Source organism: Pseudaestuariivita atlantica (assembly GCF_001205715.1).
Taxonomy (GTDB): Bacteria; Pseudomonadota; Alphaproteobacteria; order Rhodobacterales; family Rhodobacteraceae; genus Pseudaestuariivita; species Pseudaestuariivita atlantica.
Window position 1 is genome coordinate 1 of the sequence record NZ_AQQZ01000011.1, and the last position, 48,980, is coordinate 48,980.

A 48,980-nucleotide genomic window follows, 5' to 3' on the forward strand; every position below is an offset into this window, starting at 1 on the left:
GACATTCCTGAATTGCTCATGGGTGACATTATCGCTTTGCGGCTACATCTGGATTAATTATAATAGTAGTTATGTAAAATTTTACGGCTAAATCCGGCAGGAATTACGAGTCGGATGTGGCGATCATAGAAAAATTGTTTCGTCAAGATAAAAGTTGCATCAGCTGGGTAAGGCTTCCCGTTGTTGCGTTGCGCTTGATCGCTGTGCAACACTCTTGATGCGTACTCTTGTGCGCAATTTTTTGACATCGCCGGAATTTTTTGGCGAACCCACTTTTGGATGCAGGTTATGGATGCCTCGATTTCAATGACGCAGACGGGCGATTCCGAAGGCAGCGATGCCGCGGGTGAAGCACCCCGCGCGACACCGTCGCCGAAATTTCAAGCCCTTCGCAACAACAGTCCCCACCTGGCGGCCGGCATCACGATGTCGCTTCTGATGGGGCATGCGCCATTTGCCGACCGGACGTTCGGGGGCATGTGCCGCCTGATCGCCGGTCACCTCAATCGCAAGCACTATTACATCGTGTTCCGCGACGGACAGCCCCGCGGTTTCGTGGGCTGGACTTACGATCAAGAAGACGCCGCCCAGGCATGGCTGGACGGCAATGGAACACTGACCGGGGATGGCCGGGAAGGCGATTGCGTCATCTTCAATTTCTGGGTGACGGACGGGCCTGACATGAACTCATTCCTTGTCAGGACCATGCGGGAGGAATTCCGCGACAAACGCCGGCTTGTGGCCCGGCGCATCTATTCGGATGGCCGGATCCGGCCGATTTCGATTGCCAACACTCGCATCTGAACACAGCCAATTTTAGGAGACTTCGAAAATGGCCGTATTAACATCAACAAACGCCCAGGAAGGGCTGGACATGGTCAATGGCGGCCAGTTCAGCTATGACGCATTTGATCCAGCCGGGACAAACTCCTCCACCGCTTACTCGTGGCTGACGCCGGGTGGCAGCGACGTGCAGGCCTTCGGCTTCGGGATCACGACCAACGGGTCGGGCGATCCGCTGAGCGGCACGATCACGTCGCTGGAATTCGACTTCAACAACGACAACTTCGCGACACCCGATGTCGAAATCACCGGGTTCGCGGGCAGCCTTGTCGCGATGACGACGGGCAATGACCTGCTGGACGAGGTGTTCGGCGGCAATGACACGATCAACGGGACGGGCTTCGACGACTCGTTGAAAGGGGCAGCCGGCAACGACTCGATCGACGGCAACAACGGCAACGACCTGATCTACGGTGACCTTGTCCTCAGCGGCACGGGCAACGACACGTTGAACGGCGGCATCGGCAACGACAGCTTGTATGGCGGCGGTGGCAACGACATCCTGAACGGCAACTCGGGGTCGAACTCGATCTTTGGCGGTGCGGGCAACGACGTCATCACCGAAGGCGGCGCCGACACGGTTGACGCGGGCTCGGGCAACGACCGCGTGGTCCTGACCAGCACGCTGATTTCCAACGCCGACATCTGGGATGGTGGCACCGGCAACGACATCCTCGACCTGCGCCAGATCACCTATGCCGGCACATCCGTCGAGATCGACCTGCTGAACGAGCGGATCGAGGCATCGAATGGCAGCGCGACCTTCGAGGTGATCCAGGGATTTGAAAGCGTCTATGGCTCGGACGGGTCGGAAACGATCCGCGGCGACAACGTTGCCAACTACCTCTGGGGTGGCGAAACGGCATCGCCGGACACCATCTTTGGCAACGGCGGCAACGATACCATCTTTGGTGCGAACGGCGGCGGCGCCGACTCTATCCGCGGCGGTAACGACAATGACCAGATCTTTGGCCGTGCCGGTAACGACACCATCTCGGGCGACTCGGGCAACGACCTGCTTCGCGGCGAGGCTGGCGACGACTCGATTTTCGGCAACCTTGGCGACGATACGATGCGCGGGGGCACCGGCAACGACACGCTGACCGGCAACTCGGGCACCAACCGCTTCGAATACATTTCGTCCGAAGCGGCGACGCATGGCACCGACTCGGTTGTTGGCGGAACGGGGATCGACACGCTGTATCTCAACGGCGCGGGTACCTACATCATGGACTCGTTCTCGTTCTCGGGCATGGAAGGCATCCAGTTCGCGGGCACTAACGGCTCCTTCAACCTGATCCTGCCGGACGATGCGCATACCGACTGGGCGTCGAACACCGCCGTGACGTTCGATTCGGGCGCGACCTCGACTCACACGATCCAGATCGACATGGGGTCGTCGACCACCATCGACCTGCGCAACTGGACGTTCGTGAACTCCGACAGCAATGACGAGATCGACATCGACGGCGACGCATCGAGCGAGAACTTCTACGGTTCGATGATCGACGATGACATCTCGGGCTTTGATGGGAACGACGACTTCTTTGTCGGCGGTACCGGATCCGAGGGGGACTCGCTGCGTGGCGGTAACGGCACCGACCGGATCGTCGTCATGGAAACGACCGACATGAGCTCCACCGCGGTGCAGTTCGAGTCGATCGAAGAGATCGAGTTCAACAACTTCGGTGCCGGCGTCAACATGTTCAGCATCAACGGTCAGGAAACCGACGCGGCGACCGAGATTTCCTCGACCCTGCTGATCGATGGCGCGGCCGGTGGTATGCAGGACATCCTGCAGATCATCATGGGCGCTGTCACGTCGCTCGACCTGTCGGGCTGGACCTTCCAGGACTGGGGCACCGAGGGTGACCACATTCACGTTGTGGGTGACGGATCTTCGGAAACTGTCACCGGTTCGGTCGAGGCTGACTCGGTTGAAGGCGAAGGCGGCAACGACATCGTCACGGGCGGTGCCGGCAATGACTCGCTTGACGGCGGCAGCGGCAACGACAGCCTTGACGGCGGTGCCGACAACGACGTGCTGACCGGCGGTCTTGGCAATGACACCCTGCTGGGTGACGCTGGCAACGACCTGCTCAATGGCGGGTCGAACGACGACTCGATGGATGGCGGTGCCGGCGACGACACCATCAACGGCGGGTCGGGCAACGACACCGTGATCGCGAGCGCCGGGACCGACGACATCGACCTGGGTTCCGGCAACGACTTCTTCGACGACCAGGGCGCCAACGGCGTACACACGGTCGAAGGTGGTCTTGGCAACGACACAGTCGAATCGACCGGGTCGGGCGGTACCTACAATCTGGGTGACAACGACGACCTTGGCATCGCGGTCAGCGGCGCGGAGACGTTCGATGGCGGTAACGGCATCGACACCATCGACCTGAGCGTAGGCAACTTCTTCTACGACTTCGACATGGCGACAGGCGTCGTGAACTATAGCGCCGAGCTGTTCACGAACTTCGAGAACGCGATCCTCGGTAGTGCCAGCGACATCCTTGTCGGGACCGCGGGAGCCAACAACATCGTGGCCGGTGCCGGCAACGACTCGATCCGCGCACTGGGTGGTGACAACACCATCTCGGGCGGAGCGGGTATGGACACGCTGCGCGGTGGCGCTGATGCCGACTCGATCGACGGTGGCGACGATGCCGACACCATCACCTCGCTGCAAGGCGCGGACACGGTGGACGGTGGTCTTGGTGCCGACGTGATCGTGGCCAATGACGGGGCTGACCTGATCAACGGTGGCGATGGCGGCGACGATATCCGCGGTCAGAACGACAACGACACCATCTTCGGGGACGGCGGCAACGACCTCCTGAACGGTGGTTTCGGTGAAGACGACATCCAGGGCGGTCTTGGCAACGATACCCTGCGCGGTACGTTCGGCAACGACACGCTGGACGGCGGCGATGGCAACGACGCATTGCAGGGCGGTAGCGAAAACGACCTCCTGAACGGCGGCAGCGGCCTCGACGACCTGCGGGGTGAAGGCCAGAACGACACCATCAACGGCAACAGCGGCAATGACACCATCCTTGGCGGTGGCGGCAGCGACGTGGCCAACGGTGGTGCCGACGATGACCTGATCCGCGGTGACCAGGGCAACGACACCCTGAACGGTGACGGCGGTAACGACACCCTGCGTGGCGGTATCGGGTCGGATAGCCTGAACGGTGGTGCCGGCAACGACACCCTGACCGGTGAAGACGGCTTCGACGATCTTGACGGGTCGACCGGCGACGACAACCTCAACGGGGGCGCCGGCAACGATACCCTCTTCGGGGCGTCCGGCAACGACACGCTGAACGGCGGGACCGAGAACGACTTCCTCCTCGGGGGCAGCGGTATCGACATCCTGAACGGCGGATTGGGTCGTGACACCATGGCTGGCCAGGGTGGCAACGACACCCTGGACGGTGCCAACGATGGCAACATCGACTGGTTCATCTTCGCGGTGAACTACGACAACGACACGGTCCTGAACTTCGAGGACAACATCGACAACCTGCAGCTGGATGACGGCCTGTGGGGCGGCGGTTTGACCGCGGCGCAGGTGGTGAGCATCTACGGCTCCAACACCGGCGGTGGTGTCCAGTTCGACTTCGGCGGCGGCGACATCGTGTTCGTGGATGGCATGACCACCACCACGATCACCGACGATATCGTCATCGTGTGATGAAACGCTCCGGCCCCCGGTGCAGACCGGGGGCCGGGCCCTTTTTCGCGGGGTCGTATCAAGGGCCTCCACCCGCACCTTTCCCGGACATTCCAGTAATACCTTCGATTGCCTGCCCGGCGCGGTCCGCGGCGGTTTTCGTCTGGAACGGCGGGTTGATCCGGGGCTGAGTGACCGCCCGCCGATGCGCGGATTTTGTGCAGGTGTCGCGGCGCGATCCGGAGGCCGCCGACCGGCCGGGGGATCGCTTGCGCATAAGGCCACGGGACACTAAGCACTTACCAAGTTCAAGGCACGGAATATCAATGAAAGCCATTGTCCACGTTGGGATGCACAAGACGGGAACGAGTTCCATCCAGGACAGTTTCGCCGCCGTGCCGCCCGAGGGGTTTTCCTATTTCAAGGCGCGGGGCAACAACCTGAACCAGTGGTCGCGGGTGATGTTCGAAGAGCCCGAGACCCTGATGCAGTTGCCGTGGTACTCGCAGGCGTCAGACGCCGAGCGGCAGGCCTTCCGCAAGGCGCGGGCGGAGGAAAGCGACCGGGAATTCGACAGGGTCGCGGCGGCGGGGGTGCCGGTGATCTTCTCGGCAGAGCGGTTCGGGTACATGTCCGAACCGTCGGTGGCGCGGTTTCGCGGCTGGCTGGCAGAGCGGTTCGAAGAGGTGGAGATCCATGCCTACGTGCGCGACCCGCTGGGTTTCGTCCGCAGCTCGATCCAGCAGCGCATCAAGACGGGGGCGAAGGACCTGTCGGTCACGCCTGACCTGCCCCATTACCAGTCCCGGTTCGCCAAGTTCGAAGACGCCTTCGGGGCGGATCATGTGCAGTATCGCATCTTCCGGCGGGGCGATCTGAAGGACGGCAACGTGGTTGCCGATTTCGCGGACTGGCTGGGCACCGGTTACCCGGTCGAGGCGATCCTGACCTCGAACGAAAGCGTTTCGGTGGAGGCGCTGGCCTGCATGATCGCGATGACCTGCCATCTGCCCGACGATATCGCCGCCTCGGTCACGCCGGTCGAACGGATCCGCACCTTCGCGCTGCTGACCGAGTTCGGCAGCGGCACCTTCGCCTTCTCCGAGGCGGCGGCGACGAAGATCGTCGCGTCGATCAAGGCGGATTGCGACTGGATGGATGCGCGGCTGGGCACGCCGCTTGACCGGACAGCAAGGCAATCCGGCGACGTGACCATCGACCGGCTGGAGGACCTTGCGGAGCTGGCGCCGGATTACGCCGATGGCCTGCGCGCGCATATCGCGGCGGCGCTGGTGCCCGATGCGCCGCGATCCATGCAGGACCTGCTGCCCGCCCTGTCCTTCGTGCGGTACGCGCCATGAGCCGGAAGCCGCTGGGAATCCTGCACGTGGGCATGCCCAAGACGGGCACCACGTCGATCCAGGAGACATTCGCGCGCGCCGACCTGGGTGACGCGCATTACTGGAACTGGCCCGCGCCCAACCATGGCGGGCTGGTCGCGCTGGTGACCGGGGACGAGACCCATTCCGCCGTCGCCAACCCCGACCGGTTCGCGCAGTGGAAAAAGCGGCTGGCGGATCACGAACGCAAGCTGGAAGAGCATATCGCCGCCCACGCGCCCCGCGCGCTGATCCTGTCGGCCGAGCGCATCTTCATCATGTCGCCCGAGAAGATGAAGGTCCTGCGCGCCTACCTTGACCGGTTCTGCGACGACTACCTTGTCGTGACCTACCTGCGCGACCCGGTGACCTTTGCCGCCTCGTCCTTCCAGCAGACGATCAAGACGGGCCGCGCGACCTTTTCGCCGACGCGCATCTACCGCCCCTACCGTCCCAGCGTCGAGGCGCTGGAAGAGGCGTTCGGACGCGACAAGGTGATCGTGCGTCCGTTCGACCGGACCGTCCTGAAGGATGGCGACGTGGTGGCCGATTTCGCCGATACGATCGGAGTACCGATCGCCAAGGAAGACATCGTGCGCGATAACGAGAGCATGACCCTTGAAGCGGCGGCCCTGCTGTTCGTCGAGCGGCGGTTCGGCGTTGGTGCCGACCGCCAGCAGCGCCCGGACGAGATGCGGCAGAACTGGGATTTCGTGCACCGGATGCAGCGGGCCGGCGGGCGCAAGTTCCGCCTGTCGCCGCGGCTGTTCGAGGACACGCTGGCCAGGCATGCCGAGGACATCGCATGGGCCGAGGCGCGGATGGGCCATTCCTTTGGTCTTGATGCCCTGCCGAAGCAGGAAGACGAGGGCCCCGCGTCGCAAGCGGAATTCCTTGATGTCGCGTTGGGGGCCACGGACGTGTTGCGCGCGCTGGTGCGGCAGGTCGCCGACGACGCGCCTATGGACACTCCCGAAGATGTGGCAAAGGTGATGCACGCGCTGATTCCGCGCCGCGCGCCGCCGCCGAAGGACTGAACGTGACGACGATTGAACCGGCAGCCCCCCTGCCCCCGAAGACATCTCCGAAATGGTGAGCAGATGACACTGGATCTAGATCAAGTCTGGCGCGATTACGTCGAACCTCTTGGCCTCTACGAGGCGCGCCCGGATTTCCGTTTCGACGTCGTCTTTTACGGCAACAAGTTTCCCGAACTGCTCGAAAAGGGCGTCGACCTGAAAGAGCATTATTACACGCATGGCCGGAAGGAAAACCGGCACGGCAACATGTACAGCGAATTCAAGGCGGTGCGCCCGCGTGCCGACAACCTGATCGACGCTGTGCTGCTGGACAGCGACCTTGCCCGCGCGGCGCGTGCCGGACAGGAAGAAGCGTACGAGTTGCTGTACGAGCTGATGGCCCTGCCCCACGGGATCGACGCGAAAGTGTCGCATTTCTCGCGCGAGCATTACCTGACCGAATATCCCGACGTGGGCGAGGCCGGCGTTTTCCCGCTGCGCCACTTCCTTGAATTCGGTCGCCGCGAGAAGCGCAATTCGCTGCTGAACATCCGGCGCAATTTCCACGAGGGCGACAAGGCCTACGACCCTGCCAAGCCGACCATGATGTTCATGGTGCACCAGTTGTCCATGACCGGCGCGCCGATGGTCGGGCTGGAACTGATGCGGCAGGCATCCGAGAAATACAACGTCATCGCGCTGAGCCTTCAGGACGGCCCCTTGATGGAGCCCTACCGGCGCGAATGCATGGCGCTGTTCATCTCGCCCAACCTGCACCAGCAGGTCGATTTCGTGCTGAAGCATCACCTGATCAACGTGGAATTCGCGCTGCTGAACTCGGTCGATTGCAGCCTGTTCATCCCGGCGCTGGTGGCGCGCGGCATCCCGTTCTGTTTCTACGTGCACGAGTTCCCGGAATATTCGGTGCCGCTGCACAAGACGATCTGGACGACGTTCTATGCCGACCTGAAGGTGTTCTCGTCGGAATACGTGCGCGATGCGTGGCGCAACATTCACGAGGACCTGGGGTTCGACACGGATGACTGCACGACGGTCATTCCGCAGGCGCCGCTGGTCCTCGACAAGGTGTCGCGCAAGCAGCACAAGGCCGCGCGGGAGCGGTTGTCGAAGATCCTGGGCGTGGATTGTTCGACCCGCAAGATCGTCTACGGCGCGGGCAGCGTGCACTGGCGCAAGGGCACCGACCTGTTCATGACGACCGCGCAACTGGTGCACAAGCGCGACCCAGAGGCGCTGTTCATCTGGATGGGCGACGGGTTGATCCACGAGGATTTCAACTGCGGCGTCTGGATGGAAAAGCAGATGCGCGAGGCGCGGGCGAACGAGCCCGGCAGCTATTTCCACTTCCTGCCGGCGGGCGATCATTACTGGGACGTCTGCGCCGGTGCCGACGTTATGTACCTGTCGTCGCGGATGGACCCGTTGCCCGGCGTGGTGCTGGACGGGGCCGAGTTCGATTGCGACGTGCTGCTGTTCCGCGACGCGTCGGGGTTCGACGACGCGGTCTATGACAAGCAGGAGCGCATCCACAAGGTGCCCTTTGGCGACGTGGAGGCGGCGGCGGACACCATCGCGGCCCTGCCGTCGAAGGCGAGCCGGATCGGCCGGATGAGTGCGACCAAGAAGATCACCAAGAAGCTGCGGCTTGACCCCGACCTGTTCGACAAGATCGCGGGTTTCATCGAGGAGAAGCTGGGCGCGCGGCGGCGGTTCGTGCTGGGTGAAGGCGATTACGACCTGCCGGTGCTGTTCACCGAGAAGCCGCATGACGCGCAGGCGCGCATCCGCGAGCGGCAGAAGGCGTGGTCGCTGGGTCGGCAGACGGTGTGGCAGTCGGAAGACGAGGCGCGGCGGGTCGTGGCCAAGTCGGACCACCCGGTGCATCAAAGCAGCAAGATCGTGCGCTATTCAGAGCACGACCCGGAGGACCTGCCGCCCTTCTCGATCCACATCCACGCCTATTACACCGACGACCTCGCCTATGACATCCAGTCCTACGAGGTCTACCGGAGGGCGAACCGGATCGTCATCACGACGGACGCGACCCGCAAGGCCAACACGATCAACGAGATCCTGAAAGAGACCAATTTCGAGGCCGAGATCGTGCAGGTTCCGAACACGGGGCGGGACATCCTGCCGTTCATGAACCTGTTCTGGGAGCTGGAGAAATGGGGCGGGGACGAGATCTGGGGCCACATGCACCAGAAGAAATCGATCTCGTCGACGCCGGGCGGGGACGTGTGGCGGAACTTCATGCTGAGCATCCTGATGGGCGGCAAGACCAAGGTGTCGAACGCGCTGCTGCAACTGAAGGACCCCGATATCGGGTTGGTCGCGCCGTTCGACCCGTTCATGTGCGGCTGGTTCATGTCGAAGAAGAACCTGCCGATCTTCCAACCGCGCATCGAAACGCCCTTGCCGACCCATCCGCTGCTGTTCCCGGTGGGGAACATGTTCTGGGTGCGGCGCGGCGTGGTCGAGCACATGAACAGCTATTTCGGGCGTGACTATCCGTGGCCGAACGAGCCCATCGCCAATGACGGGTCGGTTTTCCACCTGATCGAACGGCTTTGGCCGACCGCCACCTATGAAATGCAGAAAAAGTCTGTATTCATCAGCAAACCCGATCAACCTAGGAGGTAGTCGCGTGCAAGTGCTGCTGCATATCGGGATGGGCAAGACCGGGACGTCCTCCATCCAGCGGGCCCTGAAGGCCAGCGAGCCCCGCCTGGCCGAGCAGAAGACGCATTACCTTGGCATGTGGTTCGACATGGTCGCGCCGCGGTTCCACGGGATCGAGGGTCTGCGGCTGTTCCTGGAACAGGACGAGGACGCCAAGCGCGCCGGTTGCGACAAGTTCATCGCGCACATGACGACCCTTGCCGCCAGCACCGGGGCGGAGAAGTTCATCTTCTCGAACGAGGACCTGTTCGGGCGGATCGACCAGCTGGCGCCGGTGATCGCGCGGTTGCGCGAAGAGGTCGACCTGCGGCTCATCATGTACGTGCGCGACATCCATTCGTGGCTGCCATCGGCCTTCACGCAATGGGGCCTGCGCCACAAGGTCCGCGAGGGCAAGCTGGCGCCCTATGCCGAGCAGGCGGGCAGCCTGATCAACAATTACGTGGCGCTGCGGCCCTGGTTCGAACGCTACGGCGACATCATGACCGTGCGCCATCACCAGAAATCCATCGACGTGGTGGAGGATTTTGCCGAAGTCGCGGGCATCACGCTCGACCCGCCGGAAGGCCGCGTGCTGGAACGGGCCGAGGATGCCGAGGTGCTGCTGCGGGCGCTTTTCAACAACAAGTTCCGGGGCGAGGTCTTTCCCGACCGGTTCAACCGCACGGTCCTGCATCCCGCGCGCGACACGGTGGTGTCGGTGGAAGAGGCGGTTGACGATTACCTCGACTACACCGCGACCGACGACATCATCGCGCCCTACCTCGACCAGTTCCGCGAGCTGGAGAAGATGCTGGACGTGCCGTTCCTGTCAGGCGCGGACAGGGAGCAGAAACGCGCCGATCCCGACGCGCTGCGCGCGCGGCTTCTGGATTACCTGCTGGCGATCGTGCTGCGGCAGTCGATCAACATCCAGGCGCTGCAACGGCAGGTGCGCGAGCTGGAACAGGGCCGGGATGAGGCCGCCGAGTGACGACAGGCGCGGCGCAAGTGCGCCGCGCGCCCTCTCACCCGCCGAGATACTGTTTCATCATGCCGAGGCTGACCTCGGTGTGACTGGCGGTGAGGCCTGCGTTCATGTTGGTGAAGAAGGTGATGAACATCGGGTGCGCGGTCACGTCCGGCCCGGCGGCCAGCATCGTGACGTCGCCGCTGTCTTCATCGGTTGTCCAGACGATGTCGGACCCTTCGGGCATCGCGTCGGGCGCGGTGCCCTCGCCGCTGAGAAACAGCAGCGCGCCGCGCGGCTGCGCGGCGGTGCGATGCGCGCCCACGATCACGTCGCGCATCAGCGCGAGGCGGCTGGGAGCGTCGCTTGTCATCTCGAACAGGAACACGTTCGGGTCGAGCGTGCCTTCGTCCATCGGCCCGGCCTCCCGGTCGAACGGGTTCACCACGCAGACGGGTTCGGGCCAGTCGATATCGGGGCGGGTCTTGCCCTTGGCGGCGGGGTGGTGGGTGTCGATGATCAGCATGTCGGTCTTGTCAAAATCCGGGATGGACGGATGCGCGGCAGGCCGGTGTCACGGCCTGCCAGCCCGTATCCGGTCAGGCGGATTCCTTGGTGCGTTCCTTGATGAAGGCGCTGCGCTCTGCCTTGAGAGCCTTCAGCTCTGCCTCGATCTCGGCGATGCGCAGTTTCACGTAGATCTGGCGTTGGGAACTCGCGCGTTCTTCGGCGGATTGTGTTTTTGATGCCATGGTCTGGTCCTTGGTAAATGGGTTAGGTTGAATGCCCCTTACGATTTGCAACTGCAGCATTCGGGGCGGGTACACACCTGCACAATGGGTACATTCGGAATCATCTAATTCTTACAGCATCCAATGCCCAGAACTTAAGCGAAGCCGCCCGAGCGTACCATAAAAAAAACTCTTGCAGGCAAGTGACATAAAAATTGTGCAGTTTGACAACCGGGGGGCCGTTTCGCGCGGGCGGCGGGGCGGGCCGGATTTGCCGCGATGCAGCGTCAGATGAGGAAGTCGGTCGCGGACAGGGTGAGGGTGCCGGTCAGCAGGATCTCGAAATCCGCGGTACCGTCACCGTCGCGGTCGGCCTGCACGATGGTGCGCCCGGCGTCGTGGTCGAACCTGAGTTCGCCCGCCGTGCCGGAAAAGGCCGCATCCCCGATGAAGTCGAAGCGCTGCTTGAACCCTTGGGTGATGTCGGCGTCGATGCGGGAGATCTCGATCCGGTCCTCGCCGGGGGTGAAATCGGTGATGAGGTCGCGGTTGCCGGGCCCGGCCCCGGTTTCGGCGGCGTTGAAATAGATGAAGCGGTCCATCCGGCCCGCGCCCGGCCCGCCGGTCATCACGTCGGCCCCAAGACCGCCATAGATCGCGTCGGCCCCTTCCCCGCCGCGCAGCGTGTCGTTGCCCGCGCGGCCATAGAGCCGGTCGGTCAGGCCGCCGCCGGAAAAGTGGTTGTCGCCTGCGTCGCCGCGCAACTGGTCGACGGTGTTGCCGGTGCGGAACGCCTCGATCGAGGTGAAGGTGTCGCCGGCGGCGTCGTTGTAGCTGATCGCGGGGTTTTGCAGGTCGACGCGAACGGAGCGGGTGGCATCGGTGTAATCGGCCACGTCCCAGCCCGCCCCGCCATCGAGCACGTCGCCCCCTGCCCCGCCGCGCAGCGTGTCGTCGCCGCCAAGGCCCGACAGCGTGTCGATCCCGTCGGTGCCGATCAGCAGGTCGCCGCCATTGGTGCCGTCGAGATCCACCGCGTCGGCCTGCAGGCGCACCTCGTCCAGCGTGTGCATCTGGCCGTTCATGTCGAACTGTTCGACCTGTTGGAACGTGTCGGTGCCTTCGGACGAGGTGATGCGGACGCCGCTGCCAAGGTCGATGACGGTGACGTCGCCCAGGCGTCGTCGAGGATCGCGGTGTCGATCGCCGCGCCGCCGTGGACGTAATCGTCCCCCAGCCCGCCGATCAGGGTGTCGCGGCCCGGCCCGCCGAACAACTCGTCCGCGCCCGAGCGACCGTCCATGTGGTCGCTGCCCGCGTCGCCGAACAGGAAGTCGACCCCGCCGCGCCCGTCGAGCGTGTCGCGCCCCTCGCCCCCGAAAAGCGCCTCTTCCCCGCCGGTGCCGACCAGTGCGCCGCCATCGGGGTCGGTCACCACCTCTTCGCTCTGGAAGAGCGTGTCGAAACCCACGAGGTCGGCCAGTTGCGTCAAGAGGTCGGTCACCGAGCCGCCGAATTCGGCCAGGGCGTCGGTGACGGCGGAAATCGCGCTGGCGGCGGCGGCCCCGATCCCGGCGATGACGTCGAAGACCGGGTCGAGGATCGACAGGATCTGGTTCTGGACCGGGGCGAAGACGTTGAGGGTGAAACCGAGCGTGTCGAGGATGTCGAGCACGAAGTCTTCGATGATGTTCTGCACGAAGCCCACGAAATCGGTGATCGTCTCGATGGCCGAGATCAGGTTGATCGTGATGTTGAAGGGCAGCTCGATGTTGACGTTCAGCGAATCGTAGATGTCGTTCGCGATGGCGGCGGCGCCCGCGAAGACGGCGGTGGCGCTGTTGATCGTGTTCGTGAGCGCGGTGGTGTCCGGCAGGGCGGCCCCCAGCGCATCCACGGCGTTGCCCAGCCCGGTCGCCAGCGCGTCGACGGGGGCCAGCAGCAGTGCCTTGACGGCCTCCCAGTCGGTCACGCCGCCGGTAAAGGCCGCCATCCGCGCGGCCAGTTCGGTCTCGGCGGGCACGTCGCGGCCATCGAACACGTTCGCCAGCAGCGCCAGTTCCTCGGCCCGGTTGTCGAGCGAGAAGCCGAGCGTGCCGTTGACCAGCGAAGGCGGGATCAGAAGGTTGCCGAACGCGGAAAGGCTCTCTTGCGCGGGCGTCCACAGGGTGTCGAGGTTGCGCAGAACCTGCTCCTGCTGCTCGATCGTGAAGCCGACGGTATTCGACACGCTGTTCAGCTGCTTGATCGCGAAGCCGATGCCGTAGGGCAGGTTGCCCAGCACGTTCACGATCACGTTCGGCAGGTCAATCGCGTCGGCGGCGTCTTCCAGCCGGTCGGCAAGCTGGCGCGGCTGGTCGAGAAGCACCTCCCCGGTAGAGGCCAGCAGGCCCAGGTCGTCCAGCGTGCCGTCGATGGCGTTCTGGTCGGCGGTGATGCTGGCAAGCGCGTCGGCGTAATCGGACAGGCGGGTCATGCAATGGCCTTTGGCAAGAGAGCTTTGAAAAGCGCAAATAAAATGGCGCCCCCGAGAGGGAGGGGCGCCATTGACCCTAGGGCAGTTGGCCCACTCTGTCCATCTGCCCGCGTCGCGGGATCAGATCAGGAAATCTCCCGCGACGAGGTCGATCGTGCCGGTCAGTTCGATCTCCATGTCCGCGATGCCGTCGCCGTCGCGGTCGGCCTGCACGAGGGTGATGCCACCGGTCTGTTCGTAGCGTAATTCGCCCGCCGTCCCGGTAAAGGCCGCGTCACCCACGAAGTCGAAGCGTTGCTTGAAGCCTTGCGTGATGTCGGCGTCGATGCGGGACAGTTCGATCCGGTCCTCGCCCGAGACGAAGTCGGTGATGACGTCGCGGTTGCCGCTGCCCACGCCGGTCTCGTTGGCCTGGAAGTAGATATAGCGGTCGCGCCGCCCGGCATCGTCGCCGCCGGTCATCGTGTCCGCGCCGAGGTTGCCGTACATCGCATCCGCCCCGGTGCCACCGTCGAGGATGTCGTCACCCGCCCGGCCATAGAGCCGGTCGCTGACGCCGCCGCCTTCCAGCATGTTGCTGGCGCCGTCGCCGCGCAGGTTGTCGGCGAAGTCGCCGCCGATGGCGTTCTCGATATTGGCGAAGGTGTCGCCGGTGGCGGCGCCTTCATCGAAGAACCGCACGAAACCCGCGCCCGACACGTCGGACTGGAAGTCGACCAGCACCCGGCCCGTGGCGTCGGAATAGTTGGCCGTGTCGGACCCGTCGCCGCCATCCAGAACGTCGGCACCCATGCCGGACGCCCACAGATGGTCGTCGTCGTTGCCGCCCAGCAGGGTGTCGTTGCCATCCTCGCCGAACAGCGTGTCCTGACCGTCGCCCCCGATGAGCGAGTCGTCACCCGCCTGCCCGCGGATCCAGTCGCGGCCCGAGCCGCCGGTGCCGGTGTCGTTGCCGTTCCCGAGGCTGGCGAAGATGAGGTAATCCGCCGTGCCGAAATACGAATCGTTGCCGTCGTTCAGATAGACCTCGGCCCAGCCGGTGTCAGACAAGGTCGGGGCGTTGAAGGTTTCGTCATTCTGCGAGCCGGCGAAGGTGAAATTCGACCGGGTCGCATCGTTCACGTCGGTGATCAGGTCGAGCGTGTTGATCAGGCCCGTCTCGCCGACATTGGTCCACTCGATCAGCTGGACCGACTGCGTGCCGCCTTCGATCCGGGTGTGGTGGCCCTGTTGCGAGACGCGGACAAGGTCATTGCCGTCAACGTAGAACTCGTTGCCGTCGGTCCCTTCGAAATTGACGACGCGCAGGGTGTTCGTGCCCTCGTAATCGGCGATGTAGGACGTGGTCATCGGGTTCGACCCGTCGACGACATAGGTGTCGTCACCCGCCTCCCCGCGCAGGTTGTCGTTGCCAAGGCCCGTGCGGATCGTGTCGTTGCCGGGGCCGCCTTCGATATAGTCGTCACCGCCAAGCGCGTTCAGAAGGTCATCGCCCTCGCGCCCGTCAAGGAAGTTGTCGGCGCTGCTGCCGGTGATGTCATCGCCCGAGGTGGTCGACCGTGACCCGCGCACGTCTTCGATGCTGATAAGCGTGTGGTTGAACGGGGTTCCGCCCCAGTTGCCTGTTGCGGTTCCGGCTTCAAGGTCGACAACCACGTTGTCCACGCCGCCCCGGTCATACCGCACCCGGTCGAGACCCCCGGCGCCGTCCGCGGTGTCATTGCCGCCGCCAAGGATGAACCCGTCGCGGCCATCGGTGCCGGTCACGTTGTCATCGAAGTTGTCCGTCTGGATCGACAGGCGGCCCGAATTGGGGTCGGTGCGCGTGACGGTGACGGTATCGCTGCCGCCAAACCCGTCCTGCGTGACCGTGCCTGCGCCGAAGTCGGCGATCACACCTTCGGTCGGGCCATTGTTGCCGTCCCAGTTGGCGCGCCAGCGCACGGTGCCGCCCGCGTTGAGATCGATGTTGAAGGTGTCATTCCCACCGCCGCCGTAGATCTGCAGGTAGGATTCATTGGCGCCGGTGATATTGAAGACATCGTTGCCGCCCGTGGCGACAAAGCCGAGGCCCCACCCGGTGATGTCGCTGGCCTGCGTTGCGAGGCCGTTGATCGTGTCGGTACCGCCGCCACCGCCGGTCACTGTGCCGGAATTGGCACCGAGATCGAAGTTGACGGTAAGCGGGCCAGTGAGGTTCTGGTACAACAGCTCGACAAAGCTTGGCCTCGGGCCGGTGCCCAGCGTCGGCTGCAGGTTGATGACGTCGTTGCCCGGACCGCCGAAGACCTGTTCGTAATCGTCGCCGCCGCCGGTGTTGATCGTGTCGTTGCCGACGCCGCCATCCAGCGTGTCGTCGCCCGTGCCGCCCTGGATCAGGTCGTCATTGGTGGTCGACCGGTTGGGGATCGACGAGAAGCTGATCGTCTGGTTCGGTCCGAACGGACCCGAGAAGGTGCCGCCGATCGAGTTCGCCTGCACGCCAAGGAAGTTTTCCAGCTGGGACTGGTTCGTGATCTGGGGCAGCGTCGGGCCGCCGATCTGCAGGACGAAGGTCTGCGACGTCGTCGGACCGGTCGGCACCGAGAAGGTCAGCAGGTAGCTGACCTGGTTGCTGCCCCAGTTGACCTGCCCGACCTGCACGTCGAGCGTGTCCAGATCGTCGGACGTGAATTCGCGCAGCGGCTGGCCCGGTTCGTTCAGCCGGACATTGATGATCGGCGTGTCGATCTGCACCTCGTTGAGCGAGTCCGCCTCGGTCTGGGTGATCTGGTAGTCGAACCCGGTGACACTGTCGTCGACGACAATGCTGACCGTGGCGGTCGATACGTTCTCGACGGTGTCATCATCGTTAAACTGGGCGGTAAAGCCGGTATACGTGTACGTGGTCATGCGATTTCCCCTGAATAAATGAATTGAGCCGCGACAACGCTCGGCAACGATAATTCACTCTATTCAGGAGCGGCGACGCGAGTCACCACCGCAAGGTGCCCAAATTTAGGATTTCACGCTTATTTCACGGTCACTTCTGGATTTAGATGAGGAAATCCGAAGCGTTCAACGTCAGGTTGCCGGTCAGTTCGATCTCCATGTCCGCGGCGCCGTCGCCGTCGCGGTCGGCTTGAACGAGCGTCACGCCGCCGACCTGTTCGTAGCGCAATTCACCCGCCGTGCCGGTAAAGGCCGCGTCGCCCACGAAGTCGAACCGCTGCTTGCCGCCAAGGGTGGTCGCGGCGTCGATCCGGCTCAACTCGATCCGGTCCTCGCCGCTGACGAAATCGGTGATGACATCGCGGTTGCCCGCGCCGACGCCCGACTCGTCCGCCTGGAAATAGATGAAGCGGTCGCGCCGCCCGGCATCGTCGCCGCCGGTCATCACGTCCGCGCCAAGGTTGCCATAGATCGCGTCGGCACCGGTTCCGCCATCCAGCGTGTCGTCGCCCGCCCGGCCATAGAGCCGGTCGCTGACGCCGCCGCCGTCCAGCATGTTGTTGCCCCCGTCGCCGCGCAGGTTGTCGGCGGCCTCGCCACCGCGCGCATCCTCGATCCCGGTAAAGGTGTCGCCCGCGCCCGCGCCTTCGGCGAAGAACCGGGCAAAGCCCGCACCCGACACGTCCGAGGCAAGGTCGACCAGAACCCGCGCCGTCTCGCCCGCGTAATCGGCAAGGTCGCGGCCGGTGCCGCCCTCCAGCACGTCGGCCCCTGCGCCGCCCATCAGCGTGTCGTCGCCCGCGTCGCCGCGCAGCGTGTCGTCCCCGGCCCCGCCGATGACGCTGTCATCGCCCGCGTCGCCGCTATAGACATCCGCGCCGCCCAGAAGGTCGATCGTGTCGTTGCCGGTGGTGCCGGTGATGTCGTCCGCGCCCTCGGTGGGTGCGTTGGGATCGGTCACCGCGTCCTCGGCCAGCGCGTCGGCCTTCACGTTCTCGCCCGCCATGGTCACGGTGGTGGTGACGGTGCCCGTCAGCCCCCCGCCCGAGAAGGTCACGGTATAGGTTCCGTCCGGCAGCACCATCTGGTAACCGCCCGCCGCCCATGTCGTCGTCACGTAGGCCGGCCCGCCCGAGGTCGACACGGCGGTCACGGTCACGCCGCCCAGCCCCTCGCCGGGGTCATAGAAATCGTCGCCATCCTGATCGTCGATCACCACGCCCAGAAGCTGCGGTTCGTAATCCCAGCGGTCGGCGATGTGCTGGGTGACGGAAAACGGCCCGATGTCGAGCGATCCGTCGAACACCTCCAGCATGCCGATCCCGATCTCGGTCACGCCGTCGCGCAGGATCGCGTTGCGGTGACCCGGCGGGTCCTGGATGCCGGTCGTGGTGAAGCCCCAGTCGATGTAGAACCCGGCATGGCCGTGCACCACGTCCTCGGTATAGGCATAGATGTTTTCCGACAGCGTCCGCAGGTTGTTGTAGCCCGCCTGCGCCACGCGGTTGCCCAGCGACGGCTCTCCCGGCAGGTTGTGGGACTGCTCGTCATAGGTGATCATCAGTTGCGAATGGGTGTCGGCCGAGCTCGCCAACGCCTCGTTCCATGCCAGCGGCGCGACCGCGGGCGGCACCGCAAGCTGGGACGCCAGCACCGACATGTCCACGTCGAAGAAGCGCAGCGCGCTGGTGATGTTGGCCTGCACGCCGGTCTGCGTGGCGGCGTCGATGATCAGGTGATCGAATTCGCCCGCCGGATTGGCGCGGGCCCGGTTGATCAGCTCCAGCCAGTATTGTTCCTGTTCCGTCGGCTCGTGCGTCAGCATCTGCTCCTCCATCCGCGGGTTGTCCCGTCGTCACGGCCCGCGCGCGTCTAGCCTCTTACCATCGGGGCGCGGCATCGCAAAATCACGACATGTCGCGGCGCATCCGGACGCCCCGGTCGGCAATCCCTTGCCTGTATCGGGACGACCGGGTGCCGGATACCGGCGAACCACGGCTGAATTGAGGCCTTCAGCGGGTCAGATCAGGAAATCGGAGGCCGTCAGGGTTAACGTGCCGGTCAGCTCGATCTCCATGTCGGCGATGCCGTCGCCATCGCGGTCGGCCTGCACGATGGTCGCGCCGCCCACCTGCTCGAACCGCAATTCACCCGCCGTGCCGCTGAAGGCGACGTTGGCGATGAAGATGAAGGGCTGTTTCAGGGGCTGGGTGGTGTCGGCGTCGATCCGGGACAACTCGATCCGGTCCTCGCCGGGGGTGAAGTCGGTGATCACGTCGCGGTTGGCAAGGCCGACGCCTGTTTCGTCGGCATTGAAATAGATGAAGCGGTCCCGCACGGCATCTGCGCCGCCCGTCATCACGTCCGCGCCGCGATTGCCATAGAGGGCGTCCGCCCCCGGCCCGCCGATCAGAGTGTCGTCGCCCGCGCGTCCGTAGAGCCGGTCGCTGACGCCGCCGCCTTCCAGCCGGTTGTCGCCCGCGTCACCGCGCAGGTTGTCGGCCGATGCTCCGCCCGTCACGTGCTCGACCCCGTCGAACGTGTCACCTTCGGCCGCACCTCGGGTGAAGAAGCGCGCGAACGCCGCACCCGACACGTCGGTTTGCAGGTCGACGAGGATACGGCCCCCGGCGTCATGGGTGTAATCGGCGGTATCGCTGCCGTCGCCACCTTCGAACCGGTCGGCCCCCGCGCCGCCCTGCATCAGGTCGTCTCCCGGCCCGCCTTCCAGCACATCGTCCGAGGCGCTGCCGACCAGTGTATCCTCGGCCCCGAATCCGCGCAGGACCGAGGCGCCGGACGCTTCCAGCAGGTCGGGATCGTCGGTGCCAAGCATCGCGGTGCCGCGGCGCACGTCGAACAGCTCGCTGGCAAAGATCGTGCTGTTCTGCTGCTCCCAGACCAGCAACCCGTCACCGCCCGGTTGCGCCGCGACCTGCACGCCAAGCACCGGGCCGTCCTGCCCGTCAAGCGCGACGGGATCGCTCAGCGGCTGCAGCGCGGCATCGAATTGCTGAACCACCGCGTCGTTGCTCGCCTCGTAAGGCCAGCGATACGACCCGCCCGCCGCGACGAGGATCGTGCCCGATTGCGTGACGAACATGTCATGCGAGGGCCCGAGATCCAGCAGGCGCGAGGCCAGCACCTCTCCTTCCAGCGTCAGCGTCAGCAAATAGGTGCGGTCGCGGGTATCCGTGGCCAGCATGGCAAGGAACCCGTCGGGATGCAGCGTGACATGGCTGGCCGAGGTATAGCCGCTCACCACGATCCGGTCCGACAACTCCTGCCCGTCAAGCGCGTAGCGCTGGACGAACAGGACCTCTTCGTCGTCGGGGCCGTATCTGAACATCTCCCCGACCACCACGACGCCGCCCACGGGGTGGGGGACCATCACGCTGCCGTAATCGACATAGCCGTCAGCGGGAGAGGGAACATTCAGCGTCGATCCGGTATTGCCGCCGGTCTGGAAGAACGTCTCGAACACGATAGCACTGGAATACGGATCGAGATGACCCAGCGCGAAGCCGCCATTCGGCGTGTGCGACAGGGTGATTTCCGCCCCGGAATACACATCGGAATAGTCCAGCGTCGCAATCTGTTCTGGCGCCTGATCGGGGCGCAGGAGGTAAGTACGCGTATACGCAGTTTCGGCATCCGGAAGGAACGCGCCCCATGACACGACCAGCGTGCCGGTCCCGAGTTCCAGCGCGACAAAGGCATCCGTGAATTCAGCGTCATCGTAAAGGTCGTCGACCTCGTTCAGCGTGACCGCTTGGCCTGGCTGGCCCGCGGCATCGACGCTCAGAACGCTTTCGGCCCAAACGGTGCTGGTGATGATGCTGCCGCCGAAATCGTGGTCTCTTGGGAAGAACAGCTCGACCAGCACGCTGTAGGTGCCATCGCTGCGGGGGATCAGCTCGTGTAGCGTTTGGACACTGCCGCCATCGAGCATGCTGCGTGTCATGGCTGGCCCTCTCCATCGTGCGTGTGTCGATTATATCAGGAAATCGTCCACCGTGAGCGTGTGCGTGCCGGTCAGTTCGATCTCCATGTCGGCGACGCCGTCGCCGTCGCGGTCGGCCTGCACGACGGTGATCCCGCCCTGCTGTTCGAACCGCAATTCGCCCGCCGTGCCGGAAAAGGCGGCGTCGCCGACGAAGTCGAACCGTTGCTTGAACCCTTGGGTGATGTCAGCGTCGATCCGGGACAACTCGATCCGGTCCTCGCCGGGGGTGAAATCGGTGATCACGTCGCGGTTGCCGGGGCCCACGCCGGTCTCGTTCGCCTGGAAATAGATGAAGCGGTCGCGCACGGCGCCCGGCCCGCCCGTCATCTCGTCCGCGCCAAGGTTGCCGTAGAACGCATCGGCCCCCGCGCCGCCATCCAGCGTGTCGTTGCCCGCGCGGCCATACAGGCGGTCGCTGACGCCGCCGCCCGACAGCACGTTCGCGGCCCCGTCGCCACGCAAGTTGTCGGCGAACGCGCCGCCGGTGACGTTCTCCACCCCGTCGAACCGCGCGCCGGCCCCCGCGCCCGCATCGAAGAACCGGGCAAAGCCCGCGCCGGACACGTCCGATTGCAGGTCGACCAGCACCCGGCCTCCCGCGCCGCTGTAATCGGCGATGTCGGTGCCCTGTCCGCCCAGCAGCCAGTCGGCGCCGCCGAAACCTTCCAGCGTGTCGTCGCCGTCGCCGCCCTGCAGCGTCTCGGACAGGTCGCTGCCGATCAGCAGGTCGTTGCCGAGGTAGCCCAGCAGGTGCCCCTCGCCGTTGGCGGTCAGCGTGTTGGGAAACTCGTCGCCCACCAGCACCCGCGTGCCCACCGCATCCTCGGCCGCGGAGATGTCGGGCCGCCCGATGTAATAGCCCGCGATCGTGATGGTATAAAGGAAATCGCCATGCTCGTCGCCGTAGGTGTTGGTGGCGAGGTCCACGTCGGTGCCGTCGAACGCGGTCTGGTCGAACACCACCGGGTCGGCGATGGACTGGTTCGCGCGCAGCACGTCGGCGACAAGGTAGCTGCCCTGCGGCATCACCTCGGGGAAGGACACGATGTCCTCGGAATTGGCAAAGTTCATGTGACCGTCGGGCCGGGTGTATTCGCCGTTCGCGTCCGCTTGCGGGCGGCTGGCAGGCGGCACGCCCAGAAGCGCGCCAAGCGCGTCGGACACGCCCGGTGCAAGCCCCGGCGACGCGACCGAGACGACCGACACGGTGGCAAAATCCGCGTCCCAGTCTTCTTTGAGGAACAGGCTGAACAGGTCAGCCACGGCCCCGCCCAGCGAATGGCCGGTGACCACTATGGTGTCGATGCCGTTGGCCAGCGCGTAATCGCGCGCCGCGTCGAAGAACGGTTTCAGCATCATGAAGTATTCGGCCTGCCCCGAGGGCGAAAAGGACTGCCCGCCGATGGTCGCGTCGACAAGGTTGTCGGTGCCGCGAATGGCAAGGTAAAGCGTGCCCGTTTCCCCCGCGCCCGACCCGTCCGATAGGTAAGCCGCCGCCTCGGCCGGCTTGGTGTCCATCTCGGGCAGGAAGTCGTTCACCGTCAGGCCCGGCGGCACGAAACCCAGCTCCAGGAAGGCCAGCGCGTTCAGGAATTCCTGCGCCCGCCCCTCGGGCGACACGTAGATATTGCCCCCCTGGAACACCCCCTGCGCGTCGAAGAAGTCGCTCGACCCGGAGGGAAGGAACCCGCCAAGATCGACGATGCTCAGACCCGCCGAGGTCACGTCGCCGTTGAAATCGAGGTAGAGTTGCGGCGCGTCGTCATAGGTCGCCTGAACGGTCAGCATCCCGGTAATGGCGTGCAGCGAGGTAACGGTCATGGGCAAAGGGCTCCGGTGATATGGCGGGTCGCGGGGCCGGTCATCCGGCCCCGGTAGTCAGATCAGGAAGTCGTCGGTGGTCAGCGTCAGCGTGCCGGTCAGCTCGATCTCGAAATCGGCAATGCCGTCACCGTCGCGGTCGGCCTGCACCAGCGTGATGCCGCCCTGCTGTTCGAACCTGAGTTCGCCAGCGGTGTTCGAAAATGCCGCGTCACCGATGAAATCGAACCGCTGCTTGAAGCCTTGGGTGATGTCGGCGTCGATGCGGCTCAACTCGATCCGGTCCTCGCCCGGTACGTAATCGGTGATCACGTCCCGGTTGCCCGCGCCCACGTCGGATTCCGCGGCGTTGAAATAGATGAACCGGTCGCGCCGCCCAGCATCGTCACCGGCGGTCATGGTGTCCGCGCCAAGCCCGCCATAGAACGCATCCGCCCCGGCCTCGCCGAAGAGCATGTCATCGCCTGCCCGCCCATACAGGCGGTCCGAAACGCCGCCCGTGCGGAAGATGTTTTCGCTGCCATCGCCACGCAACTGGTCGATGCCGCCGCCGGTCTGGAACTCCTCGATATCGACGAACGTATCGCCCACCGCGTCGCCAAAGCTGATCGCGGGGTTCTGCAAATCGACCCGGACGGAGCGCGTCGCGCTTTCGTAAGAGGCGACATCGTACCCGTCGCCGCCTTCCAGCACGTCGGCCCCTGCCCCGCCGTCCAGCGTGTCGTCGCCGTCGCCGCCCTGCAGGGTGTCGATGCCCGCGCCGCCCTGCAACAGGTCCGCGCCGCCATCGGCCAGCAGCCGGTTGGCGCCGTCATCGCCCGTCAGCGTGTCGTCGCCGGTGCCAAGCGCCTCGACCACCTCGATCCCGGCGACGGTGCCGCCCGCGCCGAAGGTGCCCGCCGCCAGATCGACCGCCACGCCATCGGCCGAGGCCAGCAGGCGCAGCGTGTCGGAATCCGCGCCGCCGTCGACCGATCCGTCCATCGTGCGGTCGGCGAGGATCAGGTCGTCATCTGCGCCCGCATCCACGTCGTCCGACCCTGCGGCGACGATGGTGTCGTTGCCCGTCCCGCCCAGCACCACGTCGCGGCCCGCGCCGCCATCAAGGCTGTCATCGCCGGCCCCGCCATCAATCGTGTCGTTGCGACCCAGCGAGATCTCCACCCCCGGCGCGATGGTGTCGTCACCGTCCTCCCCGGTGATCGCCCAATCCTCCCCGGCGAGGAAATCGGCGAAATACGCCTCGTCGAAGCGGCCCGTCGCTGTGGTGGAGGTCCTCTCGATCAGCTCAAACAGGTTCGCCCCGCTTTCCGAGATATCGGAAATGGTCAGCCAGATGAAGAAATCGGGGATGTTGTTGAGGTCCAGCTCCTGCAATACCATCTCGTTGACGGTGCCGTTGATGAAGGTCGACCCGCTCGACGCGACGCTCAATCCGCTGCCCGACAGCGCCACGGTCGCCGACGCTCCGGAACTGACCGACATGCTGGACCCCGATCCGCGCGCGATGCCGCCGTCAAACGCGGTCTGGAACTGGGTGATCCGCGCGTTCAGATCACCCGACACGGTCATTGTCGGCATGGAAAGCCCTCCGCTTGTCTTTGGGTCAGATCAGGAAATCGGTGGCCTGAAGGGTCATGGTGCCGGTCAGCTCGATCTCGAAATCCGCCGCGCCGTCGCCGTCGCGGTCGGCCTGCACGATGGTCGCGCCGCCGCTCTGCTCGTACCGCAATTCGCCTGCCGTGCCGGAAAACGCGGCGCTGCCGACGAAGGTGAAGGCCTGCTTGAAGCCCTGCGTGGTGTCGGCATCGATCCGGCTCAACTCGATCCGGTCCTCGCCGCTGACGAAGTCGGTGATGACGTCGCGGTTGCCCGCGCCCACGCCCGATTCCGCCGCGTTGAAATAGATGAAGCGGTCGCGCCGTCCGGCATCGTCACCGGCGGTCATGATGTCCGCACCGAGGCCACCGTAAAACGCATCCGCCCCGGCCTCACCAAACAGCATGTCGTCTCCCGCACGCCCATACAGGCGGTCGCTGACGCCGCCGGTGCGGAAGATGTTGTCGCCCGCATCGCCGCGCAGCTGGTCGATGCCGCCGCCGGTCTGGAACTCCTCGATATCCATGAAGCTGTCGCCGACCGCGTCGCCGAAGCTGATCGAGGGGTTCTGCAGATCGACCCGGACGGACCGCGTCGCGCTTTCATAGGACGCGATGTCGTACCCGGTGCCACCATCCAGCGCATCGCCCCCGGCGCCGCCGTCCAGCGTGTCGTTGCCCGCGCCGCCCTGCAACATATCGTCACCGGCATTCCCCATCAGCATGTCGTTGCCGCCAAGGCCCGACACGCTGTCGCCCCCGCCATTGCCTTCCAGCGTGTTGGCGGTGTCATTGCCGTTGATCGTGTCGTCGCCCTCGCCGCCGCGCGCGTTCTCGATCACCACGTTGTTGGCAATCGTCAATCCGCCGACAATCCCGTCCGAAAACGACACGTATCCGCCCGCGAACTCGTTCACCAGCGTCGCTGCGCGCAGGTCGATGGTGAAATCGCGCGTCGATCCGGCGGCGGTGATCATGTCGGTCCCGCCCGCGTCCCAGATCGACATCCACGCCGTGCCCGACCCGTTGCTGTCCGGCAGCGTGTAGGTGTCGTTGCCGGTATTGTGGTTCATGTTCGCGCCATAGATCGCCTGGATCGCGGCAATGTCGAGCGCCATGGGCGTCGAGGCATATCCGTAATTCTCGAACCCGTTGGCGACGCTGTGCTGCGGGTACTGCGTCGGCCAGCCGTCGTTATAGCTCTGGACGGTGAAGATGCCCTGGTTGATGTTGAAATCGCCGTAATCGTCGAATTCCGCCGTCACGCCCGGAAACCGCCCGCTGTTGCCGCCGAAATCGTGGGGGTGGGCAAGGCCCAGCCCGTGGCCGATCTCGTGCACCAGCGTCAGGAAGCCGTAGCCGCCGGGCTGCAGACCCTGCGGCGTCCAGCCGTCGGCATTGAAGGCAAAGACGCCGTACAGAGGTTCGATCGAGTTGGTATCGGGCACCTCGTGCCAGCCAAGCGCCTGCACTTCGTTGACCGGGCCCTGCCAGTACCAGATGTCGGCATCGTTGGCGACGTTGGTCAGCGAGAAGGTGATGTTGGCAACGTCCATCCATGTCTGCATCGCGGCCTGCAGCGCCGCGATATCACTGGCGGACCAGGCGGGCGCATTGGTGATCCCGTTGAAGTTGAACGGATCGGCGCCGCTTTGCAGGAAGTATTCGATCAGCGTGCCGGGGCCGGGGCTGCTCCACGCGCCGCCCCAGAACAGGGCGTCGATATACACGTTCGACCCGTTATAGGTCACGTTGCTGGTGGTTGTCGTTGCGGCCACGGCTGAACTCCTCGAACTCTCACGGCCGCGCGCGGGGCGGCTCCCACGGCCCGGATCGGCTCCGGGTGTTGGACGTGTCTACCAAGGGGTTCGTGAAGCGTCTACCGCGCCGGGTCTCAAAGCAGGAAATCTCCCGCCGACAGCGTCAGATTGCCCCACAGGCCAATCTCGAAATCGGCGTCGCCGTCACCGTCCAGATCGGCCTGAACCAGCGTCATTCCCGCGCCCGCGTCCCATGCCGCGCGCAGTTCTCCGGCGGTGCCGGAAAAGGCGTCCTGCCCGATGAAATCGAACCGCTGCTTGCCGCCCTGCGTGATGTCGGCGTCGAACCTGCTGATCTCGATCCGGTCCTCGCCGGGCACGAAATCGAGGATCTCGTCGCGGCGGTTGTCGCCCGGTTCGCTTTCGTTGACGTTGAAATAGATGAACCGGTCGCGGCGGCCGGCGTCGTCGCCGCCGATCATCGTGTCGGCACCCCGGTTGCCGTACAGCGCGTCTGTCCCCGCGCCACCCTCCAGCCGGTCGTTGCCCGCGCGCCCGTACAGCCGGTCACTGCGTCCACCGCCCACCAGCCTGTCATTGCCGTCGCTGCCACGCAGGTTGTCGGCGTAGTCGCCGCCCACGAACCGCTCGATCGAGACATAGGCGTCACCGGCCACGTCGCCGTACTGGAAGAACCGCGCGAAAGAGGCGGTCGAGACGTCGAATTTCAGGTCCACCAGGACCCGCCCCGCGACCTGGCTGAAATCGACGGTGTCGTTGCCGTCGCCGCCATCGTGCATGTCGCCGCCCTCGCCCGCCATCAGCACGTCGTTGCCGCCGAGACCATAGATCATGTCACCCCGCGGCCCGCCTGACAGGACGTCCCGGTTCTCGGTTCCGGTGATGGTGTCGCCATCACCCGTGCCACCGCCAGAACCGCCACCGGACCCGCCACCGCCGCCGCCCGATCCTCCTGAACCGCCGCCACCCGAGCCGCCGCCACCCGAGCCGCCACCACCCGAGCCGCCACCACCCGATCCGCCGCCGCTCGACCCGCCATCGGGGTCGGTCAGGGGGTAGACGTAATGCGCGGGGCCGTAGCTGAAGGTGATGTCATCGGCATCCAGCGACCCGCCAAGCGCGTTGATCACGTCGAATTCGAGCCCCCGCACGGTGACCCGCGCACCGTTCGCCGTGGGCACGACCTGCACGTCGGCGAGCGAATGCACCAGCGGGATGAAGGACAAATCGATCACGTCGGCATTGATGCGGTAATCGGCGATGCGGTCGCGGTCCTCTCCGGGCAGGATGACGAAGGTATCGGCTCCCGCGCCGCCGGTCAGCGTGTCCGCGCCCTCGCCCGCGAACAGGATGTCGGCCTGCCCGGTTCCGACCAGCGCGTCATCCAGATCGGTATCGGTGAACACCCCGCCGAACCCCGTCAGATCGACGTCGAAAAAGCCCACGCCCGGCTCGGTCTCGGACGCGGCAAACAGGGTCAGCCCGTCATCATGCGCGGCCAGTTCCACCGACACCACGTTCTGCAGGGGCGCGTCCAGCGTGTCCTCGGCATGGGCGAGCGGCACCAGCAGCCCGCCGGGAGCCAGCAGGAACAGGCTCACCCCGTCATCCGGCCCGCCGGCGGCGACAAAGACCTGCCCGTCGCGTTCCACCGTGGCGATGGTCGCCACGTCGCCAAAGCGCGATCCGCGGTCGTCCAGCACGTGATCGGTCAGCGCGAAGGTGCCGTTGCCGCGCACTTCCAGCACCGACAGGGTGGACGACCCCGCCGCGCCGACGATCACGTAGGTCGCGCCACCGACCGTGACCGCCTCCAGCGCGGTGGGCGTGTCCGCGCCCAGCCCTTCCTGCGGGCCGACCACGTCCGCCGCCTGCAACCGCCCGTCACTGGTGATTCGCCACAGCGTCACCTCGTTCCCCGAGGCGCTGGCCGACACGACGTAAGGCTGCGCGCCCCGGTCGAAGGCGACCAGCGCGTCGACATGGTTCAGCCCGGTGCCCACGGTCTGGCGATAGGTCAGCGCACCGCTCGCATTGCCCTCGTAGACCGAGATGCCGCCTTCCTCGTGCCCGACATAGACGTAGTCACCCCACGCCGTGACGGTGTGCGCGTCCCGCGCCACCTGGCCCGCGAAACTCACCTGCTCCGCCTGTCCGGGCAGCCCGCCGCCGCCGGTGCCGTCCAGCACGTGGCGCTGCACGCCGTCCAGCCCGTTCAGCGCCACCAGCACCCGGTCCTCGCCGCCATAGGTGGTCTGGGTGATGTCGACGCCCGAAAAGACGCCGGTGTTGCGGGCGTGGGTCTGCTGGTCGGCCAGTTGCACCGCGCCGCCCGCCGTCACCCGGTACAGGCTCACGCCGTTCACCCAGCTGTCGGCCACGACAAGGAAGGTCTCGCCCCCCAGCGTCACGATCTCCAGATCGGTGGTCGGTGATGACTGCTCGAAAATCCCGCGCGGCAACAGCGCCCGGTACGCGATCTCCATGGTGCCTGTGCCCCAACTGCTCTTGCGTGCTCGTTGGGGGGACCGTCGGGGCAAAGCCCGTCAGCAGCGCGGGCGAAGCTGGACGGAAATGCGTCTTTCGGTGACGATTTTATTCAACCATCCGGGCGGTTCCGGGCCTAGACGAAGCCGTCAAGCTCGGTCCCGGTCAGCATCGTGCGCAGCGTGTCGGGGTTGGCGATCACCTTCTCCAGCTCGGGCAGATCGGCGATCTCGGGCACCTCGGCGGCGGCGTCGCGCTGCGCGGGATCAAGGCCCAGATGGTTCAGGGCCAGCGTCACGGTGTCGGCGCGGTCGTCGACCAGCTCCTCGAAACTCAGCTCCAGAACCGGGCCGAACCGCTCCAGCATCTGGTCCATCACCGCGTATCCCTGCCGGACGTCGCGCAACGCCTGGTCAAAGACCTGCGCGCTGATCTCGGGCAGCTTGCCGCGCTTGCCGCGCTTCAGCGCCGCGCGGTCCAGCGCCTGGTGCACCCAGTTGTCACGGCGCAGGACGATGATGGCGGGATCGTACCCGGCAAGGGTCGTGATCACCGGGTCGTCGATGGCCATGTCGCGCTTGGGCGTCTCGACGCAGATCGTCAGGCCGCGGGTGCGTCCCTGCTCCTTCGGCCCTGCCGCCTCGCCCCAGAACCCCTCGATGAAGGCCGCGCGGCCCTCGGCGGTCTGCGGCACGCCACCCGGAAGCGCCGCACGCTGGAACAGCCGCCCGTGCAGCCCAAGCTGGGGATGCGCGCGCAAGAGCGCCGTCAGGGCGTCGGACCCTGACTGGGGCGTGTGGAACAGCAAGAAAGGTCGCGGCATGGGCGGAACACTCGGAACACGGGAGTTGTCTGGACGCGGACGCTATGCCGAACCATGCGCCTGCGTCAATCGAATGGCGGGATTGCGCTCAGGGGCGGCGGTTCATCAGAAGCGTCACGGCGACGTTCTTGAACGGCTTCAGCGCGTTGCGCGATTGAGGCCAGCGCCGCAACACCTTGCCATAGGTTTCGCGCAACCTGCGATAGATCGTGCCGCGCAAGGTGGTGCCGCGCACCTCCATCTCGACCTGCTGGTCCAGCACGTTGTTCGACACGAATTGCGACGCGAACAACTGGGCCTTGTATTCCAGCCGCCCGTAATTCCGCGCGGCGGTGTCGGGCGTCATCATCTGCACGGTGCGGTACCCGCGATCCTGCACGGCGTAGGCGATCAGCCGTTCCTGCACATGGGCAAGGCCGCCGTCGATGTGGTGCGGCTCGGCATTGTAGTCCGACCACTTCCAGTTCCAGTCGAACATCTTCCACAGCGCGTCGGGGCGGAACCAGTACATGGTGCCATAGGCGCCCACCGGCGTGTGATCGTCGAGCGGCACGTCGATATACATCTCACCCGCCAGATCGGCGAGCGCCTGCTTGTTGTTGTACCACGCATGCCCCAGCGTCCCGAACCCCACGTGGATCACCGGCGGGATCATCAGGCCGATATCCGGTTCGGCCTCCATCAGGTCGAGCACGTTCTGCACATACGGCGTCGAGGGCACGAGGTTGTCGAACAGGTGCGCCTTGAAGCTTTCGCCCACCTGCCGCGCGACCTGCGGCGTGCGTTTCGAGTGCAGGCGCAGCGCGACCTCGTACTCGCCCGACCGCGCCACGTCCCGCCACGTGATGAAGAGGGAGGACATGTCCCGCCCCCGGTTCTGCTCCACCACGCGCACCTCGCCCGCGCCCTCGGCGGGCCATCCCTTGTCGGCAAGGAAATCGCGGATCAGGGCGGCGTTGTCCTCGGTCGCGGTGGTGATGAACAGGTGGAACTCGCCCGGCAGCCGTTCGATCAGCTCCCAGAACTGGGGCATCATGTCGGCGTAATAGGCGTGGATGAAGACGGCGTAGGGGCCGAAGGACCATGCCGTCTTGTCGGGGTTGTAAGCGCGGTGCGGCACGACCTGGTACTGGTCGGCCAGCGTCGCGAAATCGCGCGCCTTCACGAAGCGCGTCGCGAACCGGATGATCGCGGCATAAAGGTCCGGGTCGGCCTGCCGCAGATCGTCCAGCGCGCCGCGCAGGTTGATCGCGTTCAGGTCGTGGATCAGCGGATCAAGCAGCAGGATCGACGACGCCATGCAGGGCGCGCCGTGCCTCAAGGTCAGGTCGACCTCGAAATAGCGCGGCTCGATCGAACCGAGCGCATCATCCTCCATCGGGTAGGCCACCGCGTGGGCCTGCGCCTCCAGGAGCGCGCCGAAGGGCACGATCCCGTGCGTCATGTCGCGCCACGCATCGCCCGACGGTTTGAACCCGCGCCAGAAGGCCTGCACCTTCGGATCGGCCAGAACGTCCGGGCCGATCACGGTGAAATCAAGCTGCGGCACCCGGTCGGGCACCGCGGTCTTGAACCGCACGTCCAGCTTGCAATTGTGCCAGTAGGGCGCCAGCACGCCCGCGCCTTCGGGCAGCGCCAGCGACGGCGGCGTGCCCTCGCGCCAGACCGGGCCGAACGCGGTGGCGCCCGTCAGCAGGACCGGCGCCGTGACCGGCCCCTCGTCCCACAGCGCGATCAACCCCTGCCGCCACGCCGCCATGGGCGTGGCATGCGCGCCTTCGATCTCGGACAATTCGACACCGGCGATCTTCTCGGCGAATTCGCGCACGCGGGCCAGTTGGGTGGCCTCGGCGATGACCATGACGCGGGTGCACATCCGCGACAGGCGCTCCAGCGCCAGCCGGATCACCCGGTCCTCGTTCAGGCCCTTGCCGATGGCGTAGATCGCCGTGATCTGTTCCGTCATGGTGATGCCCGGCCCTGCCCTGTCCTGTCAGATCCGCCCCGCCCCGCGCGGCGCTCAGTCCGCGTCGTACCCCATCGCGCGCATCTCGGGGGCCCACTTCGCCTTGAACCGCGCGATCTGGTCGTCGTTCAGGAAGTTGCGGTAATTGTCCTTCTGCCGCTTCCAGAAGAACTTCCCGTTCTGCTTGGTGCGCCGGTCCGACGTGCGGTAGACGCTGTTGATGTCGATATTCTCCAGCCCGAGGAAATCGCACATCCCCATCACCGACCCTTCGAAATCGTCGTACAGGTCCTCGTAGCGCAGGATATGCACCGGCATCGTCTCGCCCAGCTTGGTGAAGTTGGCAAAATGGTCGAACACGCTGCCGAAGGCGCGGTTCTGCGGCACCAGCGTCGCATGTTCGAGGAAGATGCCGAACAGCTCTTCCATCTGCTCGGGCGTCAGATCCTCGACCTTGTCGAACTGGAAAGGCAGCGACTTGCCTGCCTTGGGCGACACGTTCTTCGACACGAAGTTGAGATAGCTGCAGAACACGTCCAGCGGATGGCGATAGATCTGCACCACCTTGTCGGTGTGCAGCGGCTGGCCGTCATCCTCGGCCAGAAGCGTCGCGTGGTGCGACTTGTAGAAATACCAGTCCTTGCCCTGGAAGGCCCAGGGGTTCTCCATCACCTTGCCGAAATGCGTGTCGGTCACGTATTTCTGCATCACGCCCGGACCCATCGGCATGCCGGTCGCCCCGGCGATGATCGCCCGCAACCACGTATTGCCGCTTTTGGGGAAGGAATAGAGGCCGACAACCTTTGCCGGCTGGGAAGTGTCGTTCATCTAGCTGCTCACGCTCTTCTCGATCATCAACTCGTCACAGATCACGTCCAGCATATCCTGCACCTCGTCCTCGAAACGGGGATCGCCGTCCTTGACCTCGGGCGCGGCCTCTGCCCCCGCCTCGGTATAGTGGCGCATGAATAGGCTCATCACGTGGGCGACGCCAGCAGGTTCCACGTCACGCAGGTCGGACGCGAAATAGTCGCCGCCGGCATGGTTGCCGGTGATGACCTCGTAGGACGGGAAATAGAAGCAATCGGGCACGGTGGCCGACAATTGCTCGGCCGCGACGCGCAGCACGGCCTTGGAATAGGCGGTGGCGGTGATCACGCTCTGATCCTCGCGCGCGGTCGCGATCAGCGGCACGGGGCTGACCGTCAGCAGGATCTTCACATCCGGGTTGGCCGTGCGCAGGCCGGTGGCGAAATCGGTGAAATCCTGCACGATCTCGTCCACGGTGAAATTGTGGAACTCGTGGCGTTCGGGATCGAACGTGCCGCCCGCCACGCCGGGTGCCATGGCAAAGACGGTGCCGTCCTCGCGGCTCACCCATGCCTCGGTCAGGCCCAGCGTGAAGACGAACACGTCCGCCTCGGTCAACATCTCGCGCACGGCCGCATAATGCGCCTCGCGCGCGGCGGTGAACGCCTCCATCGTCGGAAAGGGTTTCTCGGTCACGTTGGGGCGGAACGGATCGACGAACCCGCCGTCCACCTCCCACACGTCCTCGACCGGGGTGAACTCGCCAAAGGCGCGGCCCGCCAGCTGCAACAACTGCCGCACGGTATAGATGTTGCCGTACCGGGCCGAGAAGACGCCATAACCGAACTGCCGCGCCACCACCGGAGAGATCACCGGATGCGCGTCCTCGGTCACGAAGTAATTGTATCCCGCACCTTGCAGGTGCTTGGCGATGTGCTGCGCGAAACAGCTGCCGGCGGTGGCGATCTTCATCTCGGGCGTCAGCGTGAAGCCGCCCTTGACGACGGGATCGATCTCGGGCCGGGCGCGGCCGCGATGGCTGCGGCTCCAGAAGCAATGGTCGGGCAGGCCGGAATAGGGATTGGTCATCGCTCAGGCCTCCACCACGTTGGGCAATGCGGTGCCGATCAGGTGACGCAGCACCACCTTGCCGTAATCGACGTTGCCGTGCGTCGGGTCTTCCTGCCAGAACTGCTTGGCCAGCGTCCCGTCGACAAAGACGACATCGGGCAGGTCCACGAAATGGCTGTTGGTGCCCGATTGCGCGGCCTCGCGCAGGACATCGCAATACAGAAGCCACATCTTGCGCCGGACCGAGATCGGCGTGATCCCGCTTTTCTTCGCGCGCTCGGCGAAGGAACCGGGATAGGACAGGATATGCGCCTCGGACGCGATCGGCGGCGGCGGCGGCTGCACGTATAGCGGCCGATCGGTCGTGGCGTTGAAGAACCGCCAGAACAGCAGCACGTTGCGCTCGGCCTGGTACTGCATCTGGGCGCGCATCATCTCGGTCGGGATGATCTCGCGGTCATCCAGCACGTCGATGCCGCTGCCCGGCAGGTCGAAATCGAAGGGCCGCGGATGTTCCAGCATCGCCATGGCGTTGTATTCGTTGCCCATGCAGATCAGCAGGATCGCGTCCGGTTCGGCCCGCGTGGTGACATGCGACATGCGCCGTTCAAGCGCCTCTGTCAGCACGCGGATGCGGCCTTTGGGATCGGTCAGCATCGCGGAGGGCGCGCGCATCCGCGCCTCGACCTTGGCGCGCTGCCGGTCGGGCAGCGCCGCCACCGCGCGCGGTTGCAACGTGTCGAAATTGGGCTGGAAGGGCTTGGTGTTCAGGCGCACGAACTGCGCCTCCACGCCCGGAAACTCGCCCGCGCGGCTGGCCCGCGTGAAGGCCGCCTGCACCGAGCCAAGATGCGAATGTCCGAATCCAAGAAGTTTGCGAGTGGTCATGCGCAGCCTTTCAGGCAGTTCGCGGGCCGGGTACCGCAGGGGTGGAGCCCGGCCCGGAAAAAGGTCGGGGGCTTATAGCAACGACTGCAAATAGGCACCATACTTGTTCTTCTTCATCAGTTCGGCCTGCCGTTTCAGGCCGTCCGTCTCGATCCACCCGTTGTCATAGGCGATCTCTTCAAGGCAGCCCGTCTGAAGCCCCTGCCGGTTCTGCAGCGTGCGCACGAAGTTGCCCGCATCCAGAAGCGACCCGTGCGTGCCGGTGTCGAGCCACGCGAAACCGCGCCCCATCCGCTGCACGTCCAGATCGCCCTCTTCAAGGTACATCTCCAGCAGCGTGGTGATCTCCAGCTCGCCCCGGTCCGACGGTTTCACCGCGCGGGCCTTTTCCGGCGCGGTGCCGTCGACGAAATAGAGGCCCGTGACCGCGTGGTTCGACGGCGGAACGGTGGGTTTCTCGATGATCGCCGTCACCTTGCCGTCGTCGTCATAGGCCACCACGCCATAGCGTTCGGGATCTGCCACCTGGTAGCCGAAGACGGTCGCGCCGGTCGGCTTCTCGTCGGCGGCGCGCAACAGGTCCGGCAGGCCGTGACCGAAGAAGATGTTGTCCCCCAGAACCAGCGTCGACGGCGCACCGTCAAGGAAGTCCTCGGCGAGGATGAACGCCTGCGCCAGCCCGTCGGGCGACGGCTGGGTGATATAGGTGATCTGCACACCGTACCGCGACCCGTCGCCCAGCAGGCGCCTGAACTGCTCCTGGTCGTCGGGCGTGGTGATCATCGCGATCTCGCGGATGCCCGCCAGCATCAGCACGCTCAGCGGGTAGAAGATCATCGGCTTGTCGTAGATCGGCAATAGCTGCTTCGACACGCCTTGGGTGATCGGATAGAGCCGCGTGCCCGATCCGCCGGCAAGAATAATGCCCTTGCGTTGTGTCATGATTTCAATGCTCCCAGGTCTTGCAAAATATCGGTCAGCCCCGCGCGCCAGTCCGGGCGGTCGAGGCCGAAGGTGTCCTTGGTGGTCGAGTTGTCCATCCGGCTGTTGGCCGGGCGCACTGCGGGGGTCGGGAAGTCGCTGGTGGGGATGTCCACCACCTCGGGGCTCAGCCCCGCCTGCCGGAAGATCTCCCGCGCGAAATCGGCCCAGCTGACATCCGGCCCGCCCGAGATGTGATAGGTGCCCGTCTTGCCCGGATCCTCGACCAGCTGCCGCGCGGCGGCGAGGCACAGATCGGCGATGTCGGCGGCGGGCGTCGGCCCGCCCACCTGGTCGGCCACGATGGTCAGCCGGTCACGCTCGGCCCCCAGCCGCAGCATCGTCTTGACGAAGTTGTTGCCATGCGCCGACACCACCCACGAGGTGCGGAAGATCGCGTGCGGCCCGCCCGCCGCGCGCACCGCCTCCTCCCCCGCCAGCTTGGTCCGGCCATAGGCCCCCAGCGGGCCCGTCGGATGATCGGTCGAAAACGGCGCCTCCCCTGCCCCGTCGAACACGTAATCGGTCGAGATATGGACGAAGGGGATGCCAAGATCGGCGCAGGCCCGTGCCATCGCTCCGGGCGCCTCGCCGTTGATGACGCGCGCCGCGTCCTCGTCGCTTTCGGCCTTGTCGACGGCGGTATAGGCGGCGGCGTTGATGACCGCTTCGGGCGCGTGATCGCGGATCGCCGCCGCGCAGGCCTCTGGATCGGACAGGTCAGCCACGTCGCGGCCAAGCGCCACGACCTGCTCTTTCCGCAACACCTCGGTCGCGACCTGCCCGGTCTTGCCGAACATCAGGATCTTCATCACACCCACCCTTCCTTGTAACCGCGCGGCCGGCGGGGCGCGTCGGTCTTGACCTTCATCCGCTTCTGCGTGATCGGATCGCGGGTCATCTGCAACATCCGGATCAGGTCAGCGGTTTCCGCCACCCGTGTCAGAGGGTCCTGCTCGGTGTCCAGCATGTCCAGCAACAACCCGCGGAATTTCGCCTCCAGCGCGGCGGCCTCTTCGATCAGCTCCTCGTCGCTGTCCACCCCGTCCTCGTCCTCGCGCGCGGGGAAGCTGTAGCCCATCCGCTCCTCGACCCACGCGATATCCTCTGCCGTCTCGTCAAGGATCCGGCGGCGCATCGCGGGGCCGTACCGGAACGGCGTGCTGCCGAAATCGCGCAACGCGTTCGACACCGCCATATGTGTGGCGGTAATCGACTTGCCCAGTTCCCGGAAATCCAGCGCCTGCCGGTTCCGCACCATCATCAGCGCCAGTTCCTCGCGGTTGTGCGCCGGGTTGGCGGCGGGCACGTCCGGCGGCGCGATCCCCGCACCGATGCGATGAAAGAAATCCGCCACGATGTCACCGCCATGCATCTGCGCGCGGTCGAAGGGAACAAGCGTCACGTTCTCCGCACCGAAGACGTCGTCGAACATCTTCAGACGCTGCTTGTATGCAAAGAGGTGCTGATTGATCGTGTCGAATAGCCCCAACTTGATGTTCTGGCCAGCCGCGCTTTGCGACCATCCGATCGGGTCGCGGACATAGGCAATGATCCTGAAACCATCGACATAAGGCGCAAGCCTGTCGCGCACGCTTTCGACATCTTCCTTGCGGAACGTCCACGACACCATGACCTCGCTGGAAAACACGACATGGCGCTTGTCACGGTTGGCCAGCGTTTCGTGCATCAGGTCGCGATAGGTCTTCCGTAAGGCGGGCACGTCCTCCGGCGCGATACGCATCCACCGCAAGTTCTCGCGCGGGGCCGACGCGCGCAATCCAAGATGGACAAGCGGCGCATGGCGCAGCGGCTTGGGGATCGGCCACGTGTGGTCGGGCAAATCCGCCGCGTCGAGCGCCGATTGCAGGGTCGTCGACCCCGCCTTGGACATCCCGATATGCAGGTACGCGATCCGCATCGGCCCGGTGGCGATCAGGCCTTGGTGCCCAGTCGCTCACCCACGCCGTCGCGGTTCTGCAACGCGCGCCACCACTCCTCGTTGTCGAGGTACCATTGCACCGTCTTCTCGATCCCCTCCTCGACCGTGACGGACGGGCGCCAGCCCAGCTCGTCGCGGATGCGGCTTGGATCGATGGCATAACGCAGGTCGTGGCCGGGCCGGTCGGTCACATAGGTGATCTGCTCTTCGTACTTGTCGTTGCCGGGGCGCTTCTCGTCGAGGATCGCGCAGATCGTCTTGACGATGTCGATGTTGGTCTTCTCGTTCTCGCCGCCGATGTTGTACGAGCGGCCCAGCTTGCCCTTTTCCAGCACCAGCAACAGCGCGTCGGCGTGGTCCTCCACATAGAGCCAGTCGCGCACGTTCAGCCCCTGCCCGTAGACCGGGATCGGCGCGCCCGCCAGCGCCTTGAGGATGACGACCGGGATCAGCTTTTCGGGGAAGTGATAGGGCCCGTAATTGTTCGAGCAGTTGGTCATCACGATCGGCAGGCCATAGGTTTCGTGCCACGCGCGGACAAGGTGATCGCTCGCCGCCTTCGACGCCGAGTAGGGCGAGTTGGGGGCGTAAGGCGTGTCCTCGGTGAACTGGCCGGTCTCGCCCAGCGTGCCGAACACCTCGTCGGTCGAGATGTGGTGGAACCGGAAATCCTCGGGCCGGCCCTTGCCTTCCCAGTATTTCCGCGCCGCTTCCAGCATGTTGAAGGTGCCGGTGATGTTGGTCTCGATGAAATCGCCCGGCCCGTCGATCGACCGGTCCACGTGGCTTTCGGCGGCCAGGTGCATGACCTTGTCGGGCTGGTGTTCGTCGAACACCTTGTCCAGCGCCGCGCGGTCGCGGATATCGACCTGCGCGAAGGCATAGTTCGGGCTTTGCGCGGCCTCGGCCACGTTGTCGAGGCAGGCGGCATAGGTGAGCGCGTCGACGTTCACCACCTCGTGGCCCCGCGCCACGGCCAACCGCACGACGGCCGAGCCGATGAAGCCCGCCCCACCCGTAATCAGAATTTTCATGTCCTACTCCTGGTAGACGAAGGGGCTGTCGAAATCCTCGAGGGCCGGGGCCGCCGCGTCCTTTTCGGACAACAGCGGCTCGATCCCGTCGAGCGCCCAGTCGATCCCCACCGACGGGCTGTCCCACCGGATGCCGCCATCGGCCTCCGGCGCGTAATAATCGGAACACTTGTAAATGATCTCGGTGTCCGGCTCGCGCGTGACGAAACCATGCGCGAACCCCGCGGGCACCAGCAATTGCTTGCCGTTCTCGAAACTCAGTTCTTCTCCCACCCACTGGCCATAGGTCGGAGAGCCCTTGCGGATGTCCACGGCGACGTCGAACAGACGACCCTTGCCACAGCGCACCAGCTTGTCCTGCGCATGCGGCGGCGCCTGGAAATGCAGGCCGCGGATCGTGCCCACCTTCGCCGACAGCGAATGGTTGTCCTGGCACCAGTCATAGGACAGGCCCGCCTCTTCCATCGCCTTGCGATTCCAGCTTTCGGAAAAGAAGCCGCGCGCGTCGCCGAACCGCTTCGGCGTGATGATTTTCACGCCGCTCAATTTCGTGTCTTCAATCAGCACCTGAAATCGTCTCCGATGATCTTCCGGGCGGGTGCTTAACAGCATCCCAATGGCGAGTCACCTCCGGTTTGCCGCACTTGCACGATTGTCTGCCACCGCGCCTATTTTCCCGGCAAGGACCCGTCGATGTCGTCGAACAGCCCCGGCGCCATCTCTTCCCAGAAGGCAAAGATCGCCCGCGCGTTCAGCGCGCTCGCCCAGCCGTGCCGCCGGAAATCCTCGGCCTCCAGCGCGTCATCGAGGGTCGAGGCGAAAAGCCGCCGGTCGCTGTCGCGCTGCGTGGGGTTGCGCGCCGCCGCCACGTCCCGCACCCGCGCCATCCGCGCCGCCCTCCTGCGCCGCGCCAGGTCCAGCGCATCAGCCTCTTCCGCCTCGGCCTCCGCCTCCTCCCGCCTGCGCTCCGCCGCGGCCACCGCCTCGGGCGACGGCGCGGGCGGCGGGGCGTAATCGTCCCGCAACGCCGCGCTCAGGTACCGCGCCGGGTCGCGCACGTCCTCTGCCGCATCCAAGAGCCGCAACTTGCCCTCGACGTGATCCTCCCCGTATTCCGCGATCCACTGCCGCGCCAGCCGGTCGGACACCCCCTGCCCCACCAGCGCCTTGTAGACCTGCCCCTGCCGCACGCCCTCGCCATCATCGATGTCGAACATCGCCAGCTGCGGGTTCTCGCGGATACGGAACCGCACGTGACTGACCGCCCGCCCCTCCTTGCGGAATTCCGGCTCGATCTGGATGTTCGAGGTCTTGTTCACCTCCGCCACCGCCGGCTTGATGATCTTGGCATTCAGGTGCTTGAACGTCTCGTAATAGGCGCTGCCATCCACCCCCATCAGCCGCCGGAACACGTCCAGCGTCCACCACCCCGTCGACCGCGTCCGCACGAACCGATAGCAATTCTCGTAAAGCGCCAGCGCATGGCCGCTCGTGAACCGCTTCTGGATGTTGAGGTTGATCAGCGCGAACACCTTCGGGTCATGCAGCTTTTCCGCCAGCGCCGGGGAATAGGCGTATTCGCACACCCCCTCCTTCAGCGTCGCGTAACTCAACAGGGCCGACACGCCCCATTCCTGCTTGCCCCTGTCGTCCAGCATGTCCCACTCGGCCACCGTCTCGGCCAGGCCACGCAGGGCGGTCTTCAGCGTCTCGGTGTCGTTACTGTTGTAACCGATCATCAGGCACAGCGTGCGCGCATTGATCCGGTGGCGGCTTTGCGTGGTCAGCGCGTCATAGGCATTCAGCAGCAGCACGTTCGACAGCTTGCGCTGCAACAGCGACAGCTTGCCCGACACGTGGATCGCCGCGACGTGCTTCTTGACCTCCTCGCGCCTCAGCGCTCCGGTCAGTTCGGTGATGTTCGGGGCGGTCCTGCTCATGGGCGCCTGCTGTGTTCTGGTTTTGAGGTACCCTTGCACGAAAGGCACCCGCGATCAACGCTGCCGTGGGTTCCTTATGACAACGGTTGCAGACGGGCCGAGGGGCCGGCCCGTCGATGCGCGGCGACCTGCGGCCTTGATTCCGCGCGGATGCAGAGCCTGACACTCGCAGACGGGCCGCGGCGCGTCGATCCACCCGATCCGCTGCACACTTTATTCAAGCCAAACCCGCACTCCGCCTCAGCGGCGCACCAGGCCCAACCAAATCGACGTGCCGTGCGGGCGGCCCGTCGATGCGCGGCGGGCCAAGGCCCTTGATTCCGCGCCATCCCACAGCGGCCAACATATCCCGCAAACAGGTACCTCAACCCCCAAACCCATCCCGCAAACGGATACCTTTGCCACCCCGGCCCAACAGCCCGCACCCCCTACCCCACTGAAAACAGACTCACTTTCAGACCCTTACACCGGCCCCCGCGAATCGGTGCCCCCCGCCCCGCAGACAGGTTCCGCACCTCCCGCAGACGGTCACCTTTCCTCCCGCAAACGGGTACCCGCCCCCCCGTATCCCGGCACCCAAACGAGGCTAGCCCATTGATTGCAAAGCGTTTCCCACACCTAAAGACTCTTAAACAAACTAAAGATTCCACACTTTATACGGTGTGATCTTCTTCTCTTAATCAGGATCTGGACAGGTTTCGCGTGCGAAACCCCGGCGCATATCCCGTCGAACGTGGCGATTCCCTTTTCGCACGCGATGTGCCATCATTCATGCAATCTGCGCGAAAACGCGTGACATCACCGGCAGGAGCAGCGCCGTGGCCAAACATCCCGACGAATCCCCCCCACCCTACCAGAACATCTCGCCACAGGCAGCGGCCTCGCGGCTTGGCGATCCGGTCGATACCGCCCGCTTCGCCCGCGCCGCCGCCTTTGCCGAACGGGGCCGCACCGACCTCGCCAAACGCGGCTATGCGCCCGACGGGCGCAAGCGCCTGCGCAAGTTCTCGACATGGGAGATCTGCCGCTACCTGATCCCCGTCGCGCCCGCCCATTTCCGCCGCGTGCTGCGCCTCAATCCCGACCTGCCGCAGGGCGAGGGACAGGGCGGCTCCAAGTGGTTCACCCTCGACGAGGTCCTGACGCTGCGCCAGCACTTCGCCGCCGAAGGCGCTGCGACCAAGGAATACCTGCCGTGGCGGCCCAAGGGCTTCCCGGCCAAGGTCGCCGCCGTCGCCAATTTCAAGGGCGGCGTGGGCAAGACCTCCACCGCCGCGCACCTCGCCATGTCTGCCGCGCTCGACGGCTACAAGGTGCTGGTGATCGACCTCGACAGCCAGGGATCCATGACCTCGATCCTCGGCGGGCAGGTGCCCGACGAATGGTCAACGGTGTTCCCGCTGCTGGCCAAGGACTACGCCCGCCACGTGGTCGAGGAAAACCGCGTGCGCGCCGCGCGCGGAGAGGCCCCCCTGCCCCTCGATGAGACCCTGAATGCCGCGTTAGAGACGGATTCGGCTTCCGTCATCCAGCCGACCCACTGGCCCAACATCGACCTGATCGGTGCCCAGCTGAACCTCTACTGGGCCGAATTCCAGGTGCCCGTCTGGCGCATGGCCCTGCGCGGCTGGCCCCTTTGGGACGCACTGACCGGGTTTCTGGAAAATGACGGCATCCTCGACCGCTACGACCTCGTGATCCTCGACACGCCCCCGGCGCTTGGCTACCTCACGATCAACGCTCTCGCGGCGGCCGATATCCTGCTGGTGCCCCTCGGCGCGTCCTTCCTCGAATTCGACTCTACGGGGCGGTTTTTTGACATGCTCTACTCGACCTTCGCGTCGATCGAAGAGGGTGAAAACGCGCAGCGCCGGGCGGCGGGACTGCCCGAGATGAAGTTCGAATGGGACGTCGTCCGCGCCGTCATCACCCGCTTCGACGCCTCCCAGCAGACCGATCTGGCCAACGTGATCCAGGCCTATTTCGGCGATTTCATGAACGCCTACCGGCAGGACTACACCGCGCTGGTGGGTCAGGCCGGGGAGCAGGTGAACGGCATCTACGAGGCCGATTACCGCGATTTCAACCGCGAAACCTATACCCGCGGGCGGGAGGCGTTCGACCGGACCTATGCCGAGTTCAAGGAGCTTCTGCTGGGGTCGTGGTGGCGGGATTTGCAGATGAATCAGGCTGGAACAGAGAGTGAAAACGGGGAGGCGGATCATGGCCAAGCGCAAGCGTCTTGAGGTCCCGACCGAGGCCAACCTTAAGGAGATGGAGGAGGGTTTCGCGCGCGAAACCTCCGCCTCCCCTGCCCCGCCCGGCCTTGGCCCCGTCCCGCCCATCGCCCAGGTCGCCGCCGAGGCGGCCGCCGCCGGCTCCCTCGCCTCGCCCACCGACCGGGCCGACAAGGCCGAACTGGATCGCTACCGGGAAGCTCTCGCCGCCGGGCTGGTGGTCCAGGAAATCCCGGTGGACGAGATCGTCGCGGACGAGCTGATGCGAGACAGGATCGGGTCGGACGAGGCCGACATGGCAGAACTGCGCCTGTCCATCGACCTCTACGGCGTCCGCCTGCCGATCGAGGTTTTCCCCCTTCATCCCGCCACCGAGACCGAGAAATTCGGGCTGATTTCGGGCTGGCGGCGGCTGAAGGCGGTGAGGGAGTTGTGGGCCGCAACCGCCGACCCGCGCCACCGCACGATCAAGGCCTTCGTGCGGGAGGACATGACCCCGGCCAAGGCCTATGTCGCGATGGTCGAGGAGAACGAGATCCGGGCGGATCTGAGCCAGTACGAGAAGGGCCGGATCGCGGTCATGGCGGCCAGCCACGGGGCGTTCGAGACGCTGGAAGACGCGGTGAATCACCTCTATGCGACGGGATCGAAATCGAAGCGGTCCAAGATCCGCTCCTTCGCGGAACTGCACGAGGAACTGGGGGACATGCTGTCTTTTCCGACCGCTCTGAGCGAGCGGCAGGGGCTGCGGATCGTGGCGGCGATTCGGGCAGGCTATACCCGCGATCTGCGGGAGGTTCTGGGCACCGGGCGGGGCACCGATCCGGCCACCGAATGGGCGCTGATCGAGACGGTGCTGGACCAGGCCGACGCCCAGCTGAAGGACGCGCCGGGGCAGGGCCGGGGAGGGCGGCCACGGCAGCCGAAAGGGCCGCTGACCAGCAGCCATGGGCCGACCTGGTACAAGCTGGACAACGGGATCACGATTGCCAGCAATTACGACAGCCGGGGCCACTATATCCGGCTGGAGGGACGGCCCGTGGATGCCGATATGGTCAAGGCTGTCATGGCCGAGATCAAGCGGCTGCTGGAGCCGCGCTGAGGGCGGGGGTTTCGCGCGCGAAACCTCCTCGCCACCGACCCGAATGTTAACAGGCCGCGCGGCCCGTTTCCGGCACGGCAAGAAAGACAGCGCAGGGTGCGCCCCGATCTTCCAAAGGCCGAGGACCCCGAGCGATGTCAGAACCCACGCCGACCCTGTCGCTGCCCCTGTTGGCCCCGGCGCAGGCGCAAAAGCACGTCACCCATAACGAGGCCATCCAGGCGCTGGACACGCTGGTGCAGTTGAGTGTCCTTGCCGATGACCTTGCCGACCCGCCGACCGCCCCGGCCGCGGGCGACAGTTACATCCTGCCCACCGCACCGACCGGCGCATGGGCCGGACATGCCGGAGAGGTCACGACGTTCAACGGGGAAGCGTGGCTGTTCTATGTCCCCGTGGCGGGGTGGATCGCCTATGTCGCGGACAGCCAGTCGTCGGGTACGGGCGCGGTTTTCGTGCATGACGGTACGGCATGGGGCGGGCTGCCGCTGGGTGCCTTGCAGGCGATCACGCGGCTGGGCCTGAACACCACCGCCGACGCCGCGAACCCGTTTGCCGCGCGGCTGAACAACGCGCTGTGGACGGCGCTGGAGGCGGGGCAGGGGGGCACCGGCGCGCTCACCCAGACGCTGAACCGGGAGACCGGCGGCAGCGACCTTGGCCTCGTGTTGCAGGAGAATTACGTCACGCAGGCGATCCTTGGCATGTTCGGATCGGACCCGTTCCGCCTGAGCCTGTCCACGGACGGGACCAATTTCAACGACGCGCTGATCGCCGACCGGGCCACCGGGCGCGTCACCCTGCCGAACCTGCCCCGGTTCAAGGGCATCACCAATTTCGACAATTTCGCGCCGGTAGCCACGTGGGTGAGGATCGCCATCAACCAGATGGAATCGAACGACCAGGGTGTGTTCGATGCGGTCACGTCGCTGTTCACCGCGCCCGAAGACGGCACCTATGCCTTTCACGCCACGTTGCTGTTCAAGCAGGACACGACCGAGACGGTGCGCATGCGCGGGCGGTTCCTTGTTAATGACACCACGGTCATCACCGGCAGCTATGGCGAGAATACCGGCCCCCACAAATCCGAGGAGACCACGCTGGACGTGCATGGCATGGCGGCGCTGACAGCGGGCGACACGGTTGAATTTCAGGGCTACATGCGCGCGAACCAGGGCTATTTCGCCGCCGACGGGACGGCGTTCTGGGGCTGGAAGATCGGCTAGACTGCGGCAGAATGTCGCAGGTGACAGGGCGGAGCACTTGCCCTTGGGGCGGGTGCTCTCTAAACGGGCGCGCGTCCCATATTGCCGCTTGCAGGTACTTTCATGTCCAACGCGTCCGCGATCAAACCGTCCCGTGTCTTCATCACCGGGGGTGCCGGGTTCATCGGGTCGCGGCTGGCCGCGTCGTTCGCGGACAGTGCCGAGGTAACCGTATACGACAACCTGCACCCGCAGGTGCACGAGGGCTGTCCCGGCAACCTTGCCCGCGTGAAGGCCTGCGATGCCAAGCTGATCGAGGCGGATATCCGCGACGCGGCGGCGCTTGGCGCGGCGCTGGAGGCGGCGGACCCCGACGTTGTCTATCACCTCGCGGCGGAGACGGGGACGGGCCAGAGTTTCGACGAGCCGGGGCGGTATACCGAGATCAACGTGATGGGCACGACCCACCTTATCGAGGCGATGCGGCGGTTGCCCGCGCGCCCGCGGCGGGTGGTGCTGGCGGGGTCGCGGTCTGTCTACGGAGAGGGCGCGCACCGGACCGAGGCGGGGCATCTCGTGGTGGCGCCCGCGCGGGACGAGGCGGCGATGGCGGCGGGCGATTTTGCGCCGAGGGCCGCGGATGGCGGAAAGCTGGTGCCGGTGGCGACGCAGGCCGATTGCCCGGTGGCACCGGCCTCGGTTTATGCCTCGACCAAGCTGATGCAGGAATATTTGCTGGAGCAGGCGTTCTGGGGCAGCGACACTCAGGTCGGCATCCTGCGGTTGCAGAACGTCTATGGCGCGGGGCAGTCGATCAACAATCCCTATACCGGCGTCTTGTCGATCTTTGCGCGGCAGGTGCTGGAGGGAAAGACGCTCAACATCTTCGAGGATGGCGAGATCGTGCGCGATTTCGTGCACGTGGATGACGTGGTGCGGGCGTTCCACGCGATGGGCGTGGTGGGGCAGGTGCCCGGACGCATCGTGGATATCGGCGCAGGCGAGGCGACGACCATCCGCGAGGTGGCCGAGAAGATGCTGACGCTGCTGGGGGCGGATGCCGGGAATTACCGGGTGACGGGGGCGTTCCGTCCGGGCGACATCCGCTATGCCGTGGCCGATACCAGCGCGGCGCGGGAAGACCTTGGCTGGGCTCCCGAGCGGAGCCTTGACGACGGGTTGGCCGAGCTGGCCGAGTGGTCGCGGGGCGAGTTCGCGGCGGTGGGCTGAGCCGTCAGTTGTTGATCAGCGCCTTGTGGTGGCGGTGCAGCAGCATGAACCCCCAGGCCCAGCAGATCAGCCCGAACGAGAACACGTAGACCGGCATCAGGTAATCGGCGTCGTAGGTGGCGAAGAAGCCCTTGCGCGCCGCGCCGACCACGTGGGTCAGCGGGTTCCACAGCATCACCGGCTGGGCGCGGTCGGGAAGGGTGTCGTAGAGGAAGATCACCCCCGATACGAGCAGCAGGGGCCGGGTGATGACGGACCACACGCGCTCCCACGCGGGGAAGGCGGTGAAGAGGTAGCAGTTGAGCGAGCCGACGCCGATGCCCACGGTGATCGCCATGGCCAGCGCCAGCACGATGGGCCCCGGTGACAGGATCAGGTCGATCCGGAAGATCAGCACGATGCCGGTGATGACGATGAGCGTGGTCAGAAGGTCGGTGAGCGTGGTGAGGATCGCGCGGGCGAAGACGGCATCGCTCCATGTCACGCCGGGATAGGCGAGGAGCGCGCGGGAGAACCGGATCGCGCGGCCGCAATTGTTCATCAGCGTGAGCGTCAGCATGTAGGGCAGGTAGCCGGTGGCGAAGAAGAACGGGAAGTTCGAGCCAAGCGACGGCGTGCGGAAGACGAACTGGAACGCGGCTGACAGCAGGAAGATCGCGGCGACGGGTTCGAGGATCGCCCAGGCGTAGCCGCCGGGGGACCGGCCATAGGTCGTCGACATCTCGCGCAGGACCAGCGCGAGGATCGAGCGCCACGTGCGGAAGCGGCGGGCGCGGAGGCTCGATGCGGGGGGCAAGGCAGGGGGCGAGGGCGCGTGCATCGACGGGTCCGTTGCTGTGCTTGTGCCAAGGTATGGCATGGCGGCGGGGCAGGGGGCCAGCGGGTTTGTGACCGGCCCGCGCAGAGCCATAACGATTTGCCCGCCGCGTGACGGGTGTGTTAGCGATTCAGCAGGACCGCGCCGCAGGGCCGGTCGGAGTGAAGGGTGGGCGAAGATGGACGACAGGCCAGAGCAGCGGCGCGACATGGGCCATGCCGAGGGCGATGCACGCCCGAAGTTCAGTGACGCGACCTTGCCGGACGAGGCGGAGGGCGGGACCGGGACGGATGACGGGGCGGCGCCCCTTCAGCCACGGGGACCGCATGGCGGCACCGGGCCGCAACCCCATATCCACGCGCAGCGCATGGCCGAGAAGCGCGCGAAGGAGGCCGAGGCCGCCGCCGCCGCGATGGCCACGGCCGCCGCCAACGCGCCCACGCCCGCACCGGCATCCGCAGGCGCGGCGCTGACCGGGGAGGTCCAGTCTCCGGGCGGGGCAGGGGGCGGCGGAGCGGGCCGTCCGGGGCAGGCCCCGCCACGGCCCGTGATGGTCAAGAAGACCGCCACCCGCGCAAGGCCGAGGCGCCGGCATTTCATGCTGGTCCTTTCGCTGTTGCTGATGGTGGCGGCGCCCACCGGCGTGGCGGGCTGGTACCTGTATACCGTCGCCGCCGACCAGTATCATTCCACGGTGGGATTCTCGGTCCGGAAGGAAGAGATCAACTCGCCGGTCGAGATCCTTGGCGGGATCACCAGCCTGTCGGGATCGGCCACGTCCGACACCGACATCCTGTACGAATTCATCCAGAGCCAGGAAATGGTCGAGGCGGTCGATGCCGTGCTGGACCTGCGCGCGATCTACAGCAAGGCACCGGACGACCCGGTCTTCTCGTTCGATCCGTCGGGATCGCGGGAGGACCTTGTCGATTACTGGAACCGGGTGGTGCGCATCTTCTATGACAGCGGCACGCAGCTGATCGAATTGCGCGTCACCGCCTTCGAGGCCGCCGACGCGCAGGCCGTGGCGCAGGCGGTGTTCGACGAGTCGAGCCGGATGATCAACCAGCTTAGCGCCATCGCCCGCGACGACGCCACGCGATACGCCCGCGAGGAACTGGACCGCGCCGTCGACCGGCTGAGAAAGGCGCGGCAGGCGGTGACGGAATTCCGGTCGAAGAACCAGATCGTCGATGTCGACGCGGACATCCAGGGCCAGATGGGCCTGCTGACTTCGCTTCAGGCGCAACAGGCCGAGGCGTTGATCGAACTGGACCTGCTGCGGGAGACCACCCGCGAAAACGACCCCCGGATCGTCAATGCCGAACGCAAGCTGGAGGTCATATCCCGCCGCATCGCCGACGAGCGCAAGAAACTGGGCGTCGATGACGAGGGCCAGCGCGAAAGCTATGCCACGCTGGTGGGCGAGTTCGAGGTGCTGACCGTGGACCGGGAATTTGCCGAAAGCGCCTATACCGCCGCGCTGGCCTCCTACGACGCCGCCTTGTCCGAGGCGCAGCGGCAAAGCCGCTACCTTGCCGCCTATATCCAGCCGACGCTGGCGGAAGAGGCGCGGTACCCGCAGCGGGCGGTTCTGCTGGCGCTGATCGGGGGCTTCCTGTTCCTGGGATGGGCGCTGATCACGCTGGTCTTCTATTCGATCCGGGACCGCCGCTGAGCCATGATCCGGCTGGAGAACGTCACCAAGACCTTCGTGACCAACGGGATTTCCAACACGATCCTGAACGGTGCGACGATGACGTTTCCCACCGGTCGGTCGGTGGGGCTGCTGGGCCGGAACGGCGCCGGCAAGTCGAGCCTTCTGCGGCTGATCGCGGGCACGCTTGATCCCACGTCGGGGGAGATCATCCACGAGGGCACGGTCAGCTGGCCGGTGGGGTTTGCCGGGTCGTTCCACCCCGACCTGTCGGGATTGCAGAACATCCGGTTCGTCGGCCGCGTCTATGGCGTGGACACCGACGAGCTGGTCGATTTCGTCGAGGATTTCGCCGAGCTGGGCAAGCATTTCTACCTGCCGTGCCGGACCTATTCATCGGGCATGAAATCGCGGCTGGCCTTCGGGCTGTCCATGGGCATCCGGTTTGACACCTATCTGGTGGACGAGGTGACGAGCGTTGGAGACGCGGCGTTTCGCCAGAAGAGCGAGGCCGTCTTCAAGGAGCGGATGCGGTATTCGGGGGCGCTTCTGGTCAGTCACGGGACCAACATGCTGCGCCGCAACTGCGACGCGGGCGTGGTGCTGAACGACGGTGAACTGACGTGGTACGACGACATCGCAGAGGCGATCGCGGTCCACGAATCGAACATGGATGCGGCGACGATCGATGAGGATTTGTAGGAGGCGGGCGGGAAACCGCCGCCGATTGTCGTTGATTTCGCAACAATAAATCGACTGATTCGTCCCAGTTTCCCGTCGCGGGCCGGTGGTGAAGCGCCGGTAAGTCTTTAATCTGGTGTAAACACCATTCAGAAATGTCACTGGGTTTGCAAAGGAGAAGTGTCAC

35 protein-coding genes are annotated in these 48,980 nt (G+C 65.4%); 12 read left to right on the forward strand and 23 right to left on the reverse strand.

Annotated features, from left to right (window positions below; genetic code table 11):
- Positions 1-288 precede the first annotated feature (288 nt).
- From ATO11_RS18310 to ATO11_RS18335, 6 genes are all read left to right on the forward strand, one after another.
- On the forward strand, positions 289-804 hold the full coding sequence (locus ATO11_RS18310; RefSeq protein WP_134643155.1) for a hypothetical protein: 516 nt from the start codon (positions 289-291) through the stop codon (positions 802-804).
- A 28-nt stretch (positions 805-832) separates the two neighbouring features.
- A complete protein-coding gene (locus ATO11_RS21730; RefSeq protein ID WP_110553772.1) occupies positions 833-4,549 on the forward strand; it encodes a calcium-binding protein in 3,717 nt (1,238 codons plus the stop codon).
- Between the two features lie 305 nt (positions 4,550-4,854).
- Entirely contained in the window at positions 4,855-5,889 is a 1,035-nt protein-coding gene (locus ATO11_RS18320) for a hypothetical protein (protein ID WP_134643156.1), read from the forward strand.
- Positions 5,886-6,944 (forward strand): hypothetical protein, encoded by a 1,059-nt coding sequence (locus ATO11_RS18325; protein WP_050532379.1) that lies wholly within the window; start codon positions 5,886-5,888, stop codon positions 6,942-6,944. The genes ATO11_RS18320 and ATO11_RS18325 overlap by 4 nt, the downstream gene beginning before the upstream one ends.
- Positions 6,945-7,007: 63 nt before the next feature.
- Positions 7,008-9,590 carry a rhamnan synthesis F family protein gene (locus tag ATO11_RS18330; protein WP_050532380.1) on the forward strand — a complete coding sequence of 861 codons (2,583 nt, stop codon included), beginning with the start codon at positions 7,008-7,010 and terminating at the stop codon, positions 9,588-9,590.
- 4 nt (positions 9,591-9,594) lie between these two features.
- Positions 9,595-10,602, forward strand: coding sequence for a hypothetical protein (locus tag ATO11_RS18335; protein ID WP_050532381.1), 1,008 nt, complete (start codon positions 9,595-9,597; stop codon positions 10,600-10,602).
- Positions 10,603-10,636: 34 nt separating this feature from the next.
- Here ATO11_RS18335 and ATO11_RS18340 read toward each other — a convergent pair whose 3' ends face one another.
- The 22 genes from ATO11_RS18340 to ATO11_RS18440 form a co-directional block, all read right to left on the reverse strand.
- On the reverse strand, positions 10,637-11,104 hold the full coding sequence (locus ATO11_RS18340; protein WP_050532382.1) for a hypothetical protein: 468 nt from the start codon (positions 11,102-11,104) through the stop codon (positions 10,637-10,639).
- Between the two features lie 73 nt (positions 11,105-11,177).
- Positions 11,178-11,330, reverse strand: a complete 153-nt coding sequence (locus tag ATO11_RS22220) for a hypothetical protein (RefSeq protein WP_165586996.1) — start codon at positions 11,328-11,330, stop codon at positions 11,178-11,180.
- Between the two features lie 266 nt (positions 11,331-11,596).
- Positions 11,597-12,394, reverse strand: a complete 798-nt coding sequence (locus ATO11_RS18345; protein WP_050532383.1) for a calcium-binding protein — start codon at positions 12,392-12,394, stop codon at positions 11,597-11,599.
- Positions 12,391-13,785 (reverse strand): calcium-binding protein, encoded by a 1,395-nt coding sequence (locus ATO11_RS18350; protein WP_050532384.1) that lies wholly within the window; start codon positions 13,783-13,785, stop codon positions 12,391-12,393. The genes ATO11_RS18345 and ATO11_RS18350 overlap by 4 nt, the downstream gene beginning before the upstream one ends.
- A 120-nt stretch (positions 13,786-13,905) precedes the next feature.
- Positions 13,906-16,677, reverse strand: coding sequence for a calcium-binding protein (locus tag ATO11_RS18355; RefSeq protein WP_050532385.1), 2,772 nt, complete (start codon positions 16,675-16,677; stop codon positions 13,906-13,908).
- A 142-nt stretch (positions 16,678-16,819) separates the two neighbouring features.
- Positions 16,820-18,541: a M10 family metallopeptidase C-terminal domain-containing protein gene (locus tag ATO11_RS18360; protein ID WP_165586997.1), complete on the reverse strand. Its 1,722-nt coding sequence runs from the start codon at positions 18,539-18,541 to the stop codon at positions 16,820-16,822.
- A 195-nt stretch (positions 18,542-18,736) separates the two neighbouring features.
- Complete coding sequence (locus ATO11_RS22330) at positions 18,737-20,680, reverse strand: calcium-binding protein (protein WP_242601461.1); 1,944 nt, start codon at positions 20,678-20,680, stop codon at positions 18,737-18,739.
- Positions 20,681-20,710: 30 nt separating this feature from the next.
- On the reverse strand, positions 20,711-22,543 hold the full coding sequence (locus tag ATO11_RS18370) for a M10 family metallopeptidase C-terminal domain-containing protein (protein WP_050532388.1): 1,833 nt from the start codon (positions 22,541-22,543) through the stop codon (positions 20,711-20,713).
- A gap of 57 nt (positions 22,544-22,600) precedes the next feature.
- Entirely contained in the window at positions 22,601-24,124 is a 1,524-nt protein-coding gene (locus tag ATO11_RS18375; RefSeq protein ID WP_050532389.1) for a calcium-binding protein, read from the reverse strand.
- Between the two features lie 25 nt (positions 24,125-24,149).
- Positions 24,150-25,919 (reverse strand): M10 family metallopeptidase, encoded by a 1,770-nt coding sequence (locus ATO11_RS18380; RefSeq protein WP_050532390.1) that lies wholly within the window; start codon positions 25,917-25,919, stop codon positions 24,150-24,152.
- 116 nt (positions 25,920-26,035) lie between these two features.
- Positions 26,036-28,408, reverse strand: coding sequence for a M10 family metallopeptidase C-terminal domain-containing protein (locus ATO11_RS18385; RefSeq protein WP_050532391.1), 2,373 nt, complete (start codon positions 28,406-28,408; stop codon positions 26,036-26,038).
- 137 nt (positions 28,409-28,545) lie between these two features.
- Positions 28,546-29,232, reverse strand: coding sequence for a sulfotransferase family protein (locus ATO11_RS18390; RefSeq protein ID WP_134643157.1), 687 nt, complete (start codon positions 29,230-29,232; stop codon positions 28,546-28,548).
- A gap of 88 nt (positions 29,233-29,320) precedes the next feature.
- Complete coding sequence (locus tag ATO11_RS18395) at positions 29,321-31,198, reverse strand: rhamnan synthesis F family protein (protein WP_050532393.1); 1,878 nt, start codon at positions 31,196-31,198, stop codon at positions 29,321-29,323.
- Between the two features lie 54 nt (positions 31,199-31,252).
- On the reverse strand, positions 31,253-32,026 hold the full coding sequence (locus ATO11_RS18400) for a sulfotransferase domain-containing protein (protein ID WP_050532394.1): 774 nt from the start codon (positions 32,024-32,026) through the stop codon (positions 31,253-31,255).
- Entirely contained in the window at positions 32,027-33,097 is a 1,071-nt protein-coding gene (locus tag ATO11_RS18405) for a GSCFA domain-containing protein (protein ID WP_050532395.1), read from the reverse strand.
- Between the two features lie 3 nt (positions 33,098-33,100).
- On the reverse strand, positions 33,101-33,967 hold the full coding sequence (locus tag ATO11_RS18410) for a hypothetical protein (RefSeq protein ID WP_050532396.1): 867 nt from the start codon (positions 33,965-33,967) through the stop codon (positions 33,101-33,103).
- A gap of 72 nt (positions 33,968-34,039) precedes the next feature.
- Positions 34,040-34,909, reverse strand: a complete 870-nt coding sequence (gene rfbA, locus ATO11_RS18415) for a glucose-1-phosphate thymidylyltransferase RfbA (protein WP_050532397.1) — start codon at positions 34,907-34,909, stop codon at positions 34,040-34,042.
- Positions 34,906-35,760 (reverse strand): dTDP-4-dehydrorhamnose reductase, encoded by an 855-nt coding sequence (gene rfbD / locus ATO11_RS18420; protein WP_050532398.1) that lies wholly within the window; start codon positions 35,758-35,760, stop codon positions 34,906-34,908. Before rfbD ends, rfbA begins: the two co-directional genes overlap by 4 nt.
- Positions 35,760-36,869, reverse strand: a complete 1,110-nt coding sequence (locus ATO11_RS18425) for a hypothetical protein (RefSeq protein ID WP_050532399.1) — start codon at positions 36,867-36,869, stop codon at positions 35,760-35,762. The genes rfbD and ATO11_RS18425 overlap by 1 nt, the downstream gene beginning before the upstream one ends.
- 14 nt (positions 36,870-36,883) lie before the next feature.
- The gene (gene rfbB / locus ATO11_RS18430) at positions 36,884-37,924 is read right to left on the reverse strand and encodes a dTDP-glucose 4,6-dehydratase (protein WP_050532400.1); all 1,041 of its coding nucleotides are present in this window, start codon (positions 37,922-37,924) and stop codon (positions 36,884-36,886) included.
- A gap of 3 nt (positions 37,925-37,927) precedes the next feature.
- Positions 37,928-38,491 (reverse strand): dTDP-4-dehydrorhamnose 3,5-epimerase, encoded by a 564-nt coding sequence (gene rfbC / locus ATO11_RS18435; RefSeq protein WP_050532401.1) that lies wholly within the window; start codon positions 38,489-38,491, stop codon positions 37,928-37,930.
- 101 nt (positions 38,492-38,592) lie between these two features.
- Positions 38,593-39,864 carry a replication initiation protein gene (locus tag ATO11_RS18440; RefSeq protein WP_050532402.1) on the reverse strand — a complete coding sequence of 424 codons (1,272 nt, stop codon included), beginning with the start codon at positions 39,862-39,864 and terminating at the stop codon, positions 38,593-38,595.
- Between the two features lie 818 nt (positions 39,865-40,682).
- Here ATO11_RS18440 and ATO11_RS18445 point away from each other — a divergent pair.
- The 4 genes from ATO11_RS18445 to ATO11_RS18460 all read left to right on the forward strand — a co-directional run bounded on the left by ATO11_RS18445 (position 40,683) and on the right by ATO11_RS18460 (position 45,638).
- Entirely contained in the window at positions 40,683-42,110 is a 1,428-nt protein-coding gene (locus tag ATO11_RS18445) for an AAA family ATPase (RefSeq protein ID WP_050532403.1), read from the forward strand.
- Positions 42,088-43,203: a ParB/RepB/Spo0J family partition protein gene (locus ATO11_RS18450; protein ID WP_050532404.1), complete on the forward strand. Its 1,116-nt coding sequence runs from the start codon at positions 42,088-42,090 to the stop codon at positions 43,201-43,203. The genes ATO11_RS18445 and ATO11_RS18450 overlap by 23 nt, the downstream gene beginning before the upstream one ends.
- A 134-nt stretch (positions 43,204-43,337) precedes the next feature.
- The gene (locus tag ATO11_RS18455; RefSeq protein WP_050532405.1) at positions 43,338-44,429 is read left to right on the forward strand and encodes a DUF2793 domain-containing protein; all 1,092 of its coding nucleotides are present in this window, start codon (positions 43,338-43,340) and stop codon (positions 44,427-44,429) included.
- 102 nt (positions 44,430-44,531) lie between these two features.
- On the forward strand, positions 44,532-45,638 hold the full coding sequence (locus tag ATO11_RS18460) for an NAD-dependent epimerase/dehydratase family protein (RefSeq protein WP_050532406.1): 1,107 nt from the start codon (positions 44,532-44,534) through the stop codon (positions 45,636-45,638).
- Positions 45,639-45,642: 4 nt separating this feature from the next.
- Here ATO11_RS18460 and ATO11_RS18465 read toward each other — a convergent pair whose 3' ends face one another.
- A complete protein-coding gene (locus ATO11_RS18465) occupies positions 45,643-46,458 on the reverse strand; it encodes an ABC transporter permease (RefSeq protein ID WP_050532407.1) in 816 nt (271 codons plus the stop codon).
- A gap of 175 nt (positions 46,459-46,633) precedes the next feature.
- On the opposite strand from ATO11_RS18465, the gene ATO11_RS18470 reads away from it, so the two are divergent.
- Complete coding sequence (locus ATO11_RS18470; protein ID WP_242601462.1) at positions 46,634-48,133, forward strand: KpsE/RkpR family capsule polysaccharide export protein; 1,500 nt, start codon at positions 46,634-46,636, stop codon at positions 48,131-48,133.
- A gap of 3 nt (positions 48,134-48,136) precedes the next feature.
- A complete protein-coding gene (locus ATO11_RS18475) occupies positions 48,137-48,814 on the forward strand; it encodes an ABC transporter ATP-binding protein (RefSeq protein WP_050532408.1) in 678 nt (225 codons plus the stop codon).
- Positions 48,815-48,980 lie beyond the last annotated feature (166 nt).

Excerpts from the sequence above, each read along its gene's own strand:
- rfbB (WP_050532400.1), bottom strand. The coding sequence starts at position 37,924 with ATGAAAATTCTGATTACGGGTGGGGCGGGCTTCATCGGCTCGGCCGTC.
- ATO11_RS18440 (WP_050532402.1), bottom strand. The coding sequence starts at position 39,864 with ATGAGCAGGACCGCCCCGAACATCACCGAACTGACCGGAGCGCTGAGG.
- ATO11_RS18455 (WP_050532405.1), top strand. The coding sequence starts at position 43,338 with ATGTCAGAACCCACGCCGACCCTGTCGCTGCCCCTGTTGGCCCCGGCG.
- ATO11_RS18460 (WP_050532406.1), top strand. The coding sequence starts at position 44,532 with ATGTCCAACGCGTCCGCGATCAAACCGTCCCGTGTCTTCATCACCGGG.
- ATO11_RS18375 (WP_050532389.1), bottom strand. The coding sequence starts at position 24,124 with ATGCCGACAATGACCGTGTCGGGTGATCTGAACGCGCGGATCACCCAG.
- rfbA (WP_050532397.1), bottom strand. The coding sequence starts at position 34,909 with ATGACACAACGCAAGGGCATTATTCTTGCCGGCGGATCGGGCACGCGG.
- ATO11_RS22330 (WP_242601461.1), bottom strand. The coding sequence starts at position 20,680 with ATGACACGCAGCATGCTCGATGGCGGCAGTGTCCAAACGCTACACGAG.
- ATO11_RS18450 (WP_050532404.1), top strand. The coding sequence starts at position 42,088 with ATGGCCAAGCGCAAGCGTCTTGAGGTCCCGACCGAGGCCAACCTTAAG.
- ATO11_RS18465 (WP_050532407.1), bottom strand. The coding sequence starts at position 46,458 with ATGCACGCGCCCTCGCCCCCTGCCTTGCCCCCCGCATCGAGCCTCCGC.
- ATO11_RS18385 (WP_050532391.1), bottom strand. The coding sequence starts at position 28,408 with ATGGAGATCGCGTACCGGGCGCTGTTGCCGCGCGGGATTTTCGAGCAG.
- ATO11_RS18425 (WP_050532399.1), bottom strand. The coding sequence starts at position 36,869 with ATGCGGATCGCGTACCTGCATATCGGGATGTCCAAGGCGGGGTCGACG.
- ATO11_RS18320 (WP_134643156.1), top strand. The coding sequence starts at position 4,855 with ATGAAAGCCATTGTCCACGTTGGGATGCACAAGACGGGAACGAGTTCC.
- ATO11_RS18405 (WP_050532395.1), bottom strand. The coding sequence starts at position 33,097 with ATGACCAATCCCTATTCCGGCCTGCCCGACCATTGCTTCTGGAGCCGC.
- ATO11_RS18400 (WP_050532394.1), bottom strand. The coding sequence starts at position 32,026 with ATGAACGACACTTCCCAGCCGGCAAAGGTTGTCGGCCTCTATTCCTTC.
- ATO11_RS18325 (WP_050532379.1), top strand. The coding sequence starts at position 5,886 with ATGAGCCGGAAGCCGCTGGGAATCCTGCACGTGGGCATGCCCAAGACG.
- ATO11_RS18475 (WP_050532408.1), top strand. The coding sequence starts at position 48,137 with ATGATCCGGCTGGAGAACGTCACCAAGACCTTCGTGACCAACGGGATT.
- ATO11_RS18310 (WP_134643155.1), top strand. The coding sequence starts at position 289 with ATGGATGCCTCGATTTCAATGACGCAGACGGGCGATTCCGAAGGCAGC.
- ATO11_RS21730 (WP_110553772.1), top strand. The coding sequence starts at position 833 with ATGGCCGTATTAACATCAACAAACGCCCAGGAAGGGCTGGACATGGTC.
- ATO11_RS18345 (WP_050532383.1), bottom strand. The coding sequence starts at position 12,394 with ATGAACGGCCAGATGCACACGCTGGACGAGGTGCGCCTGCAGGCCGAC.
- ATO11_RS18370 (WP_050532388.1), bottom strand. The coding sequence starts at position 22,543 with ATGACCGTTACCTCGCTGCACGCCATTACCGGGATGCTGACCGTTCAG.
- rfbD (WP_050532398.1), bottom strand. The coding sequence starts at position 35,760 with ATGAAGATCCTGATGTTCGGCAAGACCGGGCAGGTCGCGACCGAGGTG.
- ATO11_RS18470 (WP_242601462.1), top strand. The coding sequence starts at position 46,634 with ATGGACGACAGGCCAGAGCAGCGGCGCGACATGGGCCATGCCGAGGGC.
- ATO11_RS18395 (WP_050532393.1), bottom strand. The coding sequence starts at position 31,198 with ATGACGGAACAGATCACGGCGATCTACGCCATCGGCAAGGGCCTGAAC.
- ATO11_RS18390 (WP_134643157.1), bottom strand. The coding sequence starts at position 29,232 with ATGCCGCGACCTTTCTTGCTGTTCCACACGCCCCAGTCAGGGTCCGAC.
- ATO11_RS18355 (WP_050532385.1), bottom strand. The coding sequence starts at position 16,677 with ATGACCACGTACACGTATACCGGCTTTACCGCCCAGTTTAACGATGAT.
- ATO11_RS22220 (WP_165586996.1), bottom strand. The coding sequence starts at position 11,330 with ATGGCATCAAAAACACAATCCGCCGAAGAACGCGCGAGTTCCCAACGC.
- ATO11_RS18410 (WP_050532396.1), bottom strand. The coding sequence starts at position 33,967 with ATGACCACTCGCAAACTTCTTGGATTCGGACATTCGCATCTTGGCTCG.
- ATO11_RS18350 (WP_050532384.1), bottom strand. The coding sequence starts at position 13,785 with ATGACCCGCCTGTCCGATTACGCCGACGCGCTTGCCAGCATCACCGCC.
- ATO11_RS18340 (WP_050532382.1), bottom strand. The coding sequence starts at position 11,104 with ATGCTGATCATCGACACCCACCACCCCGCCGCCAAGGGCAAGACCCGC.
- ATO11_RS18330 (WP_050532380.1), top strand. The coding sequence starts at position 7,008 with ATGACACTGGATCTAGATCAAGTCTGGCGCGATTACGTCGAACCTCTT.
- ATO11_RS18360 (WP_165586997.1), bottom strand. The coding sequence starts at position 18,541 with ATGCTGACGCACGAGCCGACGGAACAGGAACAATACTGGCTGGAGCTG.